The organism is Rhodoflexus caldus (genome assembly GCF_021206925.1).
Taxonomy (GTDB): domain Bacteria; phylum Bacteroidota; class Bacteroidia; order Cytophagales; family Thermoflexibacteraceae; genus Rhodoflexus; species Rhodoflexus caldus.
This window is the reverse complement of record NZ_JAJPRF010000012.1, coordinates 57,672-115,342: the sequence shown is the minus strand read 5'-3', so window position 1 is coordinate 115,342 and position 57,671 is coordinate 57,672. Positions and strand designations below refer to the sequence as shown.

Annotated in this window: 43 protein-coding genes and 1 tRNA gene (1 of these 44 only partly in view); 24 read left to right on the top strand and 20 right to left on the bottom strand. The window is 49.6% G+C overall.

The annotated features are described in order from the left end of the window. Window positions 1–58: 58 nt before the first annotated feature. From NDK19_RS13030 to NDK19_RS13010, 5 genes are all read left to right on the top strand, one after another. On the top strand, window positions 59–1,510 hold the full coding sequence (locus tag NDK19_RS13030) for an AAA-like domain-containing protein (RefSeq protein WP_250632331.1): 1,452 nt from the start codon (window positions 59–61) through the stop codon (window positions 1,508–1,510). 34 nt (window positions 1,511–1,544) lie between these two features. Further along, the gene (gene porZ, locus NDK19_RS13025; protein ID WP_250632330.1) at window positions 1,545–3,842 is read left to right on the top strand and encodes a type IX secretion system anionic LPS delivery protein PorZ; all 2,298 of its coding nucleotides are present in this window, start codon (window positions 1,545–1,547) and stop codon (window positions 3,840–3,842) included. 1 nt (window position 3,843) lies between these two features. Beyond that, on the top strand, window positions 3,844–4,716 hold the full coding sequence (locus NDK19_RS13020; protein ID WP_250632329.1) for a UbiA prenyltransferase family protein: 873 nt from the start codon (window positions 3,844–3,846) through the stop codon (window positions 4,714–4,716). A gap of 79 nt (window positions 4,717–4,795) precedes the next feature. Next, window positions 4,796–5,623 (top strand): SDR family oxidoreductase, encoded by an 828-nt coding sequence (locus NDK19_RS13015; protein WP_250632328.1) that lies wholly within the window; start codon window positions 4,796–4,798, stop codon window positions 5,621–5,623. Window positions 5,624–5,650: 27 nt separating this feature from the next. Further along, window positions 5,651–7,210, top strand: a complete 1,560-nt coding sequence (locus NDK19_RS13010) for an ATP-binding protein (RefSeq protein ID WP_250632327.1) — start codon at window positions 5,651–5,653, stop codon at window positions 7,208–7,210. A gap of 47 nt (window positions 7,211–7,257) precedes the next feature. Here the strand turns inward: NDK19_RS13010 and NDK19_RS13005 are convergent. Next, window positions 7,258–7,331, bottom strand: a tRNA-Ala gene (locus tag NDK19_RS13005). A gap of 147 nt (window positions 7,332–7,478) precedes the next feature. On the opposite strand from NDK19_RS13005, the gene NDK19_RS13000 reads away from it, so the two are divergent. Continuing rightward, a complete protein-coding gene (locus NDK19_RS13000; RefSeq protein ID WP_250632326.1) occupies window positions 7,479–10,997 on the top strand; it encodes a hypothetical protein in 3,519 nt (1,172 codons plus the stop codon). A 37-nt stretch (window positions 10,998–11,034) separates the two neighbouring features. On the opposite strand, the gene NDK19_RS12995 is transcribed toward NDK19_RS13000, so the two are convergent. Further along, the gene (locus tag NDK19_RS12995; protein WP_250632325.1) at window positions 11,035–13,602 is read right to left on the bottom strand and encodes a M14 family zinc carboxypeptidase; all 2,568 of its coding nucleotides are present in this window, start codon (window positions 13,600–13,602) and stop codon (window positions 11,035–11,037) included. Window positions 13,603–13,678: 76 nt separating this feature from the next. On the opposite strand from NDK19_RS12995, the gene NDK19_RS12990 reads away from it, so the two are divergent. Beyond that, on the top strand, window positions 13,679–14,977 hold the full coding sequence (locus NDK19_RS12990; RefSeq protein WP_250632324.1) for a hypothetical protein: 1,299 nt from the start codon (window positions 13,679–13,681) through the stop codon (window positions 14,975–14,977). Between the two features lie 47 nt (window positions 14,978–15,024). Then, a complete protein-coding gene (locus NDK19_RS12985) occupies window positions 15,025–16,251 on the top strand; it encodes a bifunctional 3,4-dihydroxy-2-butanone-4-phosphate synthase/GTP cyclohydrolase II (RefSeq protein WP_250632323.1) in 1,227 nt (408 codons plus the stop codon). Window positions 16,252–16,254: 3 nt separating this feature from the next. Here NDK19_RS12985 and NDK19_RS12980 read toward each other — a convergent pair whose 3' ends face one another. Next, on the bottom strand, window positions 16,255–16,737 hold the full coding sequence (locus NDK19_RS12980) for an Lrp/AsnC ligand binding domain-containing protein (protein WP_250632322.1): 483 nt from the start codon (window positions 16,735–16,737) through the stop codon (window positions 16,255–16,257). 710 nt (window positions 16,738–17,447) lie between these two features. Between NDK19_RS12980 and NDK19_RS12975 the strand changes: the two genes are divergently transcribed. Next, window positions 17,448–18,053, top strand: coding sequence for a fasciclin domain-containing protein (locus NDK19_RS12975; RefSeq protein ID WP_250632321.1), 606 nt, complete (start codon window positions 17,448–17,450; stop codon window positions 18,051–18,053). Window positions 18,054–18,105: 52 nt separating this feature from the next. Here the strand turns inward: NDK19_RS12975 and NDK19_RS12970 are convergent, their stop codons facing one another. Continuing rightward, entirely contained in the window at window positions 18,106–19,128 is a 1,023-nt protein-coding gene (locus NDK19_RS12970; protein ID WP_250632335.1) for a quinone-dependent dihydroorotate dehydrogenase, read from the bottom strand. A 104-nt stretch (window positions 19,129–19,232) separates the two neighbouring features. Here NDK19_RS12970 and NDK19_RS12965 point away from each other — a divergent pair, with 104 nt between their 5' ends. After that, on the top strand, window positions 19,233–19,874 hold the full coding sequence (locus tag NDK19_RS12965) for a hypothetical protein (protein WP_250632320.1): 642 nt from the start codon (window positions 19,233–19,235) through the stop codon (window positions 19,872–19,874). A 200-nt stretch (window positions 19,875–20,074) separates the two neighbouring features. On the opposite strand, the gene NDK19_RS12960 is transcribed toward NDK19_RS12965, so the two are convergent. The 3 genes from NDK19_RS12960 to NDK19_RS12950 all read right to left on the bottom strand — a co-directional run bounded on the left by NDK19_RS12960 (window position 20,075) and on the right by NDK19_RS12950 (window position 24,675). Next, window positions 20,075–20,647: a DUF3575 domain-containing protein gene (locus NDK19_RS12960; RefSeq protein ID WP_250632319.1), complete on the bottom strand. Its 573-nt coding sequence runs from the start codon at window positions 20,645–20,647 to the stop codon at window positions 20,075–20,077. Window positions 20,648–20,688: 41 nt separating this feature from the next. Further along, on the bottom strand, window positions 20,689–22,512 hold the full coding sequence (locus NDK19_RS12955; protein ID WP_250632318.1) for a 1-deoxy-D-xylulose-5-phosphate synthase: 1,824 nt from the start codon (window positions 22,510–22,512) through the stop codon (window positions 20,689–20,691). Between the two features lie 69 nt (window positions 22,513–22,581). Next, entirely contained in the window at window positions 22,582–24,675 is a 2,094-nt protein-coding gene (locus tag NDK19_RS12950; protein WP_250632317.1) for a tetratricopeptide repeat protein, read from the bottom strand. A gap of 57 nt (window positions 24,676–24,732) precedes the next feature. Here NDK19_RS12950 and NDK19_RS12945 point away from each other — a divergent pair, with 57 nt between their 5' ends. The 4 genes from NDK19_RS12945 to coaD all read left to right on the top strand — a co-directional run bounded on the left by NDK19_RS12945 (window position 24,733) and on the right by coaD (window position 27,638). After that, a complete protein-coding gene (locus tag NDK19_RS12945; RefSeq protein WP_250632316.1) occupies window positions 24,733–25,659 on the top strand; it encodes a WD40 repeat domain-containing protein in 927 nt (308 codons plus the stop codon). Between the two features lie 123 nt (window positions 25,660–25,782). Continuing rightward, the gene (locus tag NDK19_RS12940; RefSeq protein WP_250632315.1) at window positions 25,783–26,523 is read left to right on the top strand and encodes a DivIVA domain-containing protein; all 741 of its coding nucleotides are present in this window, start codon (window positions 25,783–25,785) and stop codon (window positions 26,521–26,523) included. Window positions 26,524–26,738: 215 nt separating this feature from the next. Continuing rightward, on the top strand, window positions 26,739–27,128 hold the full coding sequence (gene folB / locus NDK19_RS12935) for a dihydroneopterin aldolase (protein ID WP_250632314.1): 390 nt from the start codon (window positions 26,739–26,741) through the stop codon (window positions 27,126–27,128). 27 nt (window positions 27,129–27,155) lie between these two features. Next, entirely contained in the window at window positions 27,156–27,638 is a 483-nt protein-coding gene (gene coaD, locus NDK19_RS12930) for a pantetheine-phosphate adenylyltransferase (protein ID WP_250632313.1), read from the top strand. 317 nt (window positions 27,639–27,955) lie between these two features. On the opposite strand, the gene hppD is transcribed toward coaD, so the two are convergent. Next, on the bottom strand, window positions 27,956–29,086 hold the full coding sequence (gene hppD, locus NDK19_RS12925) for a 4-hydroxyphenylpyruvate dioxygenase (RefSeq protein WP_250632312.1): 1,131 nt from the start codon (window positions 29,084–29,086) through the stop codon (window positions 27,956–27,958). Between the two features lie 417 nt (window positions 29,087–29,503). On the opposite strand from hppD, the gene phhA reads away from it, so the two are divergent. Next, window positions 29,504–30,241: a phenylalanine 4-monooxygenase gene (gene phhA, locus NDK19_RS12920; protein WP_250632311.1), complete on the top strand. Its 738-nt coding sequence runs from the start codon at window positions 29,504–29,506 to the stop codon at window positions 30,239–30,241. A 76-nt stretch (window positions 30,242–30,317) separates the two neighbouring features. On the opposite strand, the gene NDK19_RS12915 is transcribed toward phhA, so the two are convergent. Both NDK19_RS12915 and NDK19_RS12910 read right to left on the bottom strand, forming a co-directional pair. Beyond that, window positions 30,318–31,448, bottom strand: a complete 1,131-nt coding sequence (locus tag NDK19_RS12915) for an MraY family glycosyltransferase (RefSeq protein WP_250632310.1) — start codon at window positions 31,446–31,448, stop codon at window positions 30,318–30,320. A gap of 33 nt (window positions 31,449–31,481) precedes the next feature. After that, on the bottom strand, window positions 31,482–31,937 hold the full coding sequence (locus NDK19_RS12910; protein WP_250632309.1) for an NADH-quinone oxidoreductase subunit A: 456 nt from the start codon (window positions 31,935–31,937) through the stop codon (window positions 31,482–31,484). Between the two features lie 66 nt (window positions 31,938–32,003). Here NDK19_RS12910 and rlmD point away from each other — a divergent pair, with 66 nt between their 5' ends. The 5 genes from rlmD (at window position 32,004) to NDK19_RS12885 (ending at window position 37,950) form a co-directional block, all read left to right on the top strand. After that, on the top strand, window positions 32,004–33,437 hold the full coding sequence (gene rlmD, locus NDK19_RS12905) for a 23S rRNA (uracil(1939)-C(5))-methyltransferase RlmD (RefSeq protein ID WP_250632308.1): 1,434 nt from the start codon (window positions 32,004–32,006) through the stop codon (window positions 33,435–33,437). A gap of 26 nt (window positions 33,438–33,463) precedes the next feature. Continuing rightward, window positions 33,464–34,801 carry a vanadium-dependent haloperoxidase gene (locus tag NDK19_RS12900; RefSeq protein WP_250632307.1) on the top strand — a complete coding sequence of 446 codons (1,338 nt, stop codon included), beginning with the start codon at window positions 33,464–33,466 and terminating at the stop codon, window positions 34,799–34,801. Between the two features lie 2 nt (window positions 34,802–34,803). Then, complete coding sequence (locus tag NDK19_RS12895) at window positions 34,804–35,571, top strand: class I SAM-dependent methyltransferase (protein ID WP_250632306.1); 768 nt, start codon at window positions 34,804–34,806, stop codon at window positions 35,569–35,571. Between the two features lie 211 nt (window positions 35,572–35,782). Beyond that, window positions 35,783–36,784: a methylmalonyl Co-A mutase-associated GTPase MeaB gene (gene meaB / locus NDK19_RS12890; RefSeq protein WP_250632305.1), complete on the top strand. Its 1,002-nt coding sequence runs from the start codon at window positions 35,783–35,785 to the stop codon at window positions 36,782–36,784. An 80-nt stretch (window positions 36,785–36,864) separates the two neighbouring features. Next, complete coding sequence (locus tag NDK19_RS12885; RefSeq protein ID WP_250632304.1) at window positions 36,865–37,950, top strand: efflux RND transporter periplasmic adaptor subunit; 1,086 nt, start codon at window positions 36,865–36,867, stop codon at window positions 37,948–37,950. Between the two features lie 71 nt (window positions 37,951–38,021). Here NDK19_RS12885 and NDK19_RS12880 read toward each other — a convergent pair whose 3' ends face one another. Then, entirely contained in the window at window positions 38,022–40,076 is a 2,055-nt protein-coding gene (locus NDK19_RS12880) for a prolyl oligopeptidase family serine peptidase (protein ID WP_250632303.1), read from the bottom strand. Window positions 40,077–40,195: 119 nt separating this feature from the next. On the opposite strand from NDK19_RS12880, the gene NDK19_RS12875 reads away from it, so the two are divergent. The 4 genes from NDK19_RS12875 (at window position 40,196) to NDK19_RS12860 (ending at window position 47,038) form a co-directional block, all read left to right on the top strand. After that, the gene (locus NDK19_RS12875) at window positions 40,196–42,934 is read left to right on the top strand and encodes an NADH-quinone oxidoreductase subunit 5 family protein (RefSeq protein ID WP_250632302.1); all 2,739 of its coding nucleotides are present in this window, start codon (window positions 40,196–40,198) and stop codon (window positions 42,932–42,934) included. A 70-nt stretch (window positions 42,935–43,004) separates the two neighbouring features. Continuing rightward, window positions 43,005–45,701, top strand: a complete 2,697-nt coding sequence (locus tag NDK19_RS12870; RefSeq protein WP_250632301.1) for a SpoIIE family protein phosphatase — start codon at window positions 43,005–43,007, stop codon at window positions 45,699–45,701. Between the two features lie 5 nt (window positions 45,702–45,706). Next, window positions 45,707–46,627 (top strand): S66 peptidase family protein, encoded by a 921-nt coding sequence (locus NDK19_RS12865; RefSeq protein ID WP_250632300.1) that lies wholly within the window; start codon window positions 45,707–45,709, stop codon window positions 46,625–46,627. Between the two features lie 183 nt (window positions 46,628–46,810). Then, window positions 46,811–47,038 carry a hypothetical protein gene (locus NDK19_RS12860; protein ID WP_250632299.1) on the top strand — a complete coding sequence of 76 codons (228 nt, stop codon included), beginning with the start codon at window positions 46,811–46,813 and terminating at the stop codon, window positions 47,036–47,038. On the opposite strand, the gene NDK19_RS12855 is transcribed toward NDK19_RS12860, so the two are convergent. From NDK19_RS12855 to NDK19_RS12815, 9 genes are all read right to left on the bottom strand, one after another. Continuing rightward, window positions 47,035–49,512: a ligase-associated DNA damage response DEXH box helicase gene (locus NDK19_RS12855; protein ID WP_250632298.1), complete on the bottom strand. Its 2,478-nt coding sequence runs from the start codon at window positions 49,510–49,512 to the stop codon at window positions 47,035–47,037. The genes NDK19_RS12860 and NDK19_RS12855 overlap by 4 nt on opposite strands. A 211-nt stretch (window positions 49,513–49,723) precedes the next feature. Continuing rightward, window positions 49,724–50,095 carry a preprotein translocase subunit SecG gene (gene secG, locus NDK19_RS12850; protein WP_250632297.1) on the bottom strand — a complete coding sequence of 124 codons (372 nt, stop codon included), beginning with the start codon at window positions 50,093–50,095 and terminating at the stop codon, window positions 49,724–49,726. A gap of 10 nt (window positions 50,096–50,105) precedes the next feature. Next, window positions 50,106–51,689 (bottom strand): tetratricopeptide repeat protein, encoded by a 1,584-nt coding sequence (locus NDK19_RS12845; RefSeq protein WP_250632296.1) that lies wholly within the window; start codon window positions 51,687–51,689, stop codon window positions 50,106–50,108. A gap of 49 nt (window positions 51,690–51,738) precedes the next feature. Continuing rightward, window positions 51,739–52,284 (bottom strand): LPS assembly lipoprotein LptE, encoded by a 546-nt coding sequence (gene lptE / locus NDK19_RS12840; protein ID WP_250632295.1) that lies wholly within the window; start codon window positions 52,282–52,284, stop codon window positions 51,739–51,741. A 66-nt stretch (window positions 52,285–52,350) separates the two neighbouring features. Continuing rightward, window positions 52,351–53,685, bottom strand: coding sequence for a sigma-54 interaction domain-containing protein (locus NDK19_RS12835; protein ID WP_250632294.1), 1,335 nt, complete (start codon window positions 53,683–53,685; stop codon window positions 52,351–52,353). Continuing rightward, window positions 53,682–54,263 (bottom strand): Uma2 family endonuclease, encoded by a 582-nt coding sequence (locus tag NDK19_RS12830; protein ID WP_250632293.1) that lies wholly within the window; start codon window positions 54,261–54,263, stop codon window positions 53,682–53,684. The genes NDK19_RS12835 and NDK19_RS12830 overlap by 4 nt, the downstream gene beginning before the upstream one ends. 70 nt (window positions 54,264–54,333) lie before the next feature. Continuing rightward, window positions 54,334–54,948 (bottom strand): Uma2 family endonuclease, encoded by a 615-nt coding sequence (locus tag NDK19_RS12825; RefSeq protein WP_250632292.1) that lies wholly within the window; start codon window positions 54,946–54,948, stop codon window positions 54,334–54,336. Between the two features lie 70 nt (window positions 54,949–55,018). Next, window positions 55,019–56,503, bottom strand: coding sequence for a tRNA (N6-isopentenyl adenosine(37)-C2)-methylthiotransferase MiaB (miaB, locus tag NDK19_RS12820; RefSeq protein ID WP_250632291.1), 1,485 nt, complete (start codon window positions 56,501–56,503; stop codon window positions 55,019–55,021). A gap of 208 nt (window positions 56,504–56,711) precedes the next feature. Beyond that, window positions 56,712–57,671, bottom strand: partial view of a hypothetical protein gene (locus NDK19_RS12815; RefSeq protein WP_250632290.1) — the 3' portion only. It continues 72 nt past the right edge of the window; the window shows 960 of its 1,032 coding nt (coding positions 73–1,032); its start codon lies beyond the right edge, outside the window; it ends in the stop codon at window positions 56,712–56,714.

The window sequence follows — 57,671 nt, the reverse complement described above, 5'->3', positions numbered from 1 at the left end:
TCGTCCTTTACAACGCAGCTTAGCCGCCAAAATACTTCATGCGGTTTTTTCGGCAGAAATGCGTCGTCAGCCGCTCAGCGCGGAGTTGCTTGCCGAGCGAAAATCCTCTTTTCTGCTGTTTACCGAAAACCCCAACCGATATGTGCCGAGCAGCCGATGGCTGCACCTTTTGGAAAACACGATACAAGACATCCAAGCCTTTGAAGCCCGCCAAGAATTAAGCGACCAAAAAGAGGCTTTGGAAGACTTGGTTCGCAGCCTGAACGAGTGGAAAGAACACACGCTCAAAGGCGAATCCCCGTTGTGGTGCACCGAATATGAGCCTGCTCTTTCCATGTGGATAGAGCGGGCATCGGACAGGTTACGGGAGGCGGAAGAGCGTTTGGCTGTTGAGCAAAAAATTATGCTCAATCCCTATCGGGCAGGCAACCCCTTGTCCCCCGAACGAAATGAGCACATTTACGTGGAGCGCAAAGACGCGGAGCGCGAACTGACGGAAAAGCTGCTGCGAAGCAAAGGCTTACCCGTTGTATTTCTGCAAGGGCAACGGCGCGTAGGAAAAACGAGTTTGCTGCGCTTTTTATCGCGCCTGATGGGGTCGCGCACCAAAACGGTACTTATAGACCTGCAAGGCATCATTGCCGATAAGGCACAGCCGCACCAACATTTCATCAAAATGCTGGCGAGCATTCGCGCTGAGGCAGCCCGCGCGCTGCAATTACCCGAGCCGACGGAGGCACTGCCCGAGTCGTGGACAAAAGCATGGGAAAGCGTAAAATCATATTTGGAAAGCGGCGCAGCCCAAACGGGCTACCGTTTGCTGATTATTTTAGACGAATACGAGTGTTTGCACCATGCCCTTAGCCGAGATGCGGATGCGGGTGCGGCAGTATTGGACAGTATGCGCAGTTTGCTGCAAAAGCAAAGCGAGGTGGTTTTCCTGTTGGCGGGCAGTGCCTTTTTCACCGAACTACACCGCCCCGACTGGGCTTCGCGCATGACGGGAGCGGAAAAACTTTCGTTGGACTATTTCAACGAAGAACAAACCCGAAAATTGGTTACCGAACCCGTACAGGGCAAAATCAGCTATGAAAACGGCATACCCGAAGAAATATTTCGCCTCACGCAAGGGCATCCCGAAATGATTCAACGCATTTGTAAAGGGCTGGTGGCACTTGCCAACCTGAACGCACGAGCGCAACTTACCCGAAAGGATTTGGAAAAAGTCCTTAAAGACGATATTTACCAGCCCGTCAACGGCATTACGGAGATATTTTGGGGTGAATTTTGCGTACCGAACGCGGAACAGCGCGGCACTGCGGAAGGGGAGAATACCCCCGAGAAGCAAACGGTGCGCCAAATTATCAAAGGCGAACCGATTACCGACAAAGTCGCTTTGCAACGGCTGTTAAATCACGGTTTTGTTGTTCAAGCCCCCGACGGAAAGTATCGCATCCGCGTTCCCGTTTTTGAGGAATGGGTGAGGCGTTTTGATCCTTCGTTTCGGTAGGATAACAGAAAATACTGTCCTAAATCTCTGCAAGATGTTTTTGAATAAAAATGATATACACATACATGTAGGGACAGGGCGCATTCCGGTAGGGACAGGGCACGCCCTGTCCCTACAATCGTTCCTATGGGCGTTGCTGCTATTGGCACACCTTGTCGCCGCGCAGGAAATTCCCGTCGGGGCGTGGCGGCTGCATCCTTCGTTTCGGCAGATGACCGCACTGGCAGATGCGGGTGAATGGATTTATGCCGCTTCCGCAAACGGGCTGATGCGCTACCGCAAAACCGACGGCGAAACACAAACCATTGACAAAACCGACGGACTGACGGGCAATAATTTCAGTGCCTTGGCATGGCACGAACCTTCAAAAACGCTGGTAATCGGCTATACCGACGGGCAAATTGACCTGTTGAGCGATGAAACCGTTATCAACATCCGCACGCTGGCAACCGCGCCGCTCATAGGCATTCAGGCTGCACGGCGCATCAATCATGTGCTGATACAGAACAATCTGGCGTATTTGTCGCTGCCGTTTGGCATTGCCGTAGTGGACATGAACGCCAAACGCCTGCGCGAAAACTACCTCAACTTGGGCGGCAACGGCGAAACGGTAGCGATTTTTCAAACGGCTATCCTGCGCGACAGCCTCTTTGCTGCCACTTCGCAAGGGCTGCGGGCAACTTCCTTAGCCGCTTCGGTCAATCGGTTGGACTTTCGCAATTGGCGCACCGTTTTTGCCTCAACCAACTTGCGCACCGTAGCCGCGGCGGGCAATCTGTTGCTGGCAGGCGTGAATTTTTCCGACGTATTCCGTTATGACAACGGCAGATGGACGCGCTTGCAACTGCCTGCGGCTCAATACAATCACATCGCGCTGCAAGCCGATGGGGCAAGCGTCTGCCTTGCCGACGGGCGACTGATTGAATGGGTAACAACGGGGCAAATGCAGGTTATCACTCATCCCCAATTGCGGATGCCGCGCCAATCGCTGCGGGCAGGCACTATCCGCTACATCGCCGATTTTGAAAGCGGACTTCTGCAAATCAGCGGTGCAACGGTGCGCAACCTTTCGCCCGCGGGACTGTTTGCCCCTTTGGTGCGCCGAACCGCATTTGTTAACGGAAATATTACGGCTTTTTACGGCGGCTTTACCGCCAACGGTCAGCCCGAAAATAACACCGACGGCTTTTCGGTTTTTTCTTCGGGCAAATGGACAAACTACAACGATGCGGCAGGCAACCCGAACGCTTTGCCGCCCGTCCGCGATTGGCTCATGGCGGTTGCTGCCGATGCGGAACGGGTTTGGCTGGCTTCTTTTGCCGACGGCTTGTGGACGTGGCAACCTTCGGCAAATCGGCTGCAAAGGGCAACCGACGCGCCTAACGTGCGCATCAGCGGCATAGCCGACGACGGTCGCGGGGGATTGTGGCTCACGGCTTTGGGTACGGGCAACAACCCTTCGGTATTTCGCCGCGCACCCAACGGCACTTGGCGGGAATACCCCACAGGCGCATTCAACGGCGGCAACGCACTTGCACCCACAACCGACGATGCAGGCAACGCATGGATTCCGTTCAACCCTGCTACGGGCGGCGGGCTTGCCATCGTAGCCGAAAACGGGCGCGTGCGGCTTTTGGGTACGCAGCGCGGGCAGGGGGCTTTGCCTTCGCCCAATGTGCTGGCACTTGCCAACGACCGACAAGGCGCCATGTGGGTCGGTACGGACAACGGCATTGCCGTATTTTTTGATGCAGCCTCAGCCGTAAACAACAATTCCGATGCACAGCGCATAGTGTTCAACCTGCGCGAACTGCTGCGCGGCGAAACCGTTTACGCCATCGCCATAGACGGCGGCAACCGCAAATGGATAGGCACGGCACGCGGCGCATGGCTCTTTTCCGCCGACGGCTCACGGGAAATTTACCACTTCACGGCAGCCAACAGCCCGCTGCTTTCCGATGAGGTGCGCCATATCAGCATTCATCCGCAAACGGGCGAAGTGTTTTTCACAACCGACAAAGGCTTGGTATCGTTTCGCGGCACTGCCACCGATGCAGGCAGAACCTTTGCCGATGTGCGCGTATTTCCCAATCCCGTGCCGCCCGCATTCAGCGGTTTGATTACCTTAGACGGTCTGGCAGCCAATGTTTCGGTCAAAATTACCGATGCGGCGGGGCGTTTGGTCTATGAAACCCGCGCCGAAGGCGGCACCGCCGTTTGGAACGGCTTAGACTATCAGGGGCGCACTACCCGCGGCGGCGTTTACTTTGTCTATGCCGCCGATGCCAACGGCGAAGAACGCATGGTTACAAAGTTTGTGAAAGTGGAATAGGGTGCGCGGCATTTTCTACGGTAACTATTTCTACGGCGTTTGTGCCGCCGCGCTAAGTGCCGAAATAACCGTTCAGGCGGTCGGTGCGTTGCCCCCTGCGGCGTGGCTTTTGGCAACAGGCATGGCGACCGTTTGGTTTTATACCCGTGCTTTCCTGCAAGGTGCGATGCCCGCAGACGATGCCCGAACAATATGGCTGCAAAGCAATCGGCAAGCGATACGCCTGCAACAGGCCGCCCTGCCCATAGGGTTGCTGCTTGCAGGGCTGTGGTTAGTTGCCGAAAACTTTGAGCGGCTGTCGGCAAATGTTCGCCTGCAAGAACTGCTGCTTGCCGCTGCCTTCCCGATAATTGCGTTTTTGTACGATGCTCGCCAATTGCCTTTTCGGCTGCGCAAATGGGGCTTTTTCAAACCTTTTATCATCGCATTGGTTTGGACGGGATGCACGGGCATTGTGCCGCTGCTTTGGCTGCAATGGACATCGGGCAAAAGCATGTTCACGGCGCACATCACGGTGCTTTTGCTGCATCGGTGGATGTTTTTGGCAGTCATTGCCGCCGCCTTTGACATCAAAGACTACGCGGGCGATTCGCAGGCTGCCCTTCACACGTGGGTGGTCAGAAGCGGATTGCGGCAGTTGCTGTTTGGGCAATTGATGCCTTTGGCAGGAGTAGGCTGCATCGGGTTGCTGCTGTTTTCGCAATATCTGCATTGGCAAATCTCATACACGGCTTGGATGCTGCTGCCGATGGTTTTGTTGCCGGCGGTGTTGTACACGCTGCGCCGCCGTCGGTCGTTGATGTATTACCTGACAATAGTGGACGGATTGGTGCTTGTGCAGGCAATTTGCGGCATGGTTGCAGCCTGTATGTAGCTGCAAAGAATCTTCTCTGCGGGCGCTGAGGAAAATCTTGCCGACCTTTGTGGTGAAAAATCAAAAAAACGACAATCCGATGCAAACCATTAGCATATTGAGTTGCGGCTGGCTGGGAATGCCGCTGGCGGGCAGGTTAGTACAAGAGGGCTACCGCGTCAAGGGGGCAACCCGCACCCCCGAAAAATTGGCGCAGGTTGAGGCGCAAGGTGCTGCCGCTTATTTGGTCAATCTGCCTGCGCAGGCTACCAACGACCAACTCAACGAGTTGCTGGATTGCGACCTGCTGATTATCAACATCCCGCCGCAACGCCGCAACGGGTTGCTTTCCGCACACGGCGAACACATGGACTATCTGGCGGAAAAAATGCGGCAAAAAGCCCGCATCCCGCAAGTGATTTATGTGAGTTCTACATCGGTCTATCGCGATACGAACGGCGAAGTAACCGAAACATCCAACCTAAACAGCCCCGAAGAAGACGTAATTGTTTATGCCGAACAACTGTTGCAACGCGAATTTGGCGCGGCTATCCTTCGCTGTGGCGGGCTGATGGGACAAGACCGCATCCCGGGCAAATATTTCATCGGGCGCACGGTGGACACGGGCGAAGTTCCCGTCAATTTCATTCATCAGGCGGATGTCATCGGGTTGCTGCTGGCAATGATTCGCAAGGGCATTACCCGCGAGGTTTACAACGCCGTAGCACCGCTGCACCCCACTCGCCGTGAAATTTACCTTGCCAATGCGGCAAAATTCGGCTGGCAACCGCCTGTCTTCACAGCACCCGCACAACCGATTCCCTTTAAAATTGTCAGCAGCGACAAAGCCATCCGCGAGTTGGGCTATGAGTTTATCTTCCCCGACCCGCTACAGTTTACCTATGACACTAAGCCGCTGCAACGTTAATTGGGTAACTTTGCATAAATTGATGCCATGATGGAACATTTGCCCGTCCTTTCCACAGGCGAACAGGATTTTGAAGAACTGCGCCGCAAAGCGTGTATTTATGTGGACAAAACCCACTTCATACACAGGTTGGTGTATGTTGTCAAAAGTAAATTTAATTTCCTTTCCCGTCCACGCCGTTTTGGCAAGTCGCTGTTGGTGAGCACGTTGAAGTGCATTTTTGAGGGGAAAAAGGAACTTTTTGAGGGTTTGTACATCTACGACAAAGTAGATTGGAACGAAACTAATCCCGTTATTCATCTGGATTTCAGTCGGATAGATTTCAGAGGCAAAGGTTTGCGAAACGCCATCAACGACCGATTGGATGCCATTGCCGCCGCTAACGATGTACAGTTCAAAGAAGCTACGATTGCCGCTAAGTTTGAGGAACTGATGAAAAAACTGCATCAGCAAACGGGCAGGCAGGCGGTCATTTTGATTGATGAATACGACAAACCGATTACCGACGTATTGGAAGTCGGCAAAAACGAAAAGGCACACGAGCACCGCGAAATTTTACGAACGCTGTACAGCGTAGTCAAGGGCAGTTCGGAACACATCCGCTTTTTCTTCATGACGGGCATTGCGCGTTTTGCTAAGGCATCGTTGTTTTCTGATTTGAACAACTTGACGGATTTATCTTTATCCGACCGCTTCCACAATATATTAGGCTATACGCAGGAGGAGTTAGAGTACAACTTTGATACACACATTGCGGCTACTGCCGCTACACAAAATTTGAGCAGAAAAGAACTGCTTGACCAAATCAAGTTTTGGTATAACGGCTTTTCTTGGAACGGCAAAAACAGAGTTTACAATCCGTATTCTATTTTGCGCTTTTTTGGGGAGCAAAAATTCATGAACTTTTGGTTTGACAGCGGCACGCCGAAGTTCTTGGTAGAACTGCTCAAAAAACAGATGATTTATGACATTTCGCGCAAGGCAGTATCGCCGCTGATGACCGAAAATTTTGACATAGACAACATCAATCTTTACACGCTGCTGTTTCAAACAGGTTATCTGACCGTTGCCGAGCAAGACGAATTTGGCTTATTCATACTAGATTATCCGAACAAGGAAGTGGAGCAGGCGCTGCTGGAATATATCATGGCGGCATTTGCCAACAGCACCGAGGGGGCAGTATTAGCCAAAAGAATCACGCTTGCCGTTCGCAGCCACAAGATGGGCGAACTCATGGCAAGTATCAACACCTTGTTTGCCTCAATTCCCTATCAGATTTTTGACCAACATCAGGAAAAGTACTTTCATGCGGTACTGTTTCTGGCTTTCAAACTCTGTGGATTTTTTGTGCAGTCGGAAGTATCTGTTTCCAGCGGCAGGATAGACGCGGTGATGAGCTACGGTAACCGTGTGTACATTTTTGAATTCAAGTTGAACGACACGGCAGAAAACGCGCTCAAACAAATCAGGGAAAGGGGCTACTACAAGTCGTTTGCGGGACAAGGCGACAAAGAAATTTACCTGTTGGGCATCGGCTTTTCGGGTCAGGCGAAAGAAGTGGCGGATTGGAAGATGGAAAAGCTGTAACAAAAAACCCTGATAAAGTTGTGCACTTTATCAGGGTTTGAACTTTGTGGAGCGTATCGGAGTCGAACCGATGACCTCTTGCATGCCATGCAAGCGCTCTAGCCAGCTGAGCTAACACCCCATGTGCCACAAAATTAAAGGCTTCTTCCGATTCTGCAAGGCCTTTCTGCAAATTTGCTTATTTTTGAGTTAAGCCATCTGAAATCCTGCCGATTAATACCCATTGAAAAAGTTGTTTTGTGCGATTGGGACAATATTCGTATGCTGTTTGCTGCTATGCAGTCCGAGTCAGTTATTCGCACAACGCACGGTAAATCCTTCGCCTGAAATTTGTAAAACCTTTCCGCTGTCTTTCCAAAAATCGGCAGATGGCAGCCGCGCCGTGGCAATCATTCAACCCGACAGCCTGAGCCTGATACCTTCCTCTGTTCGCATAGCAGAGGTGTTTCCTCCGCTACAACTGACGTATCGTTATGATTTACAGGCCAATCAACTGATTTTCCAAACAGAAAATGCGCAAAGTCCGCCCGATTCAGTGCGGATTTGCTATCGCCTGCTGCCGCTGCTTTTGAGTAAACCGCTATCCCGACGCAGCCAGATGCAGTATGATTCGGGGGCTTACGGACAAGTTACTTCCGACATGACCAAGCCTATTTCCATTGGCGCACCGCCGCGAGAGCAGCTTTTCAGCGTGCAGGGCTTACAGAAAAACGGCAGCCTGACGCGCGGCATTGCGTTTGGTAACAGACAAGATGTGTTTGTACAATCTGCGCTCAATTTGCAATTAGAAGGCAATATTTCCGAAGACCTGCACCTTACGGCAGTATTGACCGACCAAAACGTGCCTTTTCAGCCCGAAGGCAACACCTTGCAAGTCAGGCAGTTTGACCGCGTGCTGATGAAGTTACGCCACAAAATGGCCACTTTGACCGTTGGCGATGTCGTGCTGCAAAATCAGCAACAATCGCCTTCACATTTCCTCAAATTTTACAAAAACGTACTGGGCGGCATGATAGAAAGCGACTACGCCACCCGCGACAGTACGGGCAATGTGCGTGCGCAATCCAAAGCTGCCGTAGGCGTTGCCAAAGGGCGCTTCGTTTCGCAAACCATTGACGTTCAGGAAGGCGTATTAGGCCCATATCGCCTGCGCGGCCCCGATGGTGAGCGATTTGTTGTCATTTTAGCCAATTCGGAACGGATTTTTCTGGATAATCGCCTGTTAGTCAGAGGCTTTAATTACGACTATGTGATTGATTACAACACGGGCGAAATCACTTTCACCAATCGCGTCATCATTACGCGTTTTTCACGGGTGCGGGCGGATGTGGAATTTGTATCGCAAAACTATGCGCGCAGCATTTTGCAAGCCGAACATCAGCAACAAATAGGCGAACGGACAACCGTTTTTGGGCAGTTTTACCGCGAGCGCGACAACCCCCGCAATCCCCTGCTGGCACAACTCAGCAATGAAGACCGCCTGCTGTTGAGTCAGATAGGCGACAGCCTCAATAATGCCCTTGCGCCTGCTGTTTTTCCCGTAGAAAACTGGGACGTAAACCGCATTCTGTACCGCGCCCGCGATACTATCCTGCAAGGCCGCCCGTATCGCTACTATGAGCGGGCACGACAACCCGGCGGAGAATTATTCAGCATTACTTTTTCGGAAGTAGGTGCAGGGCGTGGCGATTATATCGGGGGCAGCCCCACTGCCAACGGGCGCGAGTACATCTGGGCAGGCATCGGGCGTGGCAATTTTGCCCCTGTTCGCCTGCTGGCTGCCCCTAACGAGCGACAAATGGCAACGATGGGAGCGTCTTATCGCCTGCACGGCAATGGCAGGGTTTTCGCTGAAGCCGCTTTCAGTAAACTGGATGCCAACCTGTTTTCAACGGAAGGCAATGCAGATAACAAGGGCAGTGCTTTGCAAATCGGCTACCGCAATGGTGGCGAAAAAATCAAGCGGGGAGCTTTGCAGGATGCCGAATGGAACGCGGAACTGTCGCTTACCCGCACCGATGCCAACTTTCGCCCGATAGACCGCTTCCGCTACATTGAATTTGACCGCGATTGGTCGGTGGAGGATGTATCGTTGGGGATTGTTTCTATCCCTGCCGATGATTACCTCTGGCAGGCTTCGGGCGGCTTGCGCAAAGGCAGGCGCTATGTACAGGCCAAACACCTGCGCCGTCTGCGCGGCAATCAGGCCAATGGTTTTCAGCAATGGGCAGAAGCAGGCTACCTCTGGCGCAAGTGGCAACTGCAAGCAACGGGCTTCCTGATGCAAAACCGCTTTGAGCGCAATGGCAGCGCGTTCCGTTCCGAATGGCAGCGGTTTACTGCCGATGTATCGCATTTGGGCAATCAAATTGTGCCCGGTTATCAGTTCAGCAGCGACCGCAATATTGTGCGCAATACCAACCGCGACAGCATTGTTTCCACGGCAATGAATTTTTATGAACACAAAGCCTATGTACGCAATGCCGACAGTGCCAAATTTCAACTCAACGGCTCTTATGCGTTTCGCGAAGATTTTTTACCGCTGGCAGGTACGCTGCAACGCGGCACGCGGGCACATACCGCCAATCTGAACTGGCAAAAACGCACGGATTTGCAATGGTTTCATGCGCTGCTTACCTATCGCAACTTAGAAAATCTGGCCAACGGTGGTAATTTTCCCCAAAATGAAGAAACCCTGATGGGGCGTTTGGACTGGCACACCAACCTATGGCAGCGGGCTATTCGCAGCGAGCTGACCCTTGCCAACAACAGTGGGCGCGAATTGCGGCGCGAATTTGTATTTCTGCAAGTCAATAACGGATTAGGTACGCACACCTGGCGCGATGATAACGGGGACGGTATTCAGCAACTCAATGAGTTTTACTTGGCCATCAACCCCGACGAGCGCAACTATATCAAATTTTTTACACCTACCGATGAATATATTCCCGCTTATGCCAACAGTTTGAGTTGGCGGCTGAACGCGGGTTTCCCCAAAGCATGGAGTAAAGCCAAAGGCATCCGCCAATGGCTGGCAAAATTCAGCAATGTAAGTGCGTGGACTATCAACCGCCGCCTGACTGACCAACGACTGACCGCCCGATGGTTGCCTTTTGCATCGGTGGCAGACAGTGCGCTGCTTTCTACGCAGGAAGCCCTGCGCAGCACGCTGTTTTTTAATCGCACCGACCCCAAATGGGGCAGCGACCTTGCTTTTGTGCAAACGCGTCAGAAGCAATTGCTGACCAATGGCTTTGAAGGTCGCAACCTGACCGAGTGGCAGTTGAGCCTGCGGCGGAATTTCGGCTCAGATTTCAATGTGCGGATTCAGTTGGGCAGCAGCCGAAGTGCCAACGCCTCCGACTTTATGCCCAACCGCAACTACTCCATCGCCACGCGGCAGTTCAAACCTGAAATTGCTTGGCAGCCATCACCCAAAGTGCGGCTTTCGGGTGCATATGTTTATCAGCAAAAAGACGCAGGCAGCGAACAGGACAATGCACGATTCAACGAAGTGCTGGCAGAAATGCGCTGGGCACAAGAAAGCAAACGCAACATTCAGGCGCGAATCAGACTGGCAAACATTCGCTACGGCGGTGAAATCAACACTCCGCTGGGTTATGAACTGCTGGAAGCCTTGCAACCCGGCACTAACCTGAACTGGTCGGTGAACTGGCAACAGCGGTTGGGGAACGGCCTGCAACTCTCCATGCAATACGAAGGGCGCAATTCGCCGGGGCAAGCTGTCGTCCACATCGGCCGAGTGCAGGTTACGGCGCTGTTTTAAAAAACAGGGATAGGGCAGCCCCTATCCCCGCAAAATGTTATTCCTCTTCCTGATTGCCGCCAACCGTTGGCACGGTGATGTTGCTGCCAAACATAAGGGCATTGAGAAACAGGCGATTGGTGCCGTACCAAATGCCCCTGAAATTCGGGTTGTCGGTGAAGAGTACCACGCGCCCCGCACCTTCGCTACTTACGATAATGGCAGGCGCATTTTGCATTTTTTTCAGATTCGGGGCTGACAAATAGCCGCCAATCAGCGGGTTAGCCGTGTACTGCCCGATGGTATTGTAAGGGCTTTCCGAAGGTTTGAGGAAGGTCGTACCATTGCGGAAAACTGACACTTTGCGGCTGTGGAAGCCAAAACCGATGGGGTGAGTAGTGTCCACGTCCATTTCCAAAATAACGCCGCCTATGGATTTTGCCCCTTCTATGTACACCGCATTGTCGTAATCGTAGCGCACGGGTTTAGGATTTTTCACCGTATCGGCAGGCATGAGTTTTTCTTTGGTCAAACCGTTTTTGATTGCCCACTCAACGGCTGACTTTTGCGCAATGAGCGTGCCGCCGTTTTGTACCCACATTTTCAGGCGGTCGGTGAAATTTTTGTCAAGGCTGTACGTGCCGTTTACCATGATGACGGTGTTATAGCGGTTCAGGTTCACGCGGTTCAGGTTGCCGATTTCTACCTTGCTGACGGGCATCCCTACGCGCCGGTCAAGCAAGTGCCAAACTTCGCCCGCTTCGTAGGGGCTTACGCCTTGCCCGACAATCATCAGCACTTCGGGTTTTTTCAGGGTGCGGATGTAGTTGCTGCCCAAGTCTATGCCCTCGGTGCTTCTGCCTGTGGCAATGCCCTGAATGGCGATTTTTGCCCGTGCCTGTACTTTTTTGAGCAAATTAAACAGCGAATCGGCACCGATTTTTTGCTGCTGAACGGGCAGGAAAACAGTTCCGTAGCCGAAGTTTTCGGTTTTGCCGTTGATGTTCATGCTGAACGGACGGAAAGCAGATTGTACCACCGCGCCGCCATCCAGCAGATGATAAACTGCTTGAGCCGCGTTGTAGTCCGTCCAACGGATGAGGTAGCCGTAAGGTGCTTTTTCAACGGCAGGCGGCTCGGCAACTTTCGGTGCGGTTACTCTTGCGCCTTTGGCAACTGTTGTTCTGATTTCGGCATAGGGCAGGTTAAAGGCATGAACCATTGACCAAGAAGAAGCATCGTAAAACAAGCTGTCGGCATAGGGAATTGCCTTTTCAAACAGCGAACGCACCATGATGTAGTTCACCTGCTCGGTCGGGACGATGTAGGCGCTGCCTTTCTCAAAGCGGTTGCCGCCCAAGTTGAGCGGGGTTTCCACTTCGTAAACCTCTACTTCGTGCTGCAAACACAAATTGACAAAGGCATTGGTGCGCGTCGGGTCGCCTGCATCACCGAATACATAGCCTTTAATCGGGCTGCGGGCAGCCTGTTCGCGGCTGATGCGGAAAAAGTCGCGGCGCATGTTGAGTAGTTCGCTGCGCTCGGCTTGTGCTGCCCGCAAAGTCGCCAAAGCGGAAAGGAACTGATTGCGAATGGTAAAGGCGAAGGTAATTTCGCCTGTCGGGGTTTCCTGCACATGCCCGCGTGAACTTGCCTGCTCAAAGAGGAAGCCTGCGCCGCCGTAGAAGTTGATGTAGCTGGAACCGTAGCCCGGGTAGAGTTTGTCAAACACTTCGCGGGTGAAATACTGCGACCCGATGCCGTTCATGGCTTGCTCAAAATACTTGCTGAATTTGGGGTACACTTGCTTGTAAAGGCGGTCGGGAACAAGCGGGTTATCGCTGCTCGGTTTGCCCGGGTCAAAGTAGAAGGTGCTGTTGGTACCCATTTCGTGGTGGTCAACAAATACATAAGGTCGCCACTTGTGGATGAATCGGGCGCGTGCCTGCGCTTCGGGATGCACCAGCAAGAACCAATCGCGGTTAGGGTCAAACCAATAGTGGTTCATTCTGCCGCCGGGCCACACTTCGGTATGCTCTCTGTCCAAGGGGTCGGCTACGAGGGGGCTTGCCTTGTGCATGTTCACCCACGTATTGAACCGGTCGCGCCCGTCGGGGTTTTGCACCGGCTCAATGATGATGACCATGTTATTGAGCCAATTTTTCACTTCCTCGCTTTCCGAAGCCAGCAAGTAGTAGGCAGTGAGCAAAGTGCTTTCGCCGCCCGATGCCTCGTTGCCGTGTACGTTGGCAGCAATTTGCACCACTATCGGCTCGTTATCGTAGGCAGTGGACGTGTTGCGCTGCAAGTGCTTTTGGCGGATGTCTTCCAAACGGCTGTGGTTAGCAGGCGAAGTAATTATCAGTGCCACCAAAGGGCGATGCTCGTAAGTTTGCCCGAATACCTCAAAAGTTGCCTTGTCGGAAAGGCGCGCCAATTCCTGAAAATAGGCAACAATGCGGTCGTAGCGCGTGTGATGGCTGCCTATCGGGTAGCCCAAAAATTGCTCGGGCGTAGGGATGGCGGGGTTCATCTGCCCGCTGTTGGGGTAGTAGTAATCGGCTTGCGCCCGTGCGCCCGCTGCAAATAGGAGCAGGCTCAAAAACGTGAGAAGAAATCGCTTCATATGCAAATCATGGAAATCGGTTAGTAAGGGGCAATATCGGAAAAAGCCGTTAATTTCGGCTGCCGCTTAGTCGTACATGTTGCCTTTTATCGTCCATTTGCTCGCAGTGCCGCCGCTGCTTTACCTGCTGACGAAAAAGTTGCGTTCGCAGCCGTTGGGCGGCATTTTTTTGCCGGGGCTGTTGCTCAAAATAGCGGCAGGGTGGGCAGTGGTTGTCGTTTTTGAACGCTATTACGGCGGCGGCGACGTGGCGCATACTTTCAGGCAAAGTATGTTGCTGCGCGAAATACTGCATGATTCGCTGTGGCGATTTTGGCTGTTCCCCTACGATATGCCACAGGGCGATTTCTACTACCTCTACGGCTTTCCCGACCTCACGCCGTCTTTTATTTTCATGTGTAAAACAACGGCATTGGTAAGTTTGGCGGCAGGCGAAAATATTTGGCTCATCAGTGCTTGGTTTTCCGCTTTTGCCTTTGCGGGCTTCTGGCTGCTGGGTAACGAACTGTGCCGCCGCGATGAAAATCTGAAAATTCCCGTTGTGATTGCTTTTTTTCTTGTGCCTTCGGTAGTGTTTTGGTCGGCGGGGCTGTTGAAAGAAACGTTGCTCTGGGGGGCTATGGGGCTGCTCTTTTGGGCGGTGCTGCGGCTGACCCAGCGCGGACTTCTGCCGAAAGATAATCAAAAAACACCGATTGCGCGGGTAAAATCCGTGCTGCCTGCGGTTAGTTTTTGGGCGGTTGCCGCTTTTGCCGCATGGATTCTCTTTGAGGTCAAGTATTACATTTTCGCTGCTGCCATGCTTGCCGTTGCGATTTATGGGCTGCTTCAATGGCAAAAACAACTGTGGCTGACGCTGGCTGTTGCTGCCGTGTTGCTGCCGCTGCTGCTGTGGGCTATCGGGCGGTTGCACCCCAACCTTTCGCCCGATGCACTGGCAGTAGCCGTACATCGGAACTACGAGCGCATGGTTGCCATCAGCGATGCGGATAATCTGATTTGGTTAGACTTACAGCCCGATTTCATCAGCCTTATCGGGCAAGTGCCTTTTGCGCTGAAAGCCGCACTGTTTGCGCCCATGCCTTGGGAAGGCGGCAATCTGCTTCGCAAACTGACAGGCATGGAAAATTTGTTGCTGCTGTTGTTAATACCGGGTATCCGTTTGCGTCTTGGCGGCAATCAGCATATTGCTGAACTCATTGCAGCAGCCACTTTTACGGCGACTTTGGCGGCTATGCTGGCGCTCAGTTCGCCCAACATTGGCGCATTGGCGCGCTACAAGGTCAGCTATCTGCCCTTGCTCTGGCTAATGGTTTGTTCGGGCAACCGTTTTTTGCGAACTTTGCCCTTTCAAAAACTCAAAGCGCTTTTTTAAGGTTTATTATTTACAGGCTTTGCAGGAATGCAGGCAAAAACATTATCATGAACGCAACTCCGAACGATTCTATCCGCCTGGATTCTATTGAAGAGGCCATTGAGGCCATCCGCCGTGGCGAAGTCATCATTATGGTAGATGATGAAGACCGCGAAAACGAAGGCGACTTGGTTTGCGCCGCCGAGCTGATTACCCCCGAAACGGTCAATTTCATGCTTTCTTCGCGAGGGATGCTCTGTTGCACGCTCACCGAAGAACGCTGCGAGCAATTGGGTTTAGACCTGATGGTCGGCAAAAATACCGACATGCACCAGACGGCATTTACCGTTACGGTGGACTTGAAAGGACACGGTGTAACAACGGGCATTTCGGCAACCGACCGCGCTAAAACGATTAAAGCACTCACCGATAGCGAATCTAAACCGTCAGATTTTCGTCGTCCGGGGCATATTTTCCCGCTAAAAGCCCTCAACGGCGGGGTACTGCGCCGTGCGGGGCATACCGAAGCAAGCGTTGATTTGGCACGCTTAGCCGGGCTGTATCCTGCCGGGGCAATTATTGAAGTGCTGAACGAAGACGGCGAACCTGCCCGCTTGCCCGAATTGCGCCGCTTTGCCGATGAAAAAGGGCTGAAATTAGTGGCCATTAAAGACCTGATTTCGTATCGCTTGAAAAAAGAATCGCTGATTGTGATGGAGGAACGCGTGCACATGCCTACCGAATACGGTGATTTTGAGTTAGCTGCCTACCGCCAAACCAATACGGGCGATATTCACATGGCACTTGTGAAAGGCACTTGGGACAAAGACGAGCCTATACTGGTGCGAGTACATTCTTCCTGTGCTACGGGCGATATTTTCGGCTCTTGCCGTTGCGACTGCGGCAAGCAACTGCAAGGCGCTATGCAGATGGTAGAAAAGGCCGGCAAAGGCGTAGTGCTCTACATGAATCAGGAAGGGCGCGGCATCGGATTAGTGAATAAGTTGAGAGCCTACAAATTGCAGGAACAGGGAAGAGATACCGTAGAAGCCAACTTAGAGCTTGGCTTGCCGATGGATGCCCGCGACTACGGAGTAGGCGCGCAAATCCTCCGTGATTTGGGCGTAAGCAAAATCAGGCTCATTTCCAACAATCCGAAAAAACGAGCGGGATTGTTGGGCTACGGGCTGGAAATTGTAGAAAGCGTACCTATTCAATTCCCGCCTAATCCGCACAATGCCAAGTACTTACGCACGAAGCGCGATAAAATGGGGCACAAAATTTCTATTGACTAAATTTTATTTATACAGATTCTGGTCTATTTGCAGCGGACGGTTGATGCGCTCCTCGAGCGAAATGAACGTCTCCGTCCGCTCTATTCCTCTGACTTTCTGAATTTTTTCGTACAGCACCTCGCGCAAGTGGTTCGTATCGCGGCAAGTGAGCTTGGCAAAAATGCTGTACGCACCTGTGGTATAATTCAAGGTCAGAATTTCGGGGATTTTTGCCAACTCATTACAAACGGTTTCATACATTGAGCTTTTTTGCAAATAAATCCCCAGAAAAGCGGTAATGTCATACCCCAGTTTGCTAAAATCGATAATGAGCGATGCCCCCCGAACAATACCCATCTTTTCCAACTTTTTCATCCGAACGTGTACTGTGCCGCCGGACACACAAACTTTATCGGCAATTTCGGTGTACGGTGTTTTGGCATCCTTCATCAACTCAGATAATATCTTGATGTCGATATTATCAATTTCTAAATTTTTGTCGTTCATAGTGCACCCAAAAAACAATTTTTTCAATAAAACATATTTAATATTACGATTTCACGAAATTTAAAGAAACTTTGTTGCAAAGTTTGCAATATTAAGATTGTTTATTGTAATTTTGCTACATCAAAACAATCACAATGTAGGGTGATGAAACTGGCAGCCATGCCCTCCTGTCTCGGGGGTGGGGATTCCGGAAAAAGCCTCGAGAGTGTGAAACAAGCATTTGCTTCACTTTCTTATGTGCCTAACGACCCCGTGAAGGTTCGACTCCTTCCCCTACAGCACAATAAAAGTTCTTTAAAATCCCGATAATTCGCGGCAAAATAATTCAAAAGTTTTTAATGTAAATGCTTTTCATTAAAAACTTCACAATGTAGGGTGATGAAACCGGCAGCCATGCCCTCCTGTCTCGGGGGTGGGGATTTCAGGATAAAGCCTACAGAGACAATGAATCAATCAATCAATCAATCAATCGCTTGCTTCATTTTCTTTGTAGATGCCTAACGACCCCGTGAAGGTTCGAATCCTTCCCCTACAGCCAAGCATGTGTTTATTTTATGTGTTGTTTATTGGTTAAGGTTTAAAAAAGACGCGCCATGCGCGTCTTTTTTATTTTAATAGTTAATCAGATTAATCATTATTTGATGCGTGTTTTTTCTGTCTGAACGTTCCAAGCGATTAACTTTGACAGTGTAAACTAAACCTTTTTAACCATGATACTACATAAATTCTTCGGCGGTATATCGGCGCTGCTGATAGCTTCCGCGCTGTTGGGTGCTTGCGGCGATGGCGGTAAAGCTGCTCACGAAAAAGCCCGTCAAGATTCCGCCCGGATTGCCGATTCTATTGCTCGCTTGGAAGCAGAAGCCAAACGCGTGCAGGACTCTATCAATGCCTTGCCTAAAACCATTGCCCAAACCGCACAGCTCCATTCGGAACTGAACAAGTTAGTAGCTGCCCTCCAAACGGCAGAGTTGGCCGGTATGCTGGAAGTAGAAAGCAGCACGAATTACACCGTTTTCGCCCCTACCGATTCGGCGCTGACAGTTGCTAAAATTGATGAGTTGATGCAGCCTGCCAATAAAGCCCGTTTACAAAATTTATTGAAGTTGCATATTGTGGAAAATGCACTCCCGCTTGCCAACTTGAAAGACGGCCAAAAACTGAAAACGATGGCGGGTTACGATATTGTTGTATCAGTCAAAAACGGCAAAGTGATGATAGACGGCGCAACAATCGTACAGCCTGATATTAAAGCGAGCAACGGCTTCATACATATCATCAACGGCACGTTGAAGCCTAAGATGGTATTGCAGTAAGTTACACACACATATTCGGCCGATACAGGCAATTACAGGCTTGTATCGGCTGCTACAGTTGCGCACAAATTTTTTTAATCATTGCAGGCCCTTCATAAACAAAGCCTGTATAGACTTGCACAAGGTCGGCACCTGCGGCGAGTTTTTCCCGCACATCTTCGGCTGTAAAAATGCCGCCTACCCCTATGATAACAAAGTGTTTATTGCTTTTTTGCGCCAAATAGCGAATAACCTCTGTTGAACGGCTGCGAACAGGTTTGCCGCTCAATCCGCCGTTGCCAATGGCTGCCAAGGTATCTGCGGAGGTTTGCAGCCCCTCGCGGCTGATGGTGGTATTGGTAGCGATGACACCTGCCAATCGGGTGGCTGTAACAATTGCTACAATATCGTCTAATTGCTGTTCGGTCAGGTCGGGTGCTATTTTGAGCAGAATGGGTTTGGGTTGGGGCTTCTGTTGATTGCGAGCCTGCAAAGCCTGCAAAAGCGCAGTAAGCGGTTCTTTTTCCTGCAATTGCCGCAATCCGGGCGTATTAGGCGAACTCACATTGATCACAAAATAATCTACGTAGTCGTAGAGTGCCTCAAAGCAGACAAGGTAATCGTTAAGTGCTTCTTCGTTGGGGGTATCCTTGTTTTTGCCAATGTTGCCTCCGATAATCAGATTGGTTTGCCGCTTTTTGAGCCGCTCTACGGCAGCCGCCACACCTTCATTATTGAACCCCATGCGATTAATCAAACCGCTGTCCTGCGGCAAACGAAACAGGCGGGGCTGTGGATTGCCGCTTTGCGGGCGCGGGGTCAGCGTCCCGATTTCAATAAACCCAAACCCAAAACATGCCAACTCATCAATCAGGCGGGCATCTTTGTCAAAACCGGCGGCCAGCCCTATCGGATTGGGAAAAGTAAGCCCCATTAGTTCTTTTTGCAAACCCTTCTGTTGCGGGGCAAATAATAAGCGCGTGATAGCCTTTGCCAATGGCAACGACAACAGCCATTTTATCATGCCGAAGGTGAAATGATGCGCCTTTTCGGCATCCATCAGAAAAAGCAGGGGGCGGATGAGAGAACGATACAGCAAGGCAATCAGATTTAGTTTGCCAAAATTACCGCAAAGCAGAGGATTTCGGCACGATTTTATTACTTTCGGGCTTCCGAAAATGTATCATAACCATTGAACCTATGCAAAAGTATTTGTGGATATTCCTCATCGGTATCTTATCGCTTGGCGGTACTACTTCGTGTAAGAGCAAGAAAAAATTAGCGGAGCAACAGGCAAAAGAGGCAAAAGCAAAGCAGATAGCACAAGCAAAAGCCGATTTGCAAGCCTTGCTGAACGATGACGGTAAGTCAATAGAAGAACGTGAGCAGGCACTGAACCGCATCAAAGCGCAAAATATAGATGACCCTGAGGTGCAGGCGCTCATTCGTCAGTTGGAACAAAAGTTAGCCAATGAGAAAGCCGAACGTGCACGCCGTGCAGAGGAAGAACGCCGCATGCGCGAAGAAGAAGAAAAACGCAAAAATGAAATTGCTAAAGTTGCGCCCACCATTCAGGAATATTTCCGCGATATTGTAGGCTCCGGTAATACGGCTGCCGCCAATAATCGCATTCAGGAAGCATTAAATATGTTTGTTTCGCCTGATGCGCCCGTACTGATTATCATTGGCACGTTCAACGGCGAAAAAGACTATGACCGCCCGACTACTATCAGCAAGTACCTCAATTACCTGAAAGACCAGAAAAAAGCACCGCACAAAATTGTCAATGTAAAAAGAAATGCGGCAGGTAAAATTGAGGAAATGGAGCTTGAAAAGCAGTAAGCAAATGATTGTCAGGCAAATCAGCAAGAAAAGTGGTATTATATTTCGGAATTCGGGATTTAGAGTGAAAAATCAGAGACATGCTGTGCTGTCCGCAATAGTCTGCGTGCCTGTTTAGTAAGAAATCGTTTGTTTGCTTATTCAAAAAGCCACCCTGACAAACTCGGGGTGGCTTTCTTGCATTGTTTCAGCAGGTAGAGCTATTGACCGAAAGCAAAGCCCAAGGCAACGCCGAATCGGAAGGAGAAATACCCAAAGTTGGTCAGGAAAAAATCATCCTTGGTAGCGCCGTTTTTGCCCGTGAACGAGGTTGCGTTAAAAGAGGGGCCGCCAAACAGCTCGAGACTAACCTGATTTTTGAATAACCACTGGTTGCCCACGCATACACCGCCGCCAAAAGAACTGTAAGTAGCCGAAATACTGGCATCGTCTTTATCGGACAGGTTGAGGTTCTGGTAGCGTACAAAAGGCGCAACAAAAAATCCGGCAGGCGCTTGTTTGCTTTCGGAAAGGTAGAAGCGGTATTCGGGCGTAATGCCTATCCCGCGAAACTGTGTGCCTGCAAAGGAAGTGCCTGTATAGAAAAAGCCTAATTGGAGACTGCTTTTGTCGTTGAGTACGCGCTCGTAGAAGAATGAGCCGGTGCGTACCACAGGGCTTAGCAAATTAACCTTAATCAGGTTTTTTGGCGTTTCGGCATTGTCGCTTTGCGCCACTGCCTGCATGGTGATGCCCGCAAAAAGCAGGCAGAAGAAAAGTTTGCAGTTTTTCATGGAAATAAAGTTTAACATCAGATAGTTTGCTTAACGTATAATCACGGTTGTCGGGTTGCATCTGTCTTTTGCCAAAGTTCCCGCAGGCGGGCTGTGATATGGGCTGTATCAATGCCGCAGTAATCGTACTGCTGAGCGGGCTCGCCGTGGGGAATAAACTCATCGGGGAGCCCCAGCCTGATAACAGGTACGTTCAGTTGGCGGTCGGCTAGCCACTCCAACACTGCCGAGCCAAAACCGCCCGCAAGGATGCCGTCTTCTACTGTCAGAATGGCGCGATGTGCGGCTGCCATCGCAAGCAGTTCTTCGTCTAAGGGTTTAACAAAGCGCATATCGTAATGGCTGATGCGGATGCCTTCTTCGGCAAGTGCAATGGCTGCCTGTTGCACAAAGTTTCCCGTATGGCCAATGCTCAGTACAGCTATTCGTTCGCCACGCATCAATATTCTTCCTTTACCGACAGGAATTTTTTGGAAAGGTTGCCGCCACTCTTGCAAAACGCCGTGCCCGCGCGGATAGCGAATGGCAAAAGGTTGTTGTATATCGGAAAGTTGTGCGGTGTAGAGCAGTTGGCGCAATTCTGCCTCATCCATCGGGGCGGCTATCAGCAACTCGGGGATGCAGCGCAGAGAGGCTATATCAAAAGCGCCCTGATGGGTGGCTCCGTCTGCCCCTACCAAGCCGGCGCGGTCGAGGCAAAAAATTACTTTCAGTTTTTGCAAACAGACATCGTGAATCATTTGGTCGTAGGCACGCTGGGCAAAAGTTGCGTAGAGGTTGCAATAAGGAATCATGCCCTGTGCAGCCATACCTGCGGCAAAAGTAACAGCGTGCTGTTCGGCAATGCCCACATCAAATGTCCGTTCCGGAAAAACATCCATCAGCCGCTGCATGGACGAGCCGGAAAGCATGGCAGGTGTAATGCCGACTATCTGCGGATTCCGGGCAGCCAGTTCTGCAAGCGTTTCCCCGAAAACATCCTGATATTTGGCGGGCTGAAAACTTGGTTTTATGCTGATAATTTCGCCTGTATGCTTATCAAATTTGCCGGGCGAGTGCCAAAAGGTTTGGTTTTGCTCGGCCTGTTCCAGCCCCTTGCCTTTGATGGTTCGGCAATGAAGTAAGCGAAGCCCCTGTTGTGCTTTTAGCGCTGTTAATTGGTGTACCAATGCGATTACATCGTGGCCGTCGGCAATGCCGTAATAAGGAATGTTGAGCGATTGGAAAAAATTAGTAGGTGCTGTCGGGCTTTGGTTAGGCCATTGCTGCATTTGCTCGTGCAGTGCGCCTATGTTGGGGTCAATCGAGATGCCGTTATCATTAACAATCACCAACAGATTTACTTGCCGCTGGCTGCTGCTTGCGGCGTGATTGAGCGCTTCAAAGGCCATTCCGGCAGTCAGCCCTCCGTCGCCGATAACGGCTGCATGAGTGCGGGTATAGTTGCCTGCCAGCCGTGAGGCATTGGCCATACCCAAGGCTGCCGAAACCGATGTAGAGGAATGACCTGTTCCGAAGGCATCAAATACGCTTTCTGTGCGAACGGGAAAGCCTGCAATGCCGCCCCACTTCCGATTGGCGGCAAATGCTTTGCGTCTGCCGGTCAGAATTTTATGACCGTAAGCCTGATGCCCTACGTCCCAAATGAGCACGTCATCGGGTGTTTGGAGTACATAGTGGAGCGCCACGGTCAGTTCCACCGTACCCAGACTTGCCCCCAGATGTCCTCCCGAACGCGAAACATGGTCTATGATAAACTGCCGCAGTTCGTGGCATACCTGTGGCAATTGCTCAACGGGGAGTTGGCGCAAATCGGCAGGGGTTTCTATACGTGCGAGCAACGGGAATTCTGTGGCAGTTTGCATCGGGCAAAGTTACTCGGATTTGACCATTGTAGTGAACACGGCAGACACTGGAAGGCGTGTTACTGCTGCTTACAACAGGGGCAGCATAATGCGGAAAACCGTTCCGACACCCAGTTGGCTTTCTACGCCAATAGTTCCTCCGAGCGATTCTACCTGAGTTTTAACCAAATATAAGCCAAGTCCTTTGCCTTCGGTGTGGGTGTGCATCCGTTGGTACAGGCCGAATATTTTGTAAGTATCGGTATTGGCAAGGTCTATTCCCAGCCCGTTGTCCGCAACGGTCAGGCAGCAAAAATCGCCTACTTGGTCAGATGAAACCACAATATGCGGGGTGCGGTTCTCGGCGCGGTATTTAATCGCATTGGACACTAAGTTGTGCAAAATACTGTGCATGTAGCCTCTGACCGTGTAGAGTATGGGCTGTAAGGTAAAATCGTACTGAATACTCGCCCGTGTGGCTGCAATATTGGCTTCCAAACCAATCAGTACCTGCCGCATGATTTCCTCCAAATCAACTTTTTCTTTCAATGCATCGAGGCTTTGGCGGGTAGAAATAATAATGTTCAGGTCTTTGATGACTTGGTCAAGGTTGGCTGCCGATTTTTGCAGGTTTTTCAATATCTCTATATTGAGCGGGTCATCTAACTGATTGACATTAAAAATGCTAATCAGCCCCAGTATTTGGGTAATGGGCGAGCGGATATTGTGAGAAACGATGTAGGAAAATTGTTGAAGGTCTTTGTTGTGGCTGTTGAGGCCTTTAATAGTAGCTTCAAGGTCGCGGGTGCGCTCTTTGACCATCTGTTCCAAATTGGCAGCTTGGGCGGCTATTTGTTTGTTCTGTTCTTGCAACAACCTGTTTTTCAAACCAATTTCGTATTGGCTGCGTTCCAAATCAAGGTTTGCGCGCCTGCGCTTCCGATTAAGGCGTATCAGGAAGAATAACATCGGTATGACCACCGCTGCAAACAAAAGGCTGCCTACGAGCAGATAGTTGCGCTCCTGTTCTGCCGACTCGGCTTTTTTCTGCATCAATTTATCATGTATTTGCTGAACAGCCTCCGCATTCATAGTGCGCACTTGTTCTAATTTCTTTTGCGAACTGTAACTGTTGAGCGAATCGCCCAAGTGTTTGTATGCTTCCAAAAATTGTAGTGCGGTCGAGGCATCGGCCAATGATTTGGCATACAGATACCGAAAACGCAAGTAGGCAAGTTGGGCTTCGGCACTTATGGCAGTAGCATTGGTCAGTTTTGCTGCTTGTTGTAGCAGTTCCGCTGCTTTTTGCTTGTTACCTGTACTAAGATAGGTTTCGGCCAGCGTGCAGTTATCAACAACGGCGCGGCTGGTATCCCGATATTCTAAGGCAGAAAGGTAGCTTGCTTCCAACAGGGGAATGGCTTCGCGGTATTTCTGTTGTTTAAAATACACCTTCCCGATATTCCCCTTAGCCGTTACTACCCACTGCGGCATGTTGTAACGGGCGGCAAGTGTGGCAGCATGTTCAAAATAGCCTACGGCCACATCGTAGCGTCCCTGAAAGTGATAAATGCGCCCTATTCGGTTATAGGCTCGCAGCGTATGGGTGATATTATAGCGCGTATCTCTTTGCAGAAATTCGTCTAAAAAAACTTTGGCTTGGTCGTAGTCGTTTACGTCAAAATACAAATTGCCAATCTGATAATTCATTACATTGGCAAGGGTATGATTTCTTAGCTGCTGGTAGATGACAAGTGCCTTGGTTTTATAGTGCAGCGCCGAGTCGTAGCGATTCTGTTTGTTGTAAATATCGGACAGTATGCGAAACGATGATGCTTTACAGTTATCATCCCCTATTTTTGCAGCCCATCGGAGTGCAAGATGTGCATAGAGGATAGCTTCCGAAAACTCTTGCTGCTGATAGGCATAAATGGCCAACAGATGGCTTTTGGCAAAATTTTCAACTACCAACTTAGGGCCGTAATAGCTGGCATTGGCCTTGTACAGCAAGCGTTCAAGCGTTTGGGCAGATAGGGTATCGTAGTCGCCGCCGGAAGCAATCAGTTTCTGATAGCCTGCTATCGGGTCTGTTGTATCATCCCCGACCGATTGGGTTTGCCCCATCAAGGGTTGAGCGAAAAGCCAACTTGCTATCAGTAAAACAGATGTAAAAAACCTGTACATGCTCTGAAAAATGCGCCTCATACAAAAATAAGACTAATCAGGGAACTGCAAAGGGATATGGCTAAAATACAGGTAAAAAAAATTGCCACAATGACAGGCCATGCCGACAGCCTCTATGCGCTTGCTCCTGCCGCTGCGCCCGATTGTTTTTACTCGGCAGGCAATGACGGTCTGGTTGTGCTGTGGGACAAAAACAAGCCTGAACAGGGGCAACTCATCGCCAGAGTATCCGGAACGGTATATGCCCTTTGCCCGCTTCCCGAGGAGCAAGCGCTTGTAGTAGGGCAAAACAACCAAGGGGTGTACCGCATCCAAACAGACACGCGACAGGTTGCAGCCTCGGCCGCCGTTACTTCGGCTGCCATTTTTGATATAGCCTGCCAAAACAATCGGCTGTATGTCGCCACAGGCAGCGGCGAGTTGGTTGTGCTGACTGCCGACCGCCTGCAAACAATCGGCAAATGGCAAATTTGCGACAAAAGCCTGCGTTGTTTAGCCCTACATGCCTCCCTGCCGCATTTGGCAGTTGGTACAAGCGACCACCATATTTACATTATAGACCACCGCACCATGCAGCCCATAGCAAAGTTAGCAGGGCACACCAACTCCGTTTTTTCACTTACCTACTCGCCTTGCAGGCGTTACTTGCTCAGCGGCAGCCGCGACGCACATTTGCGCATATGGAACGTGGCAGCCGGCTATGCGCTGCAACAAAGTATTGTTGCACATATGTACACCATCAATCATATAGCATACAGCCCCGATGGCAGGTGGTTTATTACTTGCAGCAAAGACAAATCCATTAAACTCTGGGAGGCCGCCACATTTACCTTGCGGAAGGTGATTGACCGTGCCCGACATGCCGGCCACGGCACTTCGGTAAATAAATTGCTTTGGCTCAACAATAACCAATTTGTTGCCGCTTCCGACGACCGAACGCTGTCTGTTTGGGAGTTTACTGTGGAAAACTCAATCAATTTTTAGCAAAAATAAGTCTGTTGTTGGATTTTTCTTGGTTTTCTCTAATTTGCAACCGCTATATTGCGTTATCATGTAAAACATTAGTTGTTGAAACACATTACAGGCTAACGGCAGGCAGCCCCTTTTATGAAAGTTACATCGTTAGACATTCGCAAAAAATCCTTTGAAAAAGTAACCTTTGGCGGTTACAGCAAAGAGGAAGTCCATTCTTTTCTGAACGCACTGTCGCAGGCATGGGAGGAAGTCGGCTACCGCAATCAGGATTTGGAAGCCAAACTTGCCAATGCCATGTCGGAACTGAACCGCCTCAAAGATATAGAGGCTTCACTTTTCCGGCATCTGAACAAGTTGGAAGACAGCAACAATGCGCTGCGGGAAAATGCTAAACGCGAAGCTGACCTATTGATGTATGAAACCCGCATCAAAGCCAATCAGATATTGGAAGATGCCCGCATGAAAGCCCGCGCCATGATTAAAGAGGCAAACCAGCGCACCCATCAGTCGCTTTCGGAAATGCGCGAGGAACTCCGCAAGTTAGACTACACCTGCCGCCTGTTGGAAAAACAACGCGATACCTTGCTCCACGAAATGCGGCAACTGATTACCGATACTCAACACAGAATAGACCAAGTAGAGGCCTTCAAGCGAACGGTCGTTTACGAAGAAGAAATCCGCAAAGCCAACGAGCTGATGCGACAACAAAACATGCAGGCGCGGCAGGATTTAAAGGAAATAGACGACCATTTGCAACAAAAGAAACCATCTGCATCGCCTACAATGCCGCCGCCTGTACATCAGGAGCCGGAAAAACAAGTGGTGTCTTCTAACAATGAAGATGCGGACTGGTCATTTTTTGATTCGCTGTAATCACAGGAGGTATTGATGAAGCAATTTGGGTGCGTGAGCAATATCAATCGGCATCTCGTCATTTGCATTTAGGAATTCGGAGTTTAAAAAATCAGCGAAAAATCACGTTATTACCAACCATAAATGTGATTATGTAATTACACTTAATTTTGCCGAATCACTTACCGATGAAATAACTCATCATTCCATCATCTAACCAACTCACCTACATTTCCATGCCTCCCGTTGATACCGTCTCTCTCAAAGGGCTTGTTTTTTTTGCTTACCACGGCTACTACCCCGAAGAGCGCAAAATCGGCAATCGGTACGGGGTAGATATTGTCGTGCGCACCGATTTAAGCCGTGCCGCCGTCAACGACCGTTTGGCCGATACCATTAACTACGAAACCCTCTACGCCATCGCCAAAGAGGAAATGGAAAAACCCGCGCAGTTGCTGGAACACTTAGGCGAGCGCATCGTACAACAGATTTTCAACCGATTCGGCACTGCTTCCCATGTAAAAATCGTCATTCGCAAATACAATCCGCCGATTGGCGGCATCTGCCATGCTGCCGAAATAGTTCTGCGGAGAAAGCGTAAGGAATCAATATCGGGCGTATCTTAGTGCGCACTAAAACCATAATCTACACCTATGTCAGCCCGAATTGCGATTTTCCCCGGCTCGTTTGACCCTTTCACCCGAGGGCATGAAGATATTGTGCGTCGCGGCAGCCACTTTTTTGACCACATCATCATTGGTATTGGCCATAACAGCCAAAAGCAACGCTTTTTCCCCTTAGAACTGATGATGGATTGCATCCGCGAAACTTTCGCTGATACGCCGAATGTGTCAGTGGAAACCTTTCAGGGGCTTACTGCCCTGTTTGCCCGGCAAAAAGGCGCACAGTTTCTCCTCCGCGGATTGCGCAACACCACCGACTTTGAGTATGAAAACTCCATTGCACAAGTCAATAAGCAGGTGGTAGCAGGTTTGGAAACCGTATTGCTCATCACTTCGCCGCATCTGGCTTATATCAGCTCTACCATCGTGCGCGATATCTACCGCTACGGACAGAACGTGGATGCCTACCTCCCTTATTCATTGGAGGCCGTAAAGGCTAAGTACGGGCATTGATTAAAATTTCGGATTTCGGATTGGGGATTTCGGATGTAAGTAAATGAACAAATTTAAGCACATCAATCGGCACACGGACGTTAGCAGATTTTATGGTCAAATGCTTTATTCCGCTTCAAATCCGAATCCTGCAAATAAGTCAGCGTAAAAACATGTCATCCATCTGCCCGAAATACTTGCTCTGCAAAAGCCTGCTGTAAACTCAACCACTGGAAATATAACTCGTAGCTATTCAGAATTTTGACCGATAAAAAACACCGACAGGCAAATGCCTGCCGGTGCTTCAAATCATACAGCAATCACTTCTAAGAAGTTCCTTACAGCGTTCCGCGGAGCATCTGCTCGCGCTCGATGGCCTCAAACAAGGCTTTGAAATTGCCTTTGCCGAACGATTTAGCCCCTTTGCGCTGAATAATTTCAAAAAACATGGTGGGGCGCGGCTCTACCGGACGGGTGAAAATCTGCAACAAGTAGCCCTCTTCGTCGCGGTCAATCAGAATACCCAACTCTTTCAATGGCAGCAGGTCTTCGTCTATTTCGCCCACACGCTCCAAAACAGTGTCGTAGTAAGTGGCCGGTACGCGCAGGAACTCAACGCCGCGGTTGCGCAACTGTGTAACCGTTTCAATAATGTTATCGGTTGCTACGGCTATGTGTTGTACGCCCGCTCCGCCGTAAAAATCCAAGTATTCTTCTACCTGTGATTTTTTCTTTCCTTCCGCAGGTTCATTAATCGGGAATTTGATGCGGCCATTGCCGTTGCTCATCACCTTGCTCATCAGCGCGGTGTATTCCGTAGAAATGTCCTTGTCGTCAAAAGACACCAGTTGCGAAAACCCCATTACGCGAGCATAAAAATCAACCCATTTGTTCATTTCGTTCCAGCCTACATTGCCTACCATGTGGTCAACATATTTCAAACCCACGTCCGCAGGGCGGTAAGCAGGGTTCCACGCGCGGAAGCCGGGCAGGAAGGGGCCGTTGTAGCGGCTGCGCTCTACGAATATGTGAACAGTTTCGCCATAGGTGTAAATACCCGAACGAACTACTTTGCCAAATTCATCTTCTTCGGTTACAGGCTCCATGTAAGGTTTAGCCCCGCGGCTCACGGTTTCGTTGAAAGCAGAAACCGCATCGTCCACCCAGAGGGCAACTACTTTTACGCCGTCGCCGTGCAGGTCAATGTGGCGACCGATTTCAGTGCCTCCTTTCAGTGGCGAAGTGAGCACAAGGCGAATTTTACCTTGCTGCAATACATAGCTCTCGCGGTCTTTCAGGCCGGTTTCCAAACCTGCATAGGCAAGCGGTTGAAAACCGAAAGCGCTTTGGTAGTAATGAGCAGCCTGTTTGCAGTTGCCAACATACAACTCTACATAGTCTGTGCCATTGATGGGCAGAAAGTCGGTAGTTTCGGCTACTCCCGGTGCTTGCATCTCGAGCGTTTTCATATTGTTATTCCTGTTAGGTGAGTAAAATCTGATTGGTGGAACAAAGCTACGAAAAAATAGTTGTTTTACTAATTATTATCATGCAAAAGATTAAAAATATGGCCCGAATGAACTCAAACAGCTTTGGCAGGGTTTTAAAGGAAACATAGCACGGTAAGAGCAGGTGCGCAGCAAGCACAATACTTTGGCCTTTATTTTGCCCTATCGCAAGAAAAAGCGTATCTTTGCATGGCTGAAGCACATTCTTTTGCAAAAAGCGATGTGATAAAGTTTAAGTTTTTATACAAATTAATTTGACGATGAAGAAAGGCCGTTCTCTTTGAGGGCGGCTTTTTATTTTTTCCGCGCCAAAACATGGATTTTTTGAAACAATTAATTAACTTGCCAATAGTTGCTTTACTAAATAATAACACTACAATGATAGAGAAGCAGGACTATAGCCGCTATACCGATGAAGACAGACAGGTGTGGCAATTATTGTTTGACCGACAAATGACATTGTTGCCGGGGCTTGCTTCGAGTGCCTACATAGAAGGGATTGCCAAAGTAGGTTTCCGCCGCGACAGAATCCCTCATTTTGATGAAGTAAACGAAGCACTCGCCAAACACACAGGCTGGCAGTTGGTAGTAGTTCCCGGCCTGATTGACAACAAACCGTTTTTCGAGCTGTTGCTGAACAAAAAGTTTCCGGCAACTACTTGGTTTCGCAAACTTGCCGAGTTGGATTATCTGGAAGAGCCTGACATGTTTCACGATGTATTCGGGCATGTGCCTTTGCTCACTAATCAGGACTTCTGCAACTTTTTGAGCGGTCTGAGCAACATCGCACTGGAATACATTGACAACGAGTGGGCAATAGAACTCATATCAAGGCTTTACTGGTACACGGTAGAGTTTGGTCTGATTAACGATGCCGAGGAAGGATTGCGCATCTATGGAGCAGGTATTTTGTCTTCCAGCGGCGAGTCTGTTTATTGCCTTGGTGAGCAACCGCTGCGCGTACCTTTTAATGTGGAAGATATCATCAACACACCTTATATTAAAGACAAGTTTCAGGAAAAATATTTTGTGATAGACTCTTACCGCCAACTCTACGACTCATTACCCGAAGTGGCAAGAGTTATCAAAAAGCATGTAAGCGTAAGCATGGCGTAATTGCCACATAAAAAGCTACTGATGAAGCGTTTATAACTTGCTCAACCCGTTGGTACATTGTTTGCCGACGGGTTTTTTATACGCCCTCACCCACTTTCTCTTTGCCGGTGCTTCTGGTTTTCTGTGTGGCTTTACGCACATCGTGAAGCAAATTCCCCTTTTTGCCGTTGAATCGGGTGGTTCTTGATTTTAGAAAACGGGTCAGTATGATGGCAGAGATGATGCCGCCGGGTACAAGCAGGTTGTCGTTATATCCTTGAAGCAACAGTGCAGCGATGATAAATGCGAGATTGAAGGCCAAAATAATGGTGGTAGCTACGGCATGAGGGAAGTTCATACCGATGAGCAGATGATGAATGTGGTTGCGGTCGGGGGTAAAGGGCGAAACCCCCGATGCCACTCGGAGGGTAAATACGCGGATGGTATCAAACAGCGGGAAGGCCAGCAAGCAGGAAACAAACATAATCGGGCTGGTAAAATAATGTGCGGCCGTTTCCGGAAGGCGGGCATTATCTCCCAAGAATTTGATGGTTACGGCAGCAGCCATAAAACCAAGCAGCAGCGAGCCACAGTCGCCCATAAATATTTTGGATTGATAATTAAAAATCAGAAAGGCAAGTGTGCTGCCAATAATGCCGAAGCAAAGGGCAGCAGTGGCCATATCGCCGTTGATGTAGAACCAAGACCCGTAAGTGCCAAATACCAATATCGCGATAGAACCCGCCAACCCGTTGATGCCGTCAATCAGGTTGAAGGCATTGGTAATAACCACGATGGTAAAAATACTTACGGGATAGCTGACGTAAATCGGCAGTTCGCCGATGCCCAGCAGGCCATGCAAGGAGTTGAGGCGAATATCGCCAAAGAAAATAATGATGAAAGCGCCCGCAATTTCGGCTAAGAGTTTGATGCTTGGCCGCAAAGGCAGGAAGTCATCGCGGAAGCCGATAATCAAGATGCCTGTGGCAGCAGCGAGCAACGGCAGATTGAACAATTCGCTGCGCCAGAAAGACCAAAGCAACAGGGTGATAATCAGACCTATAAAAATAGCCAATCCGCCAAAGCGGGGAATTTGCTGCGAGTGCACTTTGCGCTCGTTGGGCAGGTCGTGGATTTGATAGCTGTGCGCTACCTTAATTATCTCAGGCATCAATACCAGCGAAATGGTAAATGCCAGCAGGGCACAGCAGACAAGTTCTTCTATCATAGCGGAAAGGTAGCCGAAACATAAACAGCAATTTTATTGCCGTTTATTAAATGCTTCATAAACAGAACGGGGAATCGGGCTGTTTTGTATGGGTGTTTGCGAATAATTCATCTTACCCCAGTTGAAGTAACCTTTTCGCCACACATAGCCCAGTCCAACTGCCAGAATAAATATGAACAAAAAAATTTCAATACTCACAAAAGTTGCCCATGCGGTTGAAGCGGCTGCCTGTGGCCGAAAGGCTGCCACTGCCCACGGAAATAGAAACAACAGTTCGGCCTCGAACAATAAGAAGACAAGCGCAACAATGTAAAAACGGCTGTTAAAAAGCCTGTGTGCGCTGCCGACAGGCTCCTCGCCACACTCATAGGCAGTCAGTTTATTGGCATCGGGGCGATGGGGACGCAGCAAACGCCATACGCCAAAAGTGGTTGATATAAAAACCAAACTGCCGACAATAAAGAATAGCGTTGGAATGAGCAAATCCATGTGCAAAGATAGGTAAAGAGGTAGATTTGCATCGCAAGGATGTGAAACAAAGCCTAATTTTGTGATATGGGAAGGACGAAAAAAGTTGACCTGCTGTTGGAGCGGGTGCATATTGAAGAAATGACTACCGAGGGCAAAGGGCTTGCCCGCCATAATGGAGTTGTGGTTTTTGTGGAGGGGGCTGTCATAGGTGATATAGCTGACGTTCAGGTATATCTGCAAAAGAAAAACTTTATGGAAGCCCGCCTTGCTAATTTGGTTGTGCCTTCGCCGCAACGTCGCGAGCCGCACTGTGCGCACTTTGGTTATTGCGGTGGGTGTCGTTTCCAGCACCTGACCTACGAGGCGCAATTGCAATGGAAGCAAAAACATGTGCATGATTGCATCGAGCGGATTGGTAAGGTGTTTATACCCGAGCATCGCACGATTCTGCCTTCGGCGCAAACTACGCACTATCGGAACAAATTGCAGTTTTCTTTTTCCAACAAGCGCTGGTTTCCGCGTGAGATGCTGGCAGAAGCCCCACACATGGAGCAAAATGCGGTCGGGTTTCATGTGCCCAATCACTTTGATAAGGTTATTGACATTGAGACCTGTTACCATCAGGCCGACCCTTCTAATGCACTTCGCAACGAGTTAAAGGCCTTTGCCCTAAAAAACGGCTATACTTTTTTTGATATTTGGCTGCAAAAGGGCTTTTTGCGAAACCTAACCGTGCGCAATACAACGCTGGGGCAATGGATGGTTATTTTGCAGTTCTACGACAATCTGCCCGAACAGATTGAGGCTACCATGCAGTTCATTGCCAACCGATTTCCGGAAATTACTTCCCTATTCTATGTGGTCAATCAGAAAGGAAATGATACATTTGACGACCTTGAACTCACTTTATACAAGGGTATCCCTTACATAGAGGAGCAAATGGAGCATATGCGTTTCCGAATCGGCCCCAAGTCGTTTTTTCAGACCAACAGCCGTCAGGCAGTGGAACTCTACAAGGCAACCCGTGCCCTTGCCGGGCTTACAGGGGAGGAAATAGTGTATGACCTCTACACCGGAACCGGAACAATTGCCTGCTTTGTTGCCAATCAGGCCAAAAAAGTAGTTGGTATTGAATATGTAGAAGCTGCCGTTCAGGATGCTTGGTTGAATGCTTCGTTGAATCAGGTAGACAATGCCTCGTTCTTTGCAGGCGATATGGCGCAGGTATTCAACGATGCCTTTATGGCGCAGCACGGTATTCCTGACGTTATCATTACAGACCCGCCGCGTGCGGGCATGCATGAGTTAGTGGTGCACGCCATTAACAACAGCAATGCCAAGAGGGTGGTTTACGTAAGTTGTAACCCATCTACGCAGGCACGCGATTTGGCACTGATGGCAGAAAAATACGTGCCTTTAATTTCTCAGCCTGTTGATATGTTTCCGCAAACAACACACGTAGAGAATATTGTTTTATTAGAGCGTCGCGACCTTGTGGAACGGCGGCTGAAAATTTGATGAACTTTCTAAAATAACAAACACCTATGAAAAATTTTCTTCGTTTAGGAATCATCATTATCCTATGGCAGGTTGCAGGTTGCCAATCAACCTCTGACTACGACAAACAACTTTCAAATCCGGAGTTCTTGCATCGCTCGGTGCAACAACTGACAGAGGTAATCGTGCACGATATTTTTTCGCCGCCTGTTGCTTCCCGCATCTATGCGTATGCGTCTATTGCAGCCTACGAAACAATGGCATTGAGCAACCCCCAATACCGCAGCATGGCCGGGCAACTCAACGATTTGCAACCCATTGCAGGGATAGACACTTCCCGCAGGTACTCCGTGCCGTTAGCGGCCGTTCATGCCTATCTGACTGTGGGTAAAAAGCTCATCTTTTCCGAGAAAAAGATAGAAGACTTTCAGGAGAAACTGTACGCCGAAATGAAAGCGGCAGGTATTCCCGATGAAGATTTTCGCCAATCTATGGCAGTGGGGCAAGCCGTAGCCGACCATATTATGGCATGGGCAGCCAAAGACCGCTACAAAGAGACCCGAAGCGCACCCAAATTTACGGTTACGGCCTCCCCCGGTCGTTGGATTCCTACGCCGCCTGCCTACATGGATGCCATAGAACCTAATTGGAATCAGATTCGCCCCTTCACGCTGGCAAGAGCAGACCAGTTTGCTCCGCCTCCTGCAACACCTTTCAGCACCGATACGGCCAGTAATTTCTACAAAGAGGCTTATGAAGTTTATCAAACAGGTAAAAACCTCACCGACGAGCAGAAGGAAATTGCCAATTTTTGGGATTGTAACCCTTACAAAGTCAATTTGCAGGGGCATGTGATGTATGCCACCAAAAAAATTACCCCCGGCGGGCACTGGATGAGCATTACAGGTATTGTCAGCCGCACGGCAAAAGACGATTTCAACAAGGCAGCAGAAACTTATGCTTGGATAGCTATTGGGCTTGCCGACGGATTTATCAGTTGTTGGGATGAGAAATTTCGCAGCAATGTCGTTCGCCCCGAAACCTATATCAATGAATACATTGACAAAGCATGGATTCCACTGTTGCAAACACCTCCTTTCCCCGAATACACCAGCGGGCACAGCGTAGTTTCGGGTGTTGCAGGCGAAATTCTTACCCATTTGTATGGAGAGCCTTTTTCTTATCAAGACAGTACTGAGGTTCGCTACGGCTTGCCGGTACGCAGTTATATCTCCTTCCGTCAGGCTGCCAGTGAGGCCTCAATTAGTCGGGTGTATGGAGGTATTCATTACACGCCTGCTGTCAGAAATGGGTTGGAGCAAGGCAAACAAATTGCCGCACATATTATCAACACTCTGAAAACGCGGGAGAAGACCCAACCTTAGCGATGGAAAAAAAATATTATGAGGAGTATTATACGCTTGAGCGCACCAACTGGTGGTTCAAGGTGCGCAACCGCATCCTGATGGAGCGGGTGGCAGCCATAGCCAACGGCAGAACCGATTTGAAGATTCTCAACATTGGTGCAGGAACGGGGCGCACAACCGAGCTTTTACAGGCTTTCGGCGAAGTTACTTCTGTTGAATACGATGCTTACTGCGTGGCTTTCATCCGCGATAAGTTGCCGTTTGAGATACAGGAAGGCTCTATTTTGGAACTGCAATTCCCCGACCGTTCGTTTGACTTGGTATGTGCCTTCGATGTGATAGAGCACGTGGAAGATGACGGGCTGGCAGTGCGCGAAATGAAGCGCGTATGCCGCGAGGGAGGCAGTGTGATTGTCAGCGTGCCGGCTTTTCAGTTTTTGTGGAGCCATCACGATGTCATTAACCACCACCATCGCCGCTATACCATGTCAGGTTTAAAGCAGTTGTTCAGCAGCAATCATGCGAACGGACGGCCAAAAGGAAACATTGTTTACACAACCTATTTTAACACACTGCTTTTTCCGCCCGTTGCTGCTTTTCGCCTGATAGCCGAGTGGTTGCCTAAAAAACTCATTCGCAAAGGTACGGGAGCCGACAACCACGTAGTTCCCGAAGGCAGCCCCGTCAATCGGATGTTGGAAGGTCTCTTTGGCATTGAGCGCCCCTTGCTGCGCGGCGGCTTGCGTTTTCCTTTCGGTGTTTCGGCAATGCTGGTGTATCGGATGTGATGGAGTGAGTGAGCCAATAAAGAGCATCACAGCAATATGTTGCACACGCCGTTGCACGCGCCACGAATTGTTAATGAATTTTACAAGCGAATGTAGATTATTTTTATCTGTTTCCACGCCAATCCGTGTTTTTCGGAAGTGTGCTTTCGTGTGTTTAAGTAGGCAAATACCTCGTTCGCATTAAACTACTCATCTTAATTTTCTAAAAAACATGCCGCGCCCCCGACTGAGTACAGCCGATTACATCAATGGTATCCGCGAAGGCAACCGATTTGTATTGAGCCGCGCCATCACACTGATAGAAAGCCGTCTGCCTGCCGACCGCGAACAAGCCGATGCCATTATCCAAACACTGCTTCCCGAAAGCGGGAAGTCTATCCGCATAGGAATTACCGGTGTGCCGGGGGTTGGCAAAAGCACGTTTATTGAACGATTCGGCATGTTAGTTACAGATTATGGCAAAAAACTGGCAGTGCTGGCCATAGACCCCAGCAGCCCCGTAACGGGTGGCAGCATTATGGGAGATAAAACCCGCATGGAACAACTCAGCCACAACCCGATGGCGTACATTCGCCCTTCGCCTTCAGGTAGTTCGCTGGGTGGGGTAAGTCGCAAAACCCGCGAAACCATGCTGCTTTGTGAGGCAGCAGGTTTTGAGGTGATTTTCGTAGAAACTGTCGGCGTAGGGCAGTCCGAAACGGCCGTACACAGCATGACCGATTTTTTCCTGCTTCTCATGCTGGCAGGTGCAGGCGATGAATTGCAGGGTATCAAAAAAGGCATTATGGAGATGGCTGATGCAGTTGCCATCAATAAAGCCGACGGCGACAATATTAAACGGGCTAAAATTGCACAGGCAGAATACCGCAATGCCTTGCATTTTTTCCCGCCCAAGCCCTATGGCTGGCAACCTAAGGTGCTGACCTGTTCCGCATTAGAAGGCAACGGCTTAGAAGATATTTGGCAAATGATGCAGGACTACCGCCGCCTTACGGAAAGCAACGGCTGGTGGGAGCGCAAGCGGATGCAGCAACAGGAAGCATGGCTCAAAGAATTAATTGCCGAACAATTGCTGGAAAATTTTTATGGGAATATGATGGTAAAAACAGCTTTGCAAGATAAATTAGCTGCCATTCAGGCAGGCAGACAGCATGTGCCCCATGCGGTTGCCGATTTGATGAATTTGTACCGCGAAGCACAAAAACATTCCTAAATTTGTGCATCTTGCTTTTTGTGAACATCAACCTTTTACGCTCTTTTTAGTCCGTTCTTTTTACCGATGTTGATTCCTTTATGAAAATTTCTGTACGTACGATTGTTTTTGTTCTTTTTCTTGCTGCTATCGCCGTAGGCATTGCTTGGCGTTTAGAGTGGTTTGGTTCTGACGAAAAGAAAGAAAATATTGCAGCGGGCAGCCCCGCAGGCAATAAAGAAGCCCCTCCGCAAGTCATTAAAGCATATGTAGTCAAGGGCGAAGTACTGGAAGAAAAAATCAGTTCGGTTGGCTCTATCATTGCCAATGAAGAAGTGGATTTGAAGTGCGAAACATCGGGTAAAATCACGAACGTACAGTTTCAGGAAGGCAGCATGGTCAGCAAAGGGCAATTGCTTTTGCAACTGAACGATGACGAACTGCAAGCCGAGTTGAAACGCGCGATGATTCAAAAAGACTTGCTCGAGAAGAAAAAAGCACGCGATGAAAAATTATTACAGCGACAAGGTATCAGCCAAGAAGAGTTTGAGTCGCTGACCGCACAATTGGATGCACAAAACGCAACCATTGAAGCCATTAAATCGCAAATTGCCAAAACACGTTTGCTTGCGCCTTTCAGCGGACAAATCGGTTTACGCTATGTCAGCGAAGGAACTTATGTTACGCCTACGGTACGCATAGCCAACCTGATAGACCTCAGCAGTGTGAAGGTGGACTTCGCCATCCCCGAGAAATACATGGGGGTTGTTAAAAAAGGCATGAAAATTATTTTTACTGTTGCAGGTGGCACCAAGGAATACACAGGCACGGTGTATGCCATTGAGCCAAAAGTAGAGGCTGCCACCCGCACCATTCAAATCCGCGCCGTTTGCGATAACCGTGACCGCGAAATTCTGCCCGGTGCTTTTGCTTCGGTCAAAATTGTGTTGAACAGGATAGAAAATGCGCTTTTGGTGCCCACACAAGCCATCATTCCTGAAATGGATGCTAAAAAAGTTTTCCTTGTAAAAGACGGCAAAGCCACCCCGACAATGGTTAAAACAGGCATCCGCACCGAATCCAAAATACAGATATTGGAAGGCCTTTCCGTGGGTGATACCGTTATCACAACCGGTTTGCTGCAAATCAAACCGGGAGGGGCTGTGAAGCCTACGGAGGTAGAATAAGTGCATGGGTTGCAACAAAAAATCCTGACAGCCTTCAACCTGTCAGGATTTTTTGTTATGGTTCGGGTGTGCTATTTCATCCCCAACTCATTCATAATAAACCGCCAGAAATGGTCTTGCTGGGCGATGGCTTGTTCGGTGCTTTTGCCACTGCCGTGTCCGCTGTCGTAGTCCATGTAGAGCATGAAGGGGCTGATTTGCCCGACGTTGTTCTGCACGGCTGCCACAAACTTTTTGGCGTGCAGCGGGTCAACGCGGGTGTCGTTTTCGCCTGCCGTAACCATCGTTGTGGGCATATTTACCCCCGTGCGGATGTTGTGGTAAGGCGAATATTTCAGGATGTTGTAAAAATCGTCTGCTTTGTCGGGGTCGCCGTATTCGGGAATCCAATAGCGGGCAATCAGGAACTTGTGGAAACGCACCATGTCCAGCAGTGGAACGGCACAAACCGCCGCTTTGAACAAATCGGGACGCTGCGTGAGCATGGCACCGATGAGCAAACCGCCGTTGCTGCCGCCATAAACCGCTAATTTTTCGCGCTGCGTGTATTTTTCGGCAATCAGGTATTCAGCTGCGGCAATAAAATCATCAAAACAGTTTTGCTTTTTGTTTAACATGCCGTCCAAATGCCACTGTTCGCCGTACTCATCGCCGCCGCGAATACCTGCAATGGCATAAACCCCGCCGCGATTGATAAAGGAAGCATTCAAACCTACAAAACTTGGCGAAATACCGATTTGGAAGCCGCCGTAGCCGTAGAGCAGCGTCGGATTTTGTCCGTTCAGCTCAATGCCTTTCTTGTGGATAACGAACAGGGGAACTTTGGTGCCGTCTTTGGAAGGATAGAAAACGATTTTGCCTTCAATCTGTTCAGTATTCACGGGTACTTTTGCCTGATAGAACAGTTCCCACTTTTGCAGGTCTTTCACATTGCTTTTGAAAATTTTGGTCGTACTGGTGAAGGTGCTGAGTGTCATAAACACCGTGCCGCTTTCGCGGTGCATGTAGAGCGAAGAAACGTTACCAAATTCAGGTGTTTCAATTTTGCGGATGAAATTGCCCTGCATATCGTACAGCATCGCAGAGGTAATCACATCCTTCTTTTCAAGAATAGCTATTTTGTCATCCAGTACTTCAAAGCCGCTGATAACCACGTCTTTGCGCTCAGGAATGAGTGGTTTCCATTGCTCAAATTTCGGGTTGGCTTTGTCTGCCACCATGATTTTGTAGTTAGGTGCTTCGTGGTTGGTGTAAAAGTAAATTTTATCGCCAATTGCGTCGGGTCTTGCCTGATACTTGCGGCTGCTGTAAATCTCTACGGCAGCGTCTTCCGTTCCTGCCTTGCGCATTTTGAGTGAGTGCGTAGCATAAAAATCGCCTTCGGAAATGAAGGTTTGGTCAGAGTAGCGCGTGTCGTAAACGCTGGCAAAATTTTTGGCATCGGCAGGTGCAATCAGGAACTTATCGGTGCTGCGGTCTGCGCCAAGGCGGTGCAGGTAGGTTTTCAGCGGAATTTGCTTTTCCAGCATTTCCTTTGTTCCTACGGTGATGTAGGCGTGCTTACCGTCTTTGGTAAAGCTGAATCCGCGCAGCCCTTCAATCGGTTTGTAGAGTTGCTTGCCCGTTTTGGTGTCAATGATGTAATAGGTGCTGATTTCCGCGCCCTTGCTTTGCAAGCCAATCCCTGCAACGGCGGCATTTTCGGTATAAGCAATGCCCGTAATGGAAGATTTGCCCGATGGGTCAATTTTTTCAGGGTCAAAAAGTAAAATATTTTTACCATTGATGCGTGTGTAAAACTTGCTTTGCTTTTCGCCTTGCTTTTTGATGGTCAGAAATTGGCGGTCGGCAACCAATGCGGGTGCACTTTCAATGTCGCGGTTGATGTAGGCAGCGATTTCCTCTTTCAATCCTGCAATCGGCGGGCAATGCTTGTCCAAATATTCCAGCGTTGCATCGTGTTGGCTGCGCGTCCAACTCACTACTTCGGGCTTGGTTTTATCTTCCAACCATTCGTAAGGGTCGGTCAGCAGCGTACCGTGTACGTTGTGCGTAACGGGTTGCGCCTGCGTGGCAGGCGGTGTAAACTTTTTCTGTGGGGCTTGTGCGTGTAGCATGGTTATCATGGCTGAGGCGCAAAGTAAAGCCACCGGAAACTTTGTTTTCATATGCATTTACAAGATGTGTGTAGTTTCAAAGGTACGGTATTTAGTAATTTTCATTCTAAATCCCCTTACTTTGCCTTATGCAAACGCTATTGTGGGCAATTTTACCGTTGGCAGGGGCACTGATAACTTGGCTGCTGCCTCTCAACAGGGGCAAAACCGTTCCGGCATGGGCTACGCTTGCCGCTTTGGGCGGTTTTGCTTACACCTATGCCGTGCAGGACTTTTCCGATGCCGTCCGTTGGCAATGGGCTTGGCAAATCGCTTTCCACTGGGCAGCCGATGCCAAAGCCGTTACCATGCTTCTGATGGTAAACTTCGTATCGCTTGCCGTGCAGGTCTATTCGTGGGGCTACATGCGGCACGAACCCCGCCAACGCGACTACTTCGCGCTGCTGGGGCTGTTTACCTTTGCCATGAACATGCTCATTATCAGTGCCGATTTGCTGTCGCTGTTCTTTTTCTGGGAAATCGTCGGGTTTTGCAGTTGGGCACTGATTGGCTTTTGGCGCGAAAAAGCCCCCGCAGGCATGGCTGCCAACAAAGCCTTCCTCATCAACCGCTTGGCAGATTTGGGCTTTCTGGCAGCATTGGGCGGCATGTGGGCTGCCTACGGCTTGTTTGACCTGACGATGCTCAACAGCCCTTCCCAAGCCACCGTTTGGCATGCACTGATTGGCGGCGGTTTGCTGCTGGCGGCAATGGGCAAGTCGGCACAATTCCCTTTTTCGGTGTGGCTGCCCGATGCCATGCAAGGCCCGACACCTGTTTCCGCGCTGATGCACGCCGCCACGATGGTAGTTGCGGGTGTATTCCTGCTCATGCGCGTTTTTCCCGTTTTGGGTGCTGATATTCAGATGCTTGCCTTGTGGATTGGCAGCTTTACCGCCTTGCTGGGAGCAGCGGCAGCCGCCACACAGTACGACCTGAAACGCATTTTAGCCTATTCCACCATTTCGCAGTTGGGGCTGATGCTGGCGGCAGTCGGCGCGGGTAACCCCAATGCGGCATTTCTTCACCTGCTCACGCACGGCTTTTACAAGGCGGCGTTGTTCCTTTGCGCGGGTGTCATCATCCACACGGCACACACGCAAGACATCCGCCAAATGGGCGGCATGATGCAGCTCAAACCGCTGTTTATCCTCTTCACTTTGGCAGGTGCAGGGCTGGCAGGCGTACCGCTCACGGCGGGTTTTTTGTCCAAAGAAACGGTTTTACATACAAACCTGACAGGTCTTCAAGACCTTTCAGGTTTGGGGCAATATGCAGGTTTATCCCGCTTGATTTGCTTCCTCATGTTGCTCATCGCTTCGCTGGGAACAGCATTTTACACCGCCCGCATGTGGTTTCTGGTTTTCTATTCCCGCAAGCGAAATTCGGTTGATTATCAAGCCGTTAAAACTTCAACAGGCGAATATGCGGCAATCGTGGCGCTTGCCGTTTTCATTCCGTTTATTGCTTTCTCACTTTCGCCGCTGCATTGGCTTGAAAGTTTGCTGACCTTCCGCATAGCCCTACCGCAAGCATCTGCGCCGCTGTGGTTGCTTATTGTTTCCCTTGCATTGCTGGCAGGCGGCGCGGCTTTTGCGTGGCGGATTTACTGTTGCCGCATCAATGCCCTGCAACAAGAGGCTGATTTGGCAGAATTGCCCGCATGGCGCACGGCATACAATTTTTTATATTTGGATACGATTTACTACCGACTCTGGCAACATACGGAAACAGCCTTTGCCCGATTTTTGGCTTGGAAACACCAAACGGCAAACAATCAACCGCCAAAAGTGTGGACGGAAGGCAGCAAGTACCTGACTTTCAGCGCCATCGGCAAGTGGTTGGAGCATCGCAGCTTGCCCGTATTGGTGGCGGCAAGTCGGCGCGTGGCAGCTTGGGAGCAAACGCTGTTAGACCGCCCGATAGACCTGCTGGCAAAAACGGCGGTTGTGGTCGGGCATGTGCAGGCATGGCTTGACCGCGTGGCAGTGGACGGTATCATTCGCGGCATTTATCAAACAATCGGCAGCATGGGCAAACGCATCCGAACCTTACAAAGCGGCAAAGTGCAGAGCTATTACCTCATGGCACTGCTGTTTTTGCTCTTGCTGCTGGCTGTGTTGCTCACCTCTTGCGAGCCTGTCAATCGCGAGGGGGAGGAGGCAACCGTACCGCAGCGGGCAGAAGTTGCCCCGCCACCCGACCTTGCTTCGGCAGTGAAAGATTTTACGGAAAACCGCGCCCTTTTATTGGCACAAGTCGGCAACTTGGCGCAAGAAACCGACAGTACCCTGCAAACGCTGCCGCCTGCCACCAATGCAGACGATGAGCCTTCAGCGGCAGATGATACGCCCGTGAACAATGCGCCCGCCAACAGTCCTGAAAGTTTCAAAAGCCCGCTGGAACAAAAAGTAGAGGCTTGGGAGCGCGAATGGGAAGAAATTTTAATGCGCTACGAGCAAATGCGGACTTCGTTTCGCACCATGGCAAACTCACGCGACTACTATTTTGAGCAAATGAACAACGAAACGGCGCAAATTTCCGACAGCCGCCTGCGCCGTGCCGAGTTTAAGCGCAACAGTCAGGCATTGGCAAATTTCAACCGAAGCTATCGGCAGTGGTACCGCGAGTTGGGCGAGGTGCAGCAGCGACTCTATCGCGGGCGCGACATCCGCCTGCTGATGCGCACCGCCGTCATCCGCGAACAGTTTGATGCCGAAGCATTAGGCAATGTGCGCAAATACATCGCCGAAACGCGCAACCTCTTGCAGCAAACCGATTCGCTTTTGCGCGCGGGCAACGCCATTGCCGCCGGCGAAATCAACTGAAATCCGCCCCTGTGCAGGAAAACTTTTGATTTTATGCCGCATAACGCTAACTTTACAATCGCACTTTTATATGGCTTCATACATTCTCTATATGCAGCAACATCGCTTTCGGTTAAGCATTCTTTTTGCGTTCCTGTGGCTTTTGGTAACGGGGGTATTGTTCGCACAGCAAGATTTTACCGTTACAGGCAAGGTATTTGACATGCAAGGTAAACCTGTGGTAGGTGCAAAGGTATCCATAGAAAGCAGCGCCTTTACCGATACGGACGATAACGGCTATTTTTCCATCACACTCTCTAAACCGATTGACCAACAGGTAAAAGATGTGCGCGTATTACGCCGCCATATGCGCATAAAAGACGTTCGCTATTTAGCCAATGCCCGCGATTTCAGGATACAGATGCAGGATGCTCCCGGTTTTTTTCAGGGGCAGGTACTTTCTGCCGAGGGAGAGCCCCAAAGTGCTACGGAGGTGCTTATCAAGGCCGGAGGCAAGTCGGAGACCGTAGCTACCGATGCCAAAGGATTTTTCTTTACCCGTCTGCCCAACGATATCCCCCTTACCAAAGAAATCTCATTTACGGTAAACAACAACCGCATTGCACCCGATAAAATTACTATTTTCCAGAATGCCGGTTTTGTTATCCTGCGCACACCCAAACAACAACCTGCCCCAAGCGGCAAAGAAACTGCTGGCGACAGTAAAAAAGGTGTTATCAGCGTAACTATCTACGATGAAAGCTACTTGCCCATCCCCAACCTGAAACTTCAGGTGGATGGCACAACTTATACTACCGATAACGAGGGCAAATTCGTTATCAAATCGTCGCAAGTGGATGTCAGCCGCTTCAATGTGGAAGGCTATGAAATCGCCAAGTTTGATTTTGATGCGGAAGGCAACTACGTATTCATCGTAGTAAAATCGGAAGGGCTGCGCACAACGCCTTTAATTCCTACGCGCGAAAGCCTTGACTCTACGGTTATAGATTACCGCAACGATTTCTACGGCATCATCAACGAGCTGGAACTGCGCAAGCAAATACTTTCCGAAAAAAGCAACCAGATTCGCAGCGAAATGGAGCGCGTTGCAGAAAAATTAAACAACCAGCCCGATATTAGCCCCACGCAGCGCGAAAACCTCAAAAAGTACCTGAAAAATCTGGAATTGGCATTGATAGAAAACGACGTAGCTTATGAAAATGCCCAACAAAAATCACAGGAACTGATAGAACGACTGAAATCTACCATTCTTGAGAAAGACGACAAGATTACTACCGTTGAAAGCCAGAAGCAAATCACTATTCAGATTTTGTATATAGTTGCATTTATTGCGTTTATTCTGCTGTTGGCAATCATTTTCGGCTATCAGGCTTTGCGCAAGATTAACCAGCAGAAGCAGGAAATAGAGCGGCAGCGCGATGAGATTACACAGGCTTACAACAATATTAAAACCCTAAGCGCAATTGGTCAGAAAATCACCTCTACGCTTGATTTTAAAACACTGATTTCAACCATCAACAGCAACGTGATTTCTTTATTGGATGCCTCAGTATTTGGCGTGGGCATCTTCAATGAAGCAGAACAAAAAATAGAATTCATGGACTTTATGGCCAATGGCAAGCAGCAGTCATACCATTTTGAACCCATGAGCAACGTCAATAACTTTTCCGTTTGGTGTCTGAAAAACAGAAAAGAGGTGGTTATCAATAATTTAGCGGTAGATTATGCCAAATATATCAATCCGCCCAACTATCAGGTAACGGATGATATGCCAAAGTCCTTGCTGTATTTGCCGCTCATCCGTGAAAATAAGGCCATAGGTGTTATTACGGTGCAGAGCATGAAGGCCAATGCTTACACGGATATAGACCTGAAAGTATTGAGTACATTGGCATCTTACATATCCATTGCCTTAGATAACTCCAATGCCTACGAAATTATTCGCCGCAAGAATAAGGACATTACCGACAGCATTCGCTATGCACAAACCATTCAGGAAGCAATGCTGCCCGGGCAGGCACAAATGAAGGAAGTCTTTGGCGAGCACTTTGTTATTTATCGTCCGAAAGATATCGTATCAGGCGACTTTTATTGGTTAGACAGGCTGAAAAGCGATGGTGAAGAGGGTGTTTCAGCCGTATCAGCCATGTCTGACTCCGGTAACAAAGTATTTTTTGCAACCATAGACTGTACCGGACACGGGGTTCCCGGCGGATTTATGACCCTGATTGCCAATCAGTTATTAAATGAGATTGTCAGTGCACGCAAAATTCACGACCCTGCCATGATTATAGAAATGATGGACCGCAAAATCCGCAGCATTCTGAAACAGCAGGAAAAAGTTAATGATGACGGTATGGACATTTGCTTGACTATGATGGAACGGCAGGAAGACGGTAGAATGCGCGTTGTGTATGCCGGCGCGCGTCGTCCGCTATATTTCTTCGTGGCCAAAGAAAATAAACTCTATACCCTCAAAGGCGACCGCGCTTCTTTGGGAGGGCCTCAACGCAAAGATTCTAACTACAATCGCTATGAGTTGATGCTCAACAAAGGCGACATGATTTACATGCTTACCGATGGTTTTGCCGACCAAAACAATCCCGACAAGCAAAAGTTCGGCACTAAGAACCTGTGCGACATGCTGGAACTGCACGCCACCAAATCAGCAGACCAGCAAAAAAGTCTCATAGAAGCCAGCTTAGATGCGCACATGAACGGTACAGAGCAGCGCGATGATATCACAGTAATAGGCATTCGCATCTGATAACGATGTTTCCTCCACTTTTAAAGCCCGGTGATACCATCGGGCTTATTAGTCCTGCCGGTTCGCTATATGAAGAAGCCCCTTATCGGCAGGCCGTACACCTGTGGCAATCGCTTGGCTTTCAGGTGAAACATGGCAGGCACTGGCAGGCCAAATGGGGGTATTTGGCCGGTACGGATGAGCAACGTTTAGCCGATTTACACACCATGTTTGCCGACCCTGAAGTAAAAGCCGTTATTGCTTTTCGCGGAGGATGGGGTTCTGCTCGCCTGTTGCCACATATCAACTTTGACCTGATAGCCGCTAACCCCAAAATTTTTATGGGATACAGCGATATCACCACCTTGCTGCTTGCTATTTATGCGCAAACAGGGTTGATTACTTGGCACGGAGCCGTAGCCCGCGATTTAGGCGATGACTTTACTTTAAGCCGTTTGCAGGCATTGTTATACCAGTCATCTGCCCCAGCCACTACCATTTTACACAGCCGCGATATGCTGCAAGCCGATAATGAACTGATGGTACTAAAAGAAGGTGTTGCTTCCGGTAAACTTTTAGGGGGCAATCTCACAGTGCTGTGTTCCCTTATCGGCAGCAAATACTTGCCTTCTTGGGAGGGTGCTATTTTATTTTTGGAAGATGTCGGTGAAGCAACTTACCGCATTGACCGTCTTTTTTGCCAATTGAAACTGGCAGGAATTTTGGACAAGATTGCCGGAATTGTCTTGGGAGCTTTTACGCATTGTCCGGAGGGTAAAGGCGATTACAGCCGTTCGTTAGAGGATGTATTCCGCGACTATATTATGCCGTTGGGTATTCCTGCATTTGCCGGCGCACAATTTGGACATATTCCGCAAAAGGTGCTGCTACCGGTAGGTGCCGATGTGCTTATCAATGCTGCTCAGGGAAATATTTCCCTTATTTGATGCAAGAAAGTCAATTAACTTACATATCTGCCATTTCCAACTTTCCTCATTCAATCCATTAAAAATTGCATTTATTCAACATTTAAACAATCCGGAATCATTAAATAAAAAAATAAGAAACTTTTTTACAGGCTATTTTTTTTCATATATTTGTAATAGCTAAACTAAACATTACATACCATTATGAAACTTAACAGTACGATAAATTCAGTCCGCAAGTATATGGTAGTGATTAGCGGAGAGGCTACATCAGCGTGTGGCAAGCGTTTGAGAGGCAGCGGTGTAGGCATGGGTAGCAATAGAGAGGCTGCATTGGCAGAAGCTAAACAAAATTTGGCACAACGCCTTCCTCAGTGGTCAGAATATGTAAACAGCTATTCTATCGTAGAAGAGAAAGAACTGTTTGGCTAAAAACCCGAAGCGATATCTTCCAAACGCAGCGTCATTCTGCCGATACGTTCTTCCAAACTCTCAGATGATACTTGCTCGCGAAGCCTGTCCACCAAAATAGGGAAAGCAAAAGGCGTAGGATTTTTTGGTCGTTTCAATACGATTTTTTGATGCCTGATTCGTTGCAACGCCTCTTTCAGCCGCTTGAAGTCCAACTGTATATTCACTACTTCGTTGTATGCCTGTTGCACCAGTAGGTTGTCGGGTTCGTATTCTTCCAGCACGTCGAACAGTAGCTTAGATGATGCCTGTAAGTGCTTGAAGGTGATGTTTTTACCCGGGTAGCCCTGAAAAATCAGTCCGCCGATGACCCCGATGTCGCGGAATTTGCGCCGTGCCATTTCGGTTTGGTTCATGCCCGCGCGGATATCTTCTTGCAGGTTTTCGGCAGAGAACAAATCTTCCGCCAAGGCATCTTCCACGTCAAAAGGTTGGTCGGAAAGCAGTTCAAAGCCGTAGTCGTTCATCGCAATGGAAAAAGTAATCGGTTGGCGCACCGTCAGGCGGTAGGCAATTACCGCCGCCAGCACTTCATGCACCCAACGCCCTTCAAACGGATAAACAAACAGGTGGTAGCCTTCCTGTGTTTGCAGGTATTCAATGAGCAATTCATCAGGACGCGGGACAAGCGACCAACGCTGTTGCAATTCCAGCACGGGGCCGATGGTTTGCATTTCTATTTCGCGGCTTTGTTCCCAGCCCTGCATTTTTTCGCGCAGAAGTGCTGACAGTGAGGAAGAAAGCGGCACGCGCCCGCCACCCCAGCGCGGCATTTGTCCCGTTTTTTTGTTGCTTTTGCGCACCTGCGCCACCATGTCTTTCAGGCGCACAAAGGCAAGGCTTCTGCCCGCAAACCAAAACGTATCGCCCTCTTTGAGCCGCGAAATGAACGACTCTTCCACCGTGCCGATGAAGCCGCCGCCGACATACTGCACCCTGACAACCGGGTCGCTGACGATGGTGCCGATGCTGAGGCGGTGCAACATGGCAATCCGACGGCTGCGGACTTTGTAAACGCCCTGTTCATCGGGTTCTACTTTTTTGAACTCATCGTATTGCGCCAATCCCGCGCCGCCCGTGGTGATGAACGATAGCGCCCATGCCCATGCTTCTTTGCTCAATTGGCGGAAAGCGTGCGTAGCGGTAACTTCATCCCATAAATCATCGGGGCGGAAGCCGTCGGAAACCGCCAGCGTAACCATGTATTGCACCAGCACGTCGTAGCAATTTTGCAGCGGCGGGCGCGGCTCTACTACCTCATGGCAGACGGCATGGCGCAGGGCGCAGCCTTCTATCAGTTCCAGCGAATGAGTCGGCAGGAAGTAGATGCGGCTCACATCGCCCGGGCGGTGTCCGCTTCTGCCTGCCCGTTGGATGAACCTGCCCGCGCCTTTGGGGCTACCCACCTGAATAACGGTATCCACGGGGCGAAAATCTACGCCCAAATCCAAACTTGACGTACAGACAACCGCTTTCAGCTTCTCGGCGTGCAGGGCTTCCTCTACCCACGTGCGGATTTCATTGTCCAACGACCCGTGGTGCATGGCAATCAGTCCCGCCAGTTCGGGGGCGGCTTCCAGCAGTTTTTGATACCAAATTTCGGTTTGGCTGCGCGTGTTGGTAAATATCAACGTGGTTTTGCTTTGCTCAATAATCGGCAGCACCTTGTGCAACAGGTTGATGCCCAGATGCCCCGCCCAAGGGAATTTTTCCACTGTATCGGGCAGGATGGAAATTACTTCAATGGCTTTTTTGATATTTGCCCGAATGATACAAGGCTCAAAATCAGGCTGTTGCTTTCTCAACGGAAACGTGAGCGTTTCGGCAGCCTCTTGCAGGTTGCCGATGGTTGCCGAAATGCCCCATACGCGGGCTTTGGGTTGCAACCGTAACAGGTGGGCAACGGCTAATTCCGTTTGCACGCCGCGCTTTGTGCCCATCAGTTCGTGCCATTCGTCAATGATAACGGCTTTCAGGTCGCCGAAAAACGCCGCGTGGTCTTTGGTTGCAAAAAACAGGTGCAGACTTTCGGGCGTAGTAACCATGCATTCGGGCGCGTTTTTGCGCTGCTTTTGGCGTTCGGCTGATGTGGTGTCGCCTGTGCGCAGCGCCACCCGCCAAGGGATTTGCATTTCGTCGCAAGCGCGCTGCATTGCCTGTTGCAAGTCTTTGGAAAGCGCCCGCAGCGGCGTAATCCACAACACTTGCAAACGCCCGGGCGGTTTGACATCAGCCCCCGTGCTGCCGCCTTGATGCAAATATTCGGCAAGGCAGGGCAACCACAGCGCATAGGTTTTGCCGCTGCCCGTCGGAGCATTGAGCAAACCCGAGCGCCCTGCCAAAAATGCATCCATACAAGCCTGCTGAAAAGGCTGTATCTGCCAACCTTTGGCAGCAAACCAACGGGCAATATGCGGATGCAGGGGCGGGTTCATGTGTTGAAGTTAATAGATGAGCAAAATGAATTCTTCTTCTTGTTTAAAGCGCTGTTAGCACCTGCGAAGGCTAACAGGATGCGTCCCAGTCAGCGGACTTTAATGAGTTCATTTTAAACTGTTCACGTACTTGTTAGCAACTGAAAAAATAAAAAAGTTTCAAACTGCCGAGGCGTTTGAAACTTTTTAAAGTCCTATGTTTCAACAAGTTTTACTTCGCGGAATCGGTTTTAGCACCCTCTTCGGCAGGTGTGGAAGGTGTTACCAAACCGGGCGCAGGCGTATTGGGAGGAACAGGAACGGTTTTTTGCTTGCCTTTTGCTGCCTCCATGTTAGGGCTGTTGAGTTCTGCCGTGCGGTCAAATGTTATGTTAGCCAGCAGAGAAAGCACCATGATAGTACCTGCAAAAACCCATGTAACACGCTCCAGAAAATCGGTAGTACGCTTGGCTCCCATAATTTGGGTAGCAGCAGATGCTCCCAGATTGCCGGCCAAGCCGCTGCCTTTGGAGTTTTGTGCCATTACTGCCAAAATCAGCAGTACAGCTATAATCAGAATCAGAACGATGATTAACTGTGTCATTATCTTGTTATTATGCGCGATTAAGCTCCTCAATTTGAGTCGCAAAGTAAGTACTTTTCTCCGGATATTTCAAAGCAAGGCGCTCATAAATGCTGATAGCCTTCTCTTTTTTACCTTGCCGCACATAAATTCGGGCTAAATATTCGGAAATATTGTCATCGTTTTCCTGAACGCTTTTGCTGGAAAGGTCTTCTTGTTCGGTTATGCTTTCCAATTTGCTGCGGTCAACGGTAATGGTCGGTTCTTTTTTGATAAATTCTTCAATGATATCCCAAGCATTAGGGTTTGTCATAGCAGGTACGGTTTCGGTAGATGGGGTTATTGCCGGAGCAGATTCTTCTGCAAGGCTGTCAAAAAAACTTAAATCGTCGGTAACAGGTTGCTCATCTGTGGTTGTAGGGTTTTCAAGCGGCGAATTTTTTGCAGTATGCGCTTCCGAACTTGTTTCAAAGGCTTTTGTTTGCTCGGCGTACCATTGGGCTTCGGCTTCGTGCCGTTCTGCATAGCTTACCACAAAATCGCCATTTTCCGCAGGTTCACCCAAAACGGTAATTTCGCTATTGTCGGTTGCTGATTTGTTCCATGCGGTTTGCCAAGCGGCTTCTTCTTGTTGCTGTTGCTGCAAGGCTTTTTCATCGGCATCGCTGAGTTGTTGCCAATCGGGCAGCAGGGTTTCATCCCACACTTGCGGCATTCCTTCACCTTGATAGTAGGCTTTTTCTGCATCTAAACGCTCGGTGTAAGGCTCCAGCACGTGTTCCGGTGTATCGGTTATCTCTGTTGCAAGCGGCTGCACAGGAGTAAATGAAGATGCAGGCGTTGATGTGCTGACAGGGCTTACGATTTCATCTAAGACATCCAGCACCAAATCATCTTCCGATGCATCTTCATCATCGCCCAAAGGAGGGAGGATGTCGTCGTCATGGTAAATAGTCGGCTCGTAGGCAACAGGCGGGGCTGTTTCCCCCAGTACTTCTTTCCGCAATTGCTCATATTCACTGTCGTGAATGAGCGCATCCATGTCAAAATCCGGCAACTCGGGTAGCGCATCTTCCAAAGGCTCGGGAGTTATGGCGGATGGTTCCCATGTAAATTTCTCGGCGACAGGCGGCTCTTCCGTATGGCTGCTTTCTGCCGCAGTCCATTCCGAAGCGGTTGGCAGGGCTTCGTCATGTGCAACGGTTTCCTGTTCTGTCGGAAAAAAAGAAGCAACAGTTTCCTGACGGAGGCTGCCCTGTTCATCGGGAGGCTCGACAACGATGGCCTGTTCCAATATTTCAGGGGAATGCATCACGCTGATTTTGTCAAACAGATTAACCTCCTCGGCAGTAAAGTCTATGGATAAAGTGGCCAAATCTTCATCTGCAGTATGAAATTCTTTATGGATGACTTGCTTGAGCCGTGCACGGTCGGGTGCATACAAAGCCGCTTTGCTGATATGCGCCATTTTTCCGGTGGCCTGTGCCAGCCGCCAGTGAAAAGTTGCACAATAGGGATAAACCTTCACTAATTGTGCGAGCATATCGGCAGAAACAGGCATGATACCTTCTCCCGAATAGCGTATCAATTGGGTAAATTGTTCTCTGTCAATCATAGCAGATGAGGCATCACAAATTCAAAGTTAAAAATTTGTTGCAAAGCGCTCACCAATTGGCCACCGATTTATTGAAAATATCCAATATGATTTGGTCAAAAATGCGACGGATGAGGTCTTGTTCTACCTGAGAAAGGTTCTGATTTTGAGGGAAATCTTCAAAAAAAGTAAACTCTTGGTCAAAGTTCAGGCTTTCATCGGCCGTATTTTCATAATTGACCTTTACTTTAATGGTCAGCCGTTGCAGGGCTGCCAGTTGCTGAAAATCAACTCCGCCCGATTGTACCGAACCTGCCGAAGGGGCAACAGGTGTTACCTCGTATCCCGTGATGGTGCCGCTAAACCGCAAGTCGCCGTTGTTGTTTACCAATCGCAGGCGTGTGTTGCGCATGAAATACTCCCGCAGCGATTCGGTAAATTGCAGCGAAAGGTTAGCAGGCCCTGCGGGAACGTCGGCATAGAACAGTTCTATCTGCATGGTCTGGATTTTCGGGTCTAAGTTGATGCCCGAAAAGGTAAATCCCGGTGCTTTGGCGCAGCCGCTCAACAGGCAAAGTGCTACCAAAAAGGGTATGATAAGGATGTTTTTTTTCATGGAAGTCAATATTTGAATTTCTCATCTGTAGCATGAGGTTTGCAAACCTCATGCTACAGATGGGCTTTACTCTTCGTCTATGCCGTACTGTTTAATTTTGCGGTACAGCGTGCGCTCGGAAATGCCCAAGTCCTGCGCGGCATATTTGCGCTTGTGATTATTTTTAGCCAAGGCCTTGATAATCATTTCCTTTTCCTTCTTTTCCAGCGACAGACTGTCCTCTTCTTCCTGATGTATTTCATGCGGCACATCTTCAATGCCTACAAACTCATACTCATCTTCTTTGTGAGGGGCAGTGGTTTTGCCGGCAGGATTGCTCGTAATTACCACCGGTGCAATTTTGGTTTCCGCGGGTTCGTGGCGGAAAGGCGCATTAACGGCTTCATCGGTTGCCGCGGTCATGTCTAAATTGCCGAACAGCCGTTGATTTTGTTGCAAAAGGTTTTTTTCGTTGGCAATATCGCCTTGCAGCAGCCCCAAGACTACCTTTTTCAGGTCGGTAACGTCGCGGCGCAAATCAAAGAGGACTTTGTATAGCAAATCGCGTTCGGAAAGTTGCTCGTCACGTTGGTCGCCCGTAACGGCGGGCAGCAAAGAAGCAGGTTTGGACGCATTATTAACGGGCGGCAGGTATTTTGCAAGCGTGGCGGCGTTAATATCGCGGTTGGTTTCCAAAAGTGACACTTGCTCGGCGATGTTTTTCAACTGCCGTATGTTGCCCGGGAAAGGATAGTTCAACAGCAATTGCTTCGCGCCTTCGTCCAGCGTTACGGGTTTGACGCGGTAGCGCTCGGCAAAGTCGGTGGCAAACTTGCGGAACAGCAACTCAATATCGTTGCCGCGCTCGCGCAGGGGCGGAATGTAAATCGGAACGGTGTTGAGGCGGTAGTACAAATCCAAGCGGAATTTGCCCTGTTCGGCGGCTTTGAGCAAGTCCACGTTGGTGGCGGCCACCACGCGCACATTGGTTTTCTGCACTTTGGACGAACCCACTTTGATAAATTCGCCGTTTTCCAGCACGCGCAACAGCCTTGCCTGCGTTCCAAGGGGCATTTCGCCGATTTCATCCAAGAAAATCGTGCCGCCGTCAGTAACTTCAAAATAGCCTTTGCGGGCTTCGGTTGCGCCCGTGAAAGAGCCTTTTTCATGCCCGAACAGTTCGGAATCTATTGTTCCTTCGGGGATGGCACCGCAGTTGATGGCAATAAAATTATTGTGTTTGCGGGCACTCAGGTTGTGGATAATCTTGGAAAAAGATTCCTTGCCGCTGCCGCTTTCACCTGTAATGAGCACAGTGAGGTCGGTAGCAGCTACCTGTGTAGCCACCTGAATGGCATGGTTCAGCGCAGGCGAATTGCCGATGATGCCGAAGCGTTGTTTGATGCTTTGTATATCGTTCATTCCTGAAAAATGCTTTTGAGGGGGATAGAAAATCCCTGAATAACCTTTGCGTGTAAAACTCCTTCTTCGTTGAGTTTGAGATGCAGGCGAAAAACTCCGTCGCCAAGCAGGTATTGTTCTACTGTTTGCTCATCGGGGTCTATCAGCCAGTATTCCTGGACTCCGTGTGCGGCATAATCTTGCATTTTAATGCCTCTGTCGCGCTCCCGAGTACTTTCCGAAAGGATTTCCGCGACAAAATCCGGTGGTGGAAACACACTTTGGCGAGGCTCAAATGCTGCTGCACGTTCCTGTGTCCAGAAGCACACATCCGGTTCGTAGTCGTTGCGTGTACAGCGAATCATCACCTTTTCGTAGCCAACCTTGCCTAATTGATTGTCATAAACATAAGGCAGCATGTAGCGCATCAGTTGTGTGCTCGCCATCCAATGTCTGCCGCTTACGGGCGAGTGATACAAAATTTCTTCTCCGTTGATAAACTCTGCCTTAACCGTACCATCTATTGCCTCCCAAAAGCGATGGCGGCGCTCTTGTTCCAACTGCCATTGGCGGTTGAGCTCCTCCAGCAGCCGTCCCATATCGGGCGAGTTAAGGATGGGCTGCAGTATGACGGATGTATTTGACATGCCTTTTGATTTTGATGCCGTATCAATCCTGTAAAATCTCGCCTAACACCATTTGCCAATCGGGCAGCAGCGGCGTGGTGATGATGTCCTCGTCGGTGTAAATTTTGGCAAGTTCAAATTTGCCTTGTGCATTCAAAACAAACCGTTGCAGCAAACTTTCATACGGAAACACCACCCAGTATTCCTGTACGCCGTTTTCTTCATACAGTTCATACTTGATTTTCATTTCCTTTTTACTGTTGCCCGGCGAAAGGATTTCAATGATAAGGTCAGGCGCACCGATGCACCCGCGCTCATCTAACTTGCTTTCGTCGCAAATCAGGCAGAGGTCGGGCTGCACGACCGTGTAAATGTCTCTGTCGCTTTGCTTGGATTTTACACTGTCTAACAGGCGGACATCAAAAGGTGCTGCAAGCAATCTGCATTTTTTATCGTGCTGTTTTAAGTAGCCGCCAATTGAAACATGAAAATTGCCTGAAATAATCTGATGTTGCTTGCCCGGCGCAGGCGACATTTTGAAAATCTTGCCTTTGATTAACTCCACCCGCTCGCTGAATTGCCACAACAGGTAGTCGGCATAAGCGTAGGTTTTGTTCAAATCCAATTGCGATATGTCGGTGATGATATTGGCGTTCATGGCTTGAAGATTTTCGTTTTTACAGACCCGTCAGGTCTCAAAGACCTGTCGGGTCTTGACTTTCCTTTTGCTATTCCACCACCTCGCCCAGCAGCGTAGCCGCCGTAGCCGAATGTACCAACACGTTCACGTATTGACCTTTTTGGTAATGCTTGCGGGGGAATACCACCACTTTGTTGGCGGTGTTTCTGCCTTGCAAGAAGTCTGCCGAACGCTTAGATTCACCTTCAATCAGCACGCGGTGGATTTTGCCTACGTCGCGTTGGTTGCGCTCGTGCGAGAGGTCGCGTTGCAGGGCGATGATTTCGTTCAGGCGGCGTTTTTTCACCTCCAACGGGATATCGTCTTTGTACTTGCGGGCTGCCAATGTACCCGGCCGTTCGGAATAGTAGAACATGTACGAAAAGTCGTATTTGGCGTATTGCATCAGACTTAGCGTATCTTGGTGTTCCTCTTCGGTTTCGGTGCAGAAGCCGGCAATCATATCCGAACTGATGCCGCAGTCTTCGCCCAAAATGCGGCGGATGGCATCAATGCGCCCGATGTACCACTCGCGGTCGTAGGTGCGGTTCATCAGTTCCAGCACGCGGCTGTTACCACTCTGTACGGGCAGGTGGATGTATTTGCAGATGTTATCGTATTTCGCCATGGTGTGCAACACCTTGTCGGTCATGTCTTTGGGGTGGCTGGTGCTGAAACGCACGCGCAGGTCGGGGTGGATGAGCGCAACCATTTCCAGCAGGTCGGCAAAGTCCACCACGGGTTTGCCTTCGGCTTCGGCGCGGTCAGTCTCCTTCTTGTTGGCTTCGCCTGCCCACTTGTAGCTGTCCACGTTTTGCCCCAGCAGCGTTACCTCGCGGTAGCCTCTGTTGAACAGGTCTTGCGCTTCGGCAACAATGCTTTGCGGGTCGCGGCTGCGTTCGCGGCCACGGGTAAACGGTACCACGCAGAAGCTGCACATATTGTCGCAACCGCGCATGATGGAAATAAACGCCGTTACGCCGTTGCTGTCTAAGCGGACGGGGGTAATATCGGCATAGGTTTCCTCGCGGCTGAGCAGTACGTTCACCGCGCGGGTGCCGCCGTCCACTTCGCCTACCAGACGCGGCAGGTCGCGGTAAGCATCGGGGCCTACTACCAAATCCACGATTTTTTCTTCTTCCAGCAACTTGGCTTTGAGGCGCTCTGCCATGCAGCCCAGCACACCAATCGTCATTTCGGGGTTGCGCTTTTTGAAGCCGTTCAGCTCGCCCAAACGGTGGCGGATGGTTTGCTCGGCCTTGTCGCGGATGGCGCAGGTATTCAGCAACACCAAATCTGCCTCTTCGGGGCGTGAGGTAGTGCCAAAGCCGTGCTCCTGCATGATACTCGCCACAATTTCACTGTCCGAAAAGTTCATTTGGCAGCCGTAGCTTTCTATGTAGAGTTTCCGCTGCCCTGCCAGCGCGTTTTCCACCGTCGTGCGGACTTCACCCGTTGGGCGGTGTTCGTGGCTTTGGGTATGCTCGTTTACCTGTTCTAAAATCTCAATATCGGTAATCAGTCCCTGTTGCATGGATAGAAGTGGGATTAAGAAGAATCAACCACAAAATTAGCAGCTTTGCAGGACAGTTTATGACATTTTGGCAGAAAAATGTGGTGCAATGTCTGATGAATATTCCGATGCCATTCATATCCATAGCAAAGGGGGTTGCAAACCATTTGCTATGGATATGGATGATACGGAAAACGGCCACGCACCATCCCCTAAAACGGAAATATTATCACCCCTTGCTAAACATCAGTCTGCGCAGTTCGGGGTCTTTGCCGAATTTCCAGATGAGGCCATCCACATAGTAATGGTACAGCACAATCATCGTAAAAGGCACGAAAACCCACATTGCCCATTCCACGCGCAGCAGGCCGTAAATTTCAATCACGCCTACCACAAGGCCGTAAAGCAAGCCTACGCCCAACATTTTAAACACAATGTTGCGGATATTGGGGAAGCGGCGCTTTTCGTAGTGCATCATCCAGCCGTGATATTGTACGTCGTGAAAGGCCGTTTCCAAGGCTTCGGCTACCAGAAAAGGCGTAGCAGTAGCAAAAAACACAAAATAGTGCGTTGTCAGGGCGGCGGCAAGTAGCAGCAGTTTGGGCAGATTCAGCGGCTTGCCCTGTATCAGTTTCCATGCCTGCCTGCCGACAAACAGCACCAAAAAACCCAAAAACAGCCCCCAAGTAATTTCGGTAATCTCATAAGGAAGGTTGAAAAAGCGGGCTGTGAGTTCGCGGTAAATCACAATTGGCCCTTTGATGTCGGTGTAGTCATTAAAAAAACAGGCAAAAGTGCCGCTGTAAAACAGGCCGTAATCCAGCCAGTCATCAATTTCTTCCGTGTCGTTGTTCAGGCTTTTGTAGGCGCGAATGAAGCCGTAGTGCTGTCGGATAATATGCCAAGTACCGAAAATGGAGGCAAAAACAATCAGTTCGCTTTCCCAACCCAGCGCAGTAATCAGAAAGCCCGCGGCGATGAACAGCCCCAGCCCCCATGTGTACAAAAAGCGACGACGGTTAAACTCCTGCGTATCTAAGTGGGTGCGTGCAAACATCTGGAAGATGTGGGGGTGGTCAAAAAAAGCAGTAAACACAAAATAAGTAATCAGGATATTGTCGCCTTGCAACACCCAACCGATTTGGTCGGCTGTAAGGTACAAACCGAAAAAAGCCCATGTAAATATACA

What these genes read in the sequence shown, in the direction of transcription:
- NDK19_RS13030 (WP_250632331.1), top strand. Translation starts at nt 59, where the DNA reads ATGCGTCGTCAGCCGCTCAGCGCGGAGTTGCTTGCCGAGCGAAAATCC.
- porZ (WP_250632330.1), top strand. Translation starts at nt 1,545, where the DNA reads ATGTTTTTGAATAAAAATGATATACACATACATGTAGGGACAGGGCGC.
- NDK19_RS13015 (WP_250632328.1), top strand. Translation starts at nt 4,796, where the DNA reads ATGCAAACCATTAGCATATTGAGTTGCGGCTGGCTGGGAATGCCGCTG.
- NDK19_RS13010 (WP_250632327.1), top strand. Translation starts at nt 5,651, where the DNA reads ATGATGGAACATTTGCCCGTCCTTTCCACAGGCGAACAGGATTTTGAA.
- NDK19_RS12995 (WP_250632325.1), bottom strand. Translation starts at nt 13,602, where the DNA reads ATGAAGCGATTTCTTCTCACGTTTTTGAGCCTGCTCCTATTTGCAGCG.
- NDK19_RS12990 (WP_250632324.1), top strand. Translation starts at nt 13,679, where the DNA reads ATGTTGCCTTTTATCGTCCATTTGCTCGCAGTGCCGCCGCTGCTTTAC.
- NDK19_RS12985 (WP_250632323.1), top strand. Translation starts at nt 15,025, where the DNA reads ATGAACGCAACTCCGAACGATTCTATCCGCCTGGATTCTATTGAAGAG.
- NDK19_RS12980 (WP_250632322.1), bottom strand. Translation starts at nt 16,737, where the DNA reads ATGAACGACAAAAATTTAGAAATTGATAATATCGACATCAAGATATTA.
- NDK19_RS12975 (WP_250632321.1), top strand. Translation starts at nt 17,448, where the DNA reads ATGATACTACATAAATTCTTCGGCGGTATATCGGCGCTGCTGATAGCT.
- NDK19_RS12965 (WP_250632320.1), top strand. Translation starts at nt 19,233, where the DNA reads ATGCAAAAGTATTTGTGGATATTCCTCATCGGTATCTTATCGCTTGGC.
- NDK19_RS12960 (WP_250632319.1), bottom strand. Translation starts at nt 20,647, where the DNA reads ATGAAAAACTGCAAACTTTTCTTCTGCCTGCTTTTTGCGGGCATCACC.
- NDK19_RS12955 (WP_250632318.1), bottom strand. Translation starts at nt 22,512, where the DNA reads ATGCAAACTGCCACAGAATTCCCGTTGCTCGCACGTATAGAAACCCCT.
- NDK19_RS12950 (WP_250632317.1), bottom strand. Translation starts at nt 24,675, where the DNA reads ATGTACAGGTTTTTTACATCTGTTTTACTGATAGCAAGTTGGCTTTTC.
- NDK19_RS12945 (WP_250632316.1), top strand. Translation starts at nt 24,733, where the DNA reads ATGGCTAAAATACAGGTAAAAAAAATTGCCACAATGACAGGCCATGCC.
- NDK19_RS12940 (WP_250632315.1), top strand. Translation starts at nt 25,783, where the DNA reads ATGAAAGTTACATCGTTAGACATTCGCAAAAAATCCTTTGAAAAAGTA.
- folB (WP_250632314.1), top strand. Translation starts at nt 26,739, where the DNA reads ATGCCTCCCGTTGATACCGTCTCTCTCAAAGGGCTTGTTTTTTTTGCT.
- coaD (WP_250632313.1), top strand. Translation starts at nt 27,156, where the DNA reads ATGTCAGCCCGAATTGCGATTTTCCCCGGCTCGTTTGACCCTTTCACC.
- hppD (WP_250632312.1), bottom strand. Translation starts at nt 29,086, where the DNA reads ATGAAAACGCTCGAGATGCAAGCACCGGGAGTAGCCGAAACTACCGAC.
- phhA (WP_250632311.1), top strand. Translation starts at nt 29,504, where the DNA reads ATGATAGAGAAGCAGGACTATAGCCGCTATACCGATGAAGACAGACAG.
- NDK19_RS12915 (WP_250632310.1), bottom strand. Translation starts at nt 31,448, where the DNA reads ATGATAGAAGAACTTGTCTGCTGTGCCCTGCTGGCATTTACCATTTCG.
- NDK19_RS12910 (WP_250632309.1), bottom strand. Translation starts at nt 31,937, where the DNA reads ATGGATTTGCTCATTCCAACGCTATTCTTTATTGTCGGCAGTTTGGTT.
- rlmD (WP_250632308.1), top strand. Translation starts at nt 32,004, where the DNA reads ATGGGAAGGACGAAAAAAGTTGACCTGCTGTTGGAGCGGGTGCATATT.
- NDK19_RS12900 (WP_250632307.1), top strand. Translation starts at nt 33,464, where the DNA reads ATGAAAAATTTTCTTCGTTTAGGAATCATCATTATCCTATGGCAGGTT.
- NDK19_RS12895 (WP_250632306.1), top strand. Translation starts at nt 34,804, where the DNA reads ATGGAAAAAAAATATTATGAGGAGTATTATACGCTTGAGCGCACCAAC.
- meaB (WP_250632305.1), top strand. Translation starts at nt 35,783, where the DNA reads ATGCCGCGCCCCCGACTGAGTACAGCCGATTACATCAATGGTATCCGC.
- NDK19_RS12885 (WP_250632304.1), top strand. Translation starts at nt 36,865, where the DNA reads ATGAAAATTTCTGTACGTACGATTGTTTTTGTTCTTTTTCTTGCTGCT.
- NDK19_RS12880 (WP_250632303.1), bottom strand. Translation starts at nt 40,076, where the DNA reads ATGATAACCATGCTACACGCACAAGCCCCACAGAAAAAGTTTACACCG.
- NDK19_RS12875 (WP_250632302.1), top strand. Translation starts at nt 40,196, where the DNA reads ATGCAAACGCTATTGTGGGCAATTTTACCGTTGGCAGGGGCACTGATA.
- NDK19_RS12870 (WP_250632301.1), top strand. Translation starts at nt 43,005, where the DNA reads ATGGCTTCATACATTCTCTATATGCAGCAACATCGCTTTCGGTTAAGC.
- NDK19_RS12865 (WP_250632300.1), top strand. Translation starts at nt 45,707, where the DNA reads ATGTTTCCTCCACTTTTAAAGCCCGGTGATACCATCGGGCTTATTAGT.
- NDK19_RS12860 (WP_250632299.1), top strand. Translation starts at nt 46,811, where the DNA reads ATGAAACTTAACAGTACGATAAATTCAGTCCGCAAGTATATGGTAGTG.
- NDK19_RS12855 (WP_250632298.1), bottom strand. Translation starts at nt 49,512, where the DNA reads ATGAACCCGCCCCTGCATCCGCATATTGCCCGTTGGTTTGCTGCCAAA.
- secG (WP_250632297.1), bottom strand. Translation starts at nt 50,095, where the DNA reads ATGACACAGTTAATCATCGTTCTGATTCTGATTATAGCTGTACTGCTG.
- NDK19_RS12845 (WP_250632296.1), bottom strand. Translation starts at nt 51,689, where the DNA reads ATGATTGACAGAGAACAATTTACCCAATTGATACGCTATTCGGGAGAA.
- lptE (WP_250632295.1), bottom strand. Translation starts at nt 52,284, where the DNA reads ATGAAAAAAAACATCCTTATCATACCCTTTTTGGTAGCACTTTGCCTG.
- NDK19_RS12835 (WP_250632294.1), bottom strand. Translation starts at nt 53,685, where the DNA reads ATGAACGATATACAAAGCATCAAACAACGCTTCGGCATCATCGGCAAT.
- NDK19_RS12830 (WP_250632293.1), bottom strand. Translation starts at nt 54,263, where the DNA reads ATGGGACGGCTGCTGGAGGAGCTCAACCGCCAATGGCAGTTGGAACAA.
- NDK19_RS12825 (WP_250632292.1), bottom strand. Translation starts at nt 54,948, where the DNA reads ATGAACGCCAATATCATCACCGACATATCGCAATTGGATTTGAACAAA.
- miaB (WP_250632291.1), bottom strand. Translation starts at nt 56,503, where the DNA reads ATGCAACAGGGACTGATTACCGATATTGAGATTTTAGAACAGGTAAAC.